Genomic DNA, 57,671 nt, shown 5'->3' on the forward strand with positions numbered 1-57,671 from the left:
GGCCGGCTCGGCCAAGAAGCCGATGAACGTCAAGATCCCGGCCGCGTTCGCCACCCAGTTCAAGACGGACCAGGACTGGGAGTACTACACCGAGCCTGAGCCGTACCTGGACAACCGGGTCCTCTACCACCCGCGCGCCAAGTACCTCGGCGGTTGCAGCGGCATGAACGCGATGATCTACATCCGCGGCAGCCGGCACGACTATGACAGCTGGGCCAAGGCCGGGGCGACCGGCTGGTCCTACGACGAGGTCCTGCCGCTGTTCAAGCGATCGGAGAACAACTCCCGCGGCGCGGACGAGTACCACGGCGTCGGAGGACCGCTGCACATCGAAGACCTTCGCTCGCCCAACCCCCTGACGGAGACGCTCATCGAGGGCATCGAGTCGACCGGTCTGCCACGCAACGACGACTTCAACGGAGCCGGGCAGGTCGGCGTCGGCTACAGCCAGGTGACCCACAAGAAGGGCATGCGGTGGACCACCGCCGACGGCTACGTGAAGCCGGCACTGAAGCGGCCGAACTTCACCTTGATGACCGGCGCGCACGTCCAGCGCCTGCGGGTCTTCGGCGACCGGGTGGTCGGTGTCGAGATTGAGCGCGACGGGCGCTGGGAGTTCATCCGGGCAAAGCGGGAGGTCGTGCTCTCGGCCGGCGCCTTCAACACACCGCAGATTCTGATGCTCTCCGGTATCGGACCTGCTGATCACCTCCGCCAGCACGGAATCATGGCGATCGTCGACAACCCCAACGTGGGGGCGCATCTCATGGACCACCCGTTCTACCTGGCGAACTTCGAGACCACCGCCAAAGGCACTCTCGCCGGCGCCGAGTCGCCCGTGCAGCTGGTCAAGTACCTCGCGGCTCGTCGCGGTCTTCTGACGTCCAACGTCGCCGAGGCCCAGGCGTTCTTCCGCACCCGCGCTGGCGAGGATGCTCCGGACATGCAGATGTTCGCCGCCCCGGCGTACTTCTGGGACAACGGTTTCACCACCCACGACAAGCCGGCGTACGCGTTCGCGCTCTCGCTCGTCGGGTCTCTGAGCCGCGGCAGCATCAGGCTCACCAGCGCGGACCCGAAAGCGAAGGTGTGGACCCGGTTCAACTACTTCTCCGAGGCAGCCGAGATGGACTCCATGGTGGCCGGCCTGGAGCGTGCTCGGGAGATAGCGGCATCGGCGCCGCTCCGCGACCTGACCACCCGCGAGATCCATCCGGGGAAGGGCGTGGGCACGAGCCGGACTGATCTCGAGGCCGAGATCCGCCGCAACGTCGCGCATACCTACCACCCCGCATGCACCGCCCGGATCGGGACCGAGACGGACGGCGTGGTCGACCCCGAGCTGCGGGTCCACGGCGTGCTCGGTCTGCGCGTCGCCGACGCCTCGGTCTTCCCGACCATCCCCCACGGCAACACCCACGCACCGAGCGTCCTCGTGGGCGAGAAGGCCGCGGACCTGATCCGCGCCGCGAAGTGAGGGGCCCGATGACCGAGATGACCGCCCAGTTCTCCGCCACGGACGCAGACCGGATCGTCGAGAAACTCGCCCGCGGCGAGGTCGCGTGGGCGCGTACGTCACTTGCCCGACGTTGCGAGATGCTCGATCGCTTCCAGCAGCTCGTTGTCGACCACGCCCAGGAGTGGGTCGACCTCGCCTGCGAGATGAAGGGTCTCCCGAAAGATTCCCCGCTCGTCGGGGAGGAATGGATCAGCGGTCCGTGGGCCGTGCTCAGCTATCTGAACTCACTGCGGCATACCCTCGCGGTCCTCGAGGAGGGTGGTGATCCGCTGGAGCCGTTCACGATGCGCAGCGTCCCGGGCGGTCGTCTGGCGATCGATGTGCTCCCACACACCATGTGGGACACATTGCTGCTCAACGGCTACCGCGCTGAGCTCTGGATGCAGCCGGGCGTCGACCGGGCGCGGATGCGTGCCCGCGCCGGCCTTGGTCAGCGTCGTCCGTACGAGACTCGGGGCGGTGTTCTGGTGCTCGGTGCCGGCAACATCACCTCGATCGTGCCCAGCGACGTGCTCTACGTGCTCTTCGCGGACAACCGGGTGGTCGCGCTGAAGCTCAACCCGATCGCGGACCGCCTGGAGGGCGTGATGCGTCGGATCTTCGCGCCGTTCATCGAGGTCGGTGCCGTCCAAGTACTGACGGGCGATGTCGAGCTGGGGAGCGCGCTGGCCTACCACCCGGGTGTTGCCGCGGTGCACATGACCGGTTCCGAGGCCACGCACGACGCCATCGTCTGGGGGTCGGGGGAGCGGGGCGTGGCCAACAAGGCGGCCGGCACCCCCGTGCTCGACAAGCCGATCACCAGCGAACTGGGTGGTGCTGCACCTGTCGTGGTCGTACCCGGCAAGTGGTCCAAGCGCGATCTGCGCTTCCACGCCCGGCACGTGGCCACGATGCGCCTGCACAACAGCGGCTGCAACTGCATCGCCGCCCAGGTCGTCGTCGTCAGCTCCGACTGGGCCCAGAAGGGTGCCTTCCTCGCCGAGCTCCGCAAGGCGCTGGCCGCCGCTCCGGCGCGGCCGGCGTGGTACCCGGGCTGCGACCTCCGGGTGGAGACCGCCCGGGCCCTCCACCCGAACGCCGAGCGCGTCGGCGGTACTCCGCAGCGGACCCTGATCCCGGACCTCGACCTGTCGAAGCCGGACCCGAACGCGTTCGAGAGCGAGTACTTCGGCCCGGTCCTCGGGATCGCCGAGCTTCCAGGTGAAGGCGAGGAGTTTCTGGAGTCAGCCATCGAGGCGTGCAACGAGAAGCTCCGCGGCACGCTCGGCGCGAACGTTCTGATCCATCCGAAGGCGAAGAAGGCGATGGGCGAGCGCTTCGAGCGGCACCTCAGCCAGCTGCGCTACGGCACCATCGCCGTCAACGCCTGGACCGGTCTCGGCTACCTGTCGGCGCTGGCGACCTGGGGTGCATTCCCCGGCCACTCGCTCGACGATATTCAGAGCGGACGCGGTGTCGTCCACAACGCGTTGCTGCTCGCCGACACCGAGCGGACCGTGGTCTACGGCCCGTGGCGGATGCTGCCGCGGGCGTGGCTGCACGGGAGCTTCGTACTGGCTCCCAAGCCGCCGTGGTTCGTCGACAATCGCAGCGCGGCGACGACGGGTCGCCTGCTCACCTACTTCACCGCGAAGCCGAGGTGGCGATCGCTTCCGGCGATCTTCTGGTCGGCGCTGCGGGGATGAGATCACGCACCTCCCCCCGATGGACCGAGGAAGGGGCTGACCCCGACTATCGCTTCTCCCTCGCCAACGAACGGACCTTCCTCGCGTGGGTCAGGACCACCTTGGCGCTGCTCGCTGCCGGCGTGGCGCTCGCCGAGCTCGTCCCGCCGCTCCGGGTCTCGGGCGCGACGGCCTTCCTTGGTGCCGTGCTCGCCGCCATCGCGTGCTTCACCTCGTGGTTCGCCTACCGCCGCTGGCAAGCGAACGAGCGCGCCATGCGACTGCGGGTCTCGCTGCCCTTCCCGGTGCTCCTGCCCTTGGTCGCATCGCTGCTGAGCCTGGTGTCGGTTCTCGTTCTCCTCCTGCTCGTGGCACAGCAGGCGTGACCGATCCCGGGCTTCAGCCGGAGCGCACCGCACTGGCGTGGCGAAGGACGGCGGCTTCCGGAGCGACGCTGGGTCTGTTCCTCCTTCACGTCGGCAGCACGCAGGCGAGCCCCGGGATTGTCGCCGCCGGAGTTGTCGCCGTCTCGGGGTCGGTGCTGCTCGCCGTCACCGGCGGGAGGCGCCGCCCGCCGGGCACCGGAGTGAGCCCAGTCCTCCTGCGCGCCACCGCGACCGTCTCGGGCGCCACCTCGGTTCTGCTCGCCGTCTCGGTCCTCACCCCTCATTGACCAATCCCCACCGTCCACCACCTCAGGAGAACAACCCATGACCAGCACACCCAGGCCCGCCACGCGCCATGTGGTCGCCCGGAACGAGGCAGTCCTACGCGAGCTGCCGTTCGATGACCACGGTGACTTCGCTGACGCCGACCGTGGCCTGATCAAGGCGCTCGACGACTGCGTGATCCGGGCGGAGGACGGCCGCGTCGTCTGGGACAACGAGGCGTACCGCTTCCTTGACGGTGATGCGCCAGGAACGGTCAACCCGAGTCTGTGGCGGCAGTCGCAGCTCGTCACCCGTCAGGGTCTCTACGAGGTCATCGAGGGCATCTATCAGGTGCGCGGCTTCGACATCTCCAACGTGACCTTCGTCGAAGGTGAGCGCGGGGTCATCGTCATCGACCCGCTCCTCTCCGTCGAGACCGCCGCCGCGGCGATCGCGCTGTACCGGGAGCACCGGGGTGAACGGCCGGTGACGGGCGTCATCTACTCCCACTCCCACATCGACCACTTCGGAGGCGTCAAGGGCGTCACCACCCAGGAGGCGGTCGACGCGGGCGAGGTCCCGGTGATCGCCCCGGCGGGCTTCCTCGAGCACGCCGTGGCCGAGAACATCTACACCGGGACAGCGATGGCGCGTCGCGCCGGCTACATGTACGGCGCAGCACTCGAGCGCGGACCTCACGGTCAGGTCAGCGCCGGTCTCGGATCAACGACCTCCACCGGGATGGCTTCGCTGATCGTCCCGACGATCGAGGTGGCGACGACCGGCGAGGAGCTGATCCTCGACGGCGTACGCATCGTCTTCCAGATGGCACCGGGCGCGGAAGCGCCGTCGGAGTTCCACTTCTACTTTCCCGACTTCCGGGCGCTCTTCATGGCCGAGAACGCGAACCATACGATGCACAACCTGGTCACGCTGCGAGGCGCGCTCGTGCGCGACCCTCATGTCTGGGCGCGGTACCTCACCGAGACGATCGAGATGTTCGGCGATGACCTCGAGGTGGCCCTGGCCGGTCACAACTGGCCGATGTGGGGTCGCGAACGGGTCGTCGACTTCATCGCCACACAACGCGACCTGTATGCCTATCTCCACGACCAGACCGTCCGCCTGATCAATCGTGGCATGGTGGGGTCGGAGATCGCCGAGACGTTCCGGCTGCCTCCCGCGCTCGAGAAGGCGTGGCACGCCCGCGGCTACTACGGCTCGGTCAGCCACAATGTCAAAGCGATCTACCAGCGGTACATGGGCTGGTTCGACGGCAACCCCGCCCATCTGTGGGCGCATCCGCCCGTCGCCGCGGGGGAGCGGTACGTGGCCGCGATGGGCGGGGCGGACGCGGTGGTCACCAAGGCCGCCGAGGCCTTCGGGACGGGCGACTTCCGATGGGCCGCGGAGCTGCTGAACCACGTCGTGTTCGCCGAGCCGAACCACGACAAGGCCACAGCCCTTCTCGCAGACACCTACGAACAGCTCGGGTACGGGAGCGAGAACGGCCCGTGGCGCTGCTTCTATCTCTCGGGTGCGCACGAGCTTCGCCACGGCAGCTTCGGGACGCCCATCCACACGGCATCGGCCGACGTCGTCGGCTCGCTGAGCCCCGCCCAGATCTTCGATCTGCTCGCGGTTCGGCTGGACGCCACACGATGCTGGGATGAAATGCTCAACGTGGACATCCGGTTCGAAGGATCGGATCTGACCTGGCGCCTCAGCCTGTGCAACGGCGTGCTCACCCACTCGACGTCCCGGCAACAGGCACTCGCTTCGGCCACGTTCACGATCGACGCTCCCAGTCGCCTCATCGCCTTGCTCATGGGTGCGCCGGCCGCTCCTGAGTCGCTGGCCGGGTCGGGCGTCTTCGCCGAGGGTGATGCCGGTGTTCTCGAGCGACTTCTCGGGTTCATGGAAGCACCCGACCCGTCGTTCGCGATCGTCACGCCCGAGTGAGCACGGCCGACAGATCTCCGGTAGGGAAAGGGACCCTGATGACATCCACGTCGCCCATCGACCATCGCTCACATGCCGCTGCCCCGGTGCCTCGGCGCGCATGGGTGGTCACCGGCCTGCTCGTGGCCTTCATGCTCATCAACTTCGGTGACAAGGCCCTGCTCGGGCTTGCCGCCAAGCCGTTGATGAACGACCTGGACCTCACCGCAGACGAGTACGGCACGATCGCCAGCGCCTTCTACGCTCTGTTCAGCGTCTCGGCGGTCGTCGTCGGATTCCTCGCCAACCGGATCTCCAGCCGCTGGCTGATCCTGGTCATGTCGGTGGCCTGGGCAGTGACTCAGATCCCGGTGGTGGTCTTTGCCACGGCAGGCTCGCTCTTGGTGAGTCGCATCGTCCTGGGTGCGACCGAAGGACCGGCGAACCCGATCGCGGTCAATGCCGTCCAGAAGTGGTTCCCGGACGAGAGGCGGAACCTGCCCACCGCGCTGATCAATGTCGGAGCGGCGCTCGGTGTCGTGGTCCTCTCGCCCGTCCTGACCTACTTGATCGTGGAGCATGGCTGGCGCTCGGCCTTCGTGTTGATGGCTGTCCTCGGGCTGGCGTGGTCAACGCTGTGGCTGATGCTCGGACGAGAGGGATCCGAAGTGAGTCACGTGACCGCTCCCGTCTCAGAGACGGCCCGCGGCCGTCATCGCGCGGGTCGTGCGCGGGTGCCGTACCGGGCGATCTTCTTCAGCGGCACGGGTGTCAGCGTGTTCGTGGCTGGCGCGGCGGTCTACTGGTCTTTGGCCATCCTGGTCGCGTGGCTGCCGCTGTATCTGGACGAACCCCTCGGCCTGGGACCCGCGAGGGCCGGGACGCTCGTGGCTCTGCCGTGGGTGGCTTCGGCGATCGTTATCCCGGTGCAGGGGATCGTCACCGATCGCCTCATGCGTCATGGTGTCTCGTCGCGACTGGCGCGAGGCGTGCTCGGTGGAGTGTGTGTCACGGCCGCCGGAGTCTCCATGCTGCTGATCACCGTTGCTCCGGGGACGCTGCTGAAGCTCGTCCTGGTGACGTTGGCCTTCTCGGTCGGCACCGTGCAGTTCGCGGTCGGGATGACCATGATGGCCGAGATCGCACCCGATCGGCAGCGAGCCGCGGTCCTCGCGACGGTCATCGGCACCGTCGGGCTCGCCGGGATGGTCTCACCGGCCGTCACCGGTCGCTTCGTGGACGCCCACGGGATGGGCAGCGTCGACGGATTCCACTCCGCGTTCGTCCTGGCCGGGGCCCTGATGATGGCTGGGGGACTCCTCTCCCTCCTGCTCGCCCGCCCGGAACGGGATGCCCAGCGGCTTCGCGGCACAGTTGTCGAGGCGCATGAAGACGAGGCCCGCGAAGAATGACGAAACGTCCCGCGGCCTACTCCGACGGATCGGTAGGCCGGAGGGCAGCATCAGAGGTAGCGGCCGGACGCGGCGGATGGCCGTCTTGGAGTCAGGGTGTCTTCTGGGCCGAGGTGGGCGTGGCCGAGGTCGGCAGGGTGTGCATGTGGGCCGCGGCCGCGGCGCCCGAGTCGGCGATGGTGCCCCGGGCGACGCGGTGACGTCCCATGGCCACGGCCATCGCGACGCCGGCGAGGCTGAACACCGCCATCACCCAGGACGCGGCGGAGAGGCCGGACGACAGGGCATCGGCAGCGGACTGGCCGTCGGCGGTCTGGCTGGCGATGACGTTGCCGTAGATCGTCGCCGCGAGGGCCGTGGCCACGGCTGCGCCGACGTAGCGTGCCATGTTGGAGACACCCGAGGCCGCCCCGACCTGGGCAGCCGAGACGCACGCCGTCGAGGCGGACGTCGCGGGCCCGTTGGACAGGCCCATCCCGATCGCCACCGCGACGAGCGGCAGCACGAATGCGGCGTACCCCCACGAGCCCTCGACGAAGCCGATCCACCCGAAGCCGATCGCCGTGATCGCGAACCCTGCTCCGACCACGACGCGACCGCCGAACCGTGCCGCGACCCGTGGCACCAGCGGTGCGACCGCGACGAGGCCGGCGGTGGCAGGAAGGGTCGCCAGGCCGGCCTGCAGCGAGCTGAGCCCGAGCGTGCTCGGGTCCTGGAAGTAGAGGCTCACCAGATACATCAGCGCGTTGATGGTGCCGGCGCCGATGAGGATGGCGATCGTGGACGCGACCAGGATCCGGTTGCGAAGCAGGGCCAGGTCGAGCATGGGGACGGCGACCCGCTTCTCCACCGCGACGAAGGCGAATCCCGACACCACAGACACGGCCAGGCACCCGAGCGTGGCCAGCGACGCCCACCCCCAGTCGCTGCCTTCGCTGAGCGCCAGGATGATCGGGGTGAGGGTGGCCGCGACCAGCAGGCTGCCACCGACGTCGATCGAACGTGGCCGGTCCTCGTCGCGGGACTCGGTCACCAGGCGTGCGGTCATCGCCATGCACACCACCGCGACGCCGGCATCGAGCCAGAACAGTCCTTGCCAGCTCGTCAGCTCGACCAGGACACCACCGAGCAGCGGCCCGGCCGCAGCACCAACCCCTGCCGCCGCGCCCCAGAGCGAGACCGCCCGGAGCTTGCCTTCTTCGGGTGTGCCGACGGTGAGCAGGCTGAGGCCGCAGGCCAGGATCGTCGCGCCGGATGCGCCCTGGATGCACCGCCCGGCGATGACGGCTGCACCCGAGTTCGAGAGGGCGATCAGTACGCACGAGGCGATGAACAGCAGCAGACCGAGCTGGAAGATGCGCTTCCTGCCGAACACGTCGCCCAACGAGCCGGAGGTCACGATGGTCGCGGCACCGACCAGCGAGTATCCCGTGACGGCCCACTGCAACGTGGTGACGTCCATGCCGGTGTCTGCGCTGATCGCGGGGAGCAGGATGCTCACCGCAGACGTGTTGGCGTTGACCACCAGCGTCGAGAGACAGGTGACGAGAAGGACACCACCTGCTCGGCTTGCCACCTCGGTGCTGCTCATCGGAACCCCTCACCTTCGTCAGGACGACCGCGGGACGCCATGCGTCGACCACAGGCACCACGGTGACTGCCCTGGTGGGCCGTGTCCTCCCCCCGTAGGGATGATCCCGACGTTCGCCCGCCCAGAGCGGCGAGGGGCGGTCCCCTGAAGCGGGCGCGGCTGCGGTGCATCGTCGGGCCGGTCGCGGGTTACCGGTCGAGTCATGAGTGGAGAGCAGCTTCAGCCGGAGGACACCCTCGACGACCGTGGCGTCGACGACGTCCTGGACGAAGGCTATTCGCCGCCCGAGCGGCCGCGGGGTGTCACCGCGAAGGGTGTGACGCCTCGAGAGGAGATCGAGGGAGAGACCATCGATGAACGGCGCGCCCAGGAGGAGCCGGAGGTCTGGGAGGAGGCCGAGGCCGAGGCCGACGCCGACATCCTGGACGGACCGGTGACCGGCGAAGTGGGTGAAGTCCGTTCCGGTCGGCTCACCAGCTCCGACGAAGGCGTACGCGAGGACGATGAGGGCAAGCTCATCGGGCACGACGAAGGCATCGACGGTGCCGGCGCCTCGGCGGAGGAAGCGGCCGTGCACATCGTCGAAGAGCTGCCTGACTGAGCCTCCGCCTTCGGGGGTCCGGTGAACTGGCCGGATACCTACCAGCGCAGAGGAGGAGAGAGCAGCGTGCTGCTGGGCATTCGCGACCGTCTCGACGACGCCCGCCGTGCTGTCAGGTCCCTGCCATGATGAGGCAGGTCGCGATGGCATGGCCGATGACGCGGCCGGTCCTGTCGGTGATCTCGGCCTCGGCGGTCGCGGCCCGGCGTCCGATGGTCACGACGCGGCCCTCGCAGGTGAGCGTGCCGCTGTCGAGCCTGGCCGCGCGGGTGAACTTGATGGTCAGGTCGAGCGATGTGTAGCCGGTGCCCGCCTCGAGCTTGGTGTGAACGGCGCAGCCGAGAGCCGAGTCGGCGAGGGTCGCCAGGATGCCGCCGTGCACGGTGCCGATGGGGTTGTAGTGCCATTCCTCGGGCGTGAGCTCGAAGACCGCCCGGCCGTCGCTGACTTCGACCAGGGCCATGCCGAGGGTCGCGTTGATGGGTGGCGGCGGGAGCTCGCTGTCTCCCAGCTGCTTGAAGAAGTCGAGCCCGTCGAGCTCCCGGGCGGCGGTGGCGAAGAGCTGGGGGTCGGCCCATGAGTAGGTGCGTTCGCGCACCGCTCGGGACTGCTCGGAGGTGATGTTCTGGTCCACGGCGTCAGGCATGGTGGCCTTCTTTCTCGTTCAAGCGACGGTGTGTGAACTGGGCGGCTGTCGGGCCGGAGGCGCTCAGCGGGGAGCGACCATCAGAGGCTGCGCGACCTTGGCGAACGTGCCGTGCTCGTCGGCCATGTCGCCCTCGGCCAGGCCGATTCCGTTCGGGCCGATGGTGCTGCGGGCGTCGAGCAGCATCCACTCGCTCGTGGGTGGTCGCTCGATGGTGACGGTCACGGTCGGCGGGATGAAGTACCACTCGCTCATCGGCAGCGAGCCGGACAGGCCGTTGGTGGAGTCGGCCAGGGTGAGGAGGCGCTGCACCGGGGAGGCCTGCTCGCCGGCGACCAGCGGGACACGCAGGCGCGCCCACACCGCCGCCGGGCCGGGCTCGTAACCCCCGCTGACGAACCGCCAGTCGATCGCGCGGCCATAGCCCCAGTCCGGGCCGACGCCCTCGAAGAAGCGCTCGGACGAGGCCGGCGGGATGGCGGGGACCTCCTCCTCAGGACGCCAGTGTTCGTGGGTCGACCCCGGCGTGGCCCGGATCAGCCAGGCGCTCGCCTTGACGGCGAGCCGGTCGCCGGCCCACAGCGAGGCCTCGACGAGCTCGACCCGACGTCCCGGCCGAACCACGTGCGCCTCGACCCGCATGGTCCCCTGAGGAATGCCGCCGAGCATGTCGGCCGTGAACCGGGCGATGGACAGGGCCGGGTCGGAGCGTACGGACTCGACCGCCCGGGCCAGCAGGGCAGCGGGCGGGCCGCCGTGCTGCAACGAGTGGTCCCAGGGGCTGGCCGTCGCCGGGGTCGACTCGAACGTCCCGTCCTCGTCGGTCGGCAGGTAGAAGGCGTCGAAATCGAGGGTCATCAGCGTCTCCTGTACGTCGTTCAGCGGGTCAGCTGGGGGTAGAGCGCCTCGATCGGCTGGGCGAGGCCGGCCTTGACGTCGGCGCTCACCTGGTCGGCGAGGATCTCGTACGCGTCGGCCTCGAGGCCGTCGTACGCGCTGCGGACCACGTCGGCCGGGTCGTTCTTCGGATCGGTGATGTCAACCGTCATCGGGGTGTCGGTGTATCCCAGGTGCAGTGAGGCGACGTGGATGCCGTCACCCGCCAGCGCGAGACGCTGGGTGTTGGTCGCCGACCACAGCGCGGCCTTGGTGGCGCTGTAGCCGTCGCCGATGCCGTACCAGCTCAGGACCGACAGCACGTTGAGCACGACCCCACCGTGGGTGCGCAGCGACGGCAGGAACGTGTTCGTGACGTCGAGCGCTCCCCAGAAGTTGGTCTCGAAGAGGTCGCGAGTGGCACCCAGGTCGCCCATCACGCTGGCGCCGTTGGAGCCGCCGGCGTTGTTGATCACGACGGTGACGTCGTCGGCCGCGGCGGCGGCCTCCGCGACCGAGTCGTGGTCGGTCACGTCGAGCCTCAGGGGCACGATCCGCGGGTCGCTCCACTCCCGGGGCCTGCGGGCCGCGGCGTACACCTTGGTGGCTCCGCGCTCCAGTGCCTGGCTGACGAAGTGTGTGCCGAGGCCGCCGTTCGCTCCGGTCACCAGGACGACCGCGTTCGCGAGAGTGGGCATGTGGTTCTCCTGTTCGAGGGCGCGGGCGCCGTTCGTGCGAGTTGGTTTTTCCAACGTACTCGGGTTGGTTTGGTTTTCCAACTCGATTAGGATCGCACCATGACGACGGAGGTACGTGAGTGCTCGGTGGCGCGGACGCTCGAGCTCGTCGGCTCCAAATGGACCCTGCTCGTCGTTCGTGAGCTGTTCCTCGGGAGTCGCCGGTTCGAGGAGATCGCTCGGTTCACGGGAGGCCCGCGCGACATCCTCACCGACCGCCTACGCAGGCTCGAGGCCCACGGCCTGGTGACGCGGGTCCAGTACGAGCGGCGCCCGCCGAGGTTCGAATACCACCTGACCGACCTCGGGCGGTCGCTCGCGCCGATCATCGCGACGATGCGCGAGTTCGGTGACCGTCACCTGGCAGGCGACGACGGCCCGCCGGCCACGTTCGTTCACTCCTGTGGCGCGGAGTACCACCCCGTGCTGGCCTGCAGGGCCTGCGGGGAGGTCGTACGTCGCGGCGACGTCGAGATCGCCGACGCCGCGATCTGACCGGGCCGCAGGCCGGGTTGTGCAGGAGCCAGGCGAGCGGGCGCTCCAGGGCCGGAGCGGGTCCTGCGAGGTGAGCCGCCCCGCGGGGGCGAGCGACGGGCCGCCACGAAACGTCATGTGACACTTGTCACTCGTCATATGTCTTACTACTCTGTTCCGGGCGCGCATGTTAGCGCTCACAAAGGAGCAGGCATGAAGACTCGGAGTGATGTGAAAGTCGGGCGTAGGCGGCTCACCCTTGCCGCCGGCGTCGCGAGCGTTGTCGCGGCGTCAGTGGCCGCAGGGTCGGGTGCGGAGGCAGTGGATGCGGCAGTAGGTACGGCCGGCAGCGTTACGGCCGCCGCCTCTGCGGACCAGAGCGACCGGGGCGGTCGCGCGCTCGAGCGCCCGTTCGCCATGCCCGGTTACACCGAGCGGGACGACAACGGCGCACTGTATGTCGGTGAAGGGGAGAGCAGGTTCGCCCTGCGGGTGAACCTGCTGACGTCGGGCAACCGGCTGATCCGGGAGAACCAGGGTCTGCTGGCGCACGTCGCGGACGTCGGTCCCGTGACCACCGACGGCTCGTACTACGAGGTGCGGATCAGCAGCGACGACCGGACGATCACGCCGGAACGGCTCGGCGCGCTGCGCGAGATCCTCGCCAACCCTGATGCCTGGTCGCCGGACCAGGTGCAGGAGGCCCGGGATCTCCTGCCTGGCCTGGAGGCGAAGTACGAGCAGGTCCGCCGGGACGAGCAGACGATCGTCATCAGGTTCGCGCGCACGGCACCCAACACCCTGGTGGGCTCGGTCACCGCGCTCGAGGACGACACGACCGTGTTCCTCGAGACGGCGCCCCCATGGGGCGAGCCGAGCAGCTACCACGTCACCGGCGACGGCATCCGCGCCTCGAGCCCGGGCCTCGACGACCCCGACCTGACCGGGCACTTCGCACTGACACCCACGCAGCGTCCCGATGACGGTGGGGCGTACGCCTCGATGGACGACCTGGTCGCCGCGATGGAGGGCGAGCCGGCAGATCCGGGCGAGGCCGCCGCGGCGCTGCGGTACTCGCTCGACGCGGACGAGACGATCACCTTCACGACGTCGGTCTCAGGTGCCTCGCGGACAACAGCCGCCGCACCCCGTGACGAGATCCTCGCGGCGCTCGACCGCGCCGAGGCCCGCGCCGACCACGGCACGCTCAGCGGCAGCGGGCCTGCCGGCCGGTCCGCGACGGCGATGCGCAGCGCCATCGCGCTCAACGCAAACTACGACGAGACGCACCGCAACAGGTTCCTGGTGTGGGGCTGGGGACGCGGCGGTGCGGAGAACGACAACATCTTCACCGGCTGGGACTCCGCATGGGACGCGATCATCGCGCTCACCGTCGACCCCGAGCTGGCCCGGCAGCACGAGAAGGACATCTTCGACGCCGGCGGCCCGCGCTACGACCAGCTCCACTCCGGACCGATGCACGCCTACGCCGTCAAGCGGATCTACGCAGCGACCGGTGACCGTGAGCTCGTGGAGCAGGCCTACCCCGAGCTGGCCGACTTCATCGCCAGGCTGCCCGAGTGGGACGTCGACGGCGACGGCCTTCTGGAGGCCCCGTACGACCCGGACCCGAGCAAGGTCGGCAACCACCTGGGCCTGGACGACCTGCCGCTCTACGCGGCCGCCAACCGGGTGCCGAAGGAAGGCGGCAGCGGCGACGAGCGGGACAACACCGACCTCACCGACCTAGCGCTGACCTCGTACTACGCCCTCATGGCGCAGTCGATGGCCGAGCTCGCCGAGGCCCTGGGCCGCCACGACGACGCCCGCCGCTACGAAGGCTTGTTCGACAAGGTGAAGAAGGCCGCCAACCGGACCCTGTGGAACCAGGAGCAGGGCATGTACCTCGACCGGCACCTCGACGGCCGCTGGGGCCAGGTGATCACGCCGACGATCTTCTACCCGCTCTTCGGTGGCTTGGCGACCGACGAGCGGGCGGCGCGGACGGTGCAGGAGAACCTGCTCGACCCCGAGAAGTTCTGGGGCGAGTACGCCGTGCCGAGCATCAGCCGAAGCGCACCGGAGTATTGCGCGAACGGCCTGGAGCGGCCGAACGCCTCGACCCGCTTCCGCTACTACGTCGGCTGGGGCCAGGAGAACTCCTGCGAGCAGTGGCGGGGAGCCGTGTGGCCTCCCATGAACGCCACGGTCTACGACGGCCTCAAGCGGTACGGCCTCGATCAGGCGGCCGGCGAGCTCGCGCAGAAGAGCACGACGATGTGGCTGGACAGCTGGGACAAGGACAGCTGGTTCCCCGAGTACTTCGACCCGGAACCGGGCCAGGCCATCAGCTCGGCCGCCGTCGACAGCGCCTGGCGCTACTACACCTGGTCGAGCGTGATGCCGTTGATGGCGGTGCACGAGCTGGTGGCCGAGGACGCGTGGGGCCGCCCCGGGGCGGTCACGTTCGGATCGCACGCCCTGGAGGGCCGCAACGCGGTCGACGACGTACGGGTGGCCGGGCATGCGTACGCCGCGGCGGTGAGCCCGGAGCGCACCGAGCTGCGGCAGGACGGCCGCAAGGTCTTCCAGGCTGTCGGCGGGCGGGTCGTGGTGCGCGACTTCGTGCCCTCCGCGCGGCGCGCGTGCTTCGAGGTGAACGCCGACGCCCCGACGAGCCTGCAGGTGTTCGGTGGCGGCGCCCCGCGCAGAACCACCGTGGGCGCGGGCCGTACCGAGGTGTGCCTCTAGCCAGGCCTCGCCGCGAACGATCCGCGACCAGCCAATCCCCGAAAGCACTGAGACGCAAGGAGCAACCACGATGCGAGTCACCTATGCCCCGGAGCCCTCCGGGCCACGAGAACGAAGGCAGAACCGTCGACGCCGACTCCCGATGGCATCGGTCATGGCCGCGGCGCTCCTGGCCGGGACCGCCCTGGTCGGTGGGACCGCGGCGGCCGCCCCCGTCGCCGCCACAGCGAGCTCGGCCGAGCCCGTCACCGTCACCGTCGACGGCGAGAGCGCGGGACGTACCTATGACGGCGTCGGGGCGACCTCCGGCGGCGGCGCGACATCCCGTCTGCTGCTGGACTACCCGCGCGAGGAGCGTGCTGAGATCCTCGACTATCTCTTCAAGCCCGGCTACGGCGCCTCGCTGGAGATGCTCAAGGTCGAGATCGGCGGCGACACCAACACGACCGACGGCTCCGAGTCGAGCCATGAGCACGTACGCGGTGAGGTCAGCTGCCACGCCGGCTACTCGTGGTGGCTCATGCGCGAGGCGGTCAAGCGCAATCCGAAGATCAAGCTCGGCGGCCTCGCCTGGGGCGCCCCAGGATGGCTCGGCGACGGCGAGTACTACTCGCAGGACACGATCGACTACTTCATCGACTGGCTCGACTGCGCCCGTGAGCACGACCTGACCATCGACAACGTCGGGGTACGCAACGAGCGCGAGTACGAGGTCCAGTGGATCAAGGACTACCGCGCCGCCCTCGACGCGGCCGGCTACGAGGACGTCCGGATCATCGCCTCGGACGAGGCCGCGCGCAAGGGCGAGTGGCCGATCGCCGTCGACATGACCGACGACCCCGAGCTCTTCGACGCGGTCGGCCTGCTCGGCAACCACTATTCGCGCGGTCCCAGCTCGGCGACCGCCCAGGCGCTGGGCAAGCCGCTGTGGATCTCCGAGGGCGGGCCGTGGTCGGCCGAATGGGGTGCGGGCGGATCCTCCGCATCGATCCCGTCGCTGATCAACCACGCCTACATCGACGGCCGCATCACCGGGGTCAACTTCTGGAACCTGATCACGTCCTACTACGACGGTCTGAGCATCTCCGACGCCGGCCTGATGCGGGCGAACACCCCGTGGTCGGGCGCCTACCAGGTGCAGTCGGCGATCTGGGCGGTCGCGCAGACGACGAGGTTCGCCGAGCCCGGATGGCAGTACCTCGACACCTCCTCGGGCTACCTTGAGGCAGCCGACACGGCACAGGGCAGCTTCGTCACGCGCAAGGCACCGTCGGGCGGTGACTGGAGCACCGTGATCGAGACCATCGGTGCTGCCGCGCCCCGCACGGTCACGCTCTCGGTCGAGGGTGGACTGAAGGCGCGTGACCTGCACGTCTGGCGGTCGACAGCCGAGGACCGGTTGGTCCGTCAGCCCGACCTGCGCAGGAACCGGGACGGCACGTACGCCGTGACCGTGCCGGCGAACGCGGTCGTCACCGTCACGACCACGACGGCCAAGGGCTTCGGCACCGCCGAGGGACGGCACGAGTCCGCCTTCCCGTTCCCGTACCACAACACCCTCGCGGACGGCGGAGCGAGCGGTCAGACGCCCTACTTCTCCCAGATGGAGGGCGCCTACGAGGAGCGGCCTTGCCAGGGCGGGCGCAAGGGAACGTGCCTGACCCAGGTCTCCCCGCAGCCCGCGATCTCCTGGGCCGCCTGGAAGCAGCCGGCCGGGATCCTCGGTGACCTGAACTGGTCCGACTACACCGCCTCGGTCGAGGCGTATGTACCCGAAGGAGGTACGGCTCAGGTGCTCGGCCGCGTCTCGAACGACGCGATGGCGCCGGTGCCGAACGGCTACGGGCTGAGCCTGGACGCCGACGGGACCTGGTCACTGGGCCGTGGCCTACCTGGTGGGAAGTCGTGGTTGGAGCTGGCCAGCGGCTCGACCGGTGCGACCGGCGCGGGCTGGCACGACCTCGAGCTGTCGTTCGCCGACGAGGTGATCACCGCGTCGATCGACGGCACCCGGGTCGGCGAGGTCACCGACGACACCTGGATCTCCGGCATGGTCGGGCTCTCGGGCGACTACTCCGCGGTGCAGTTCGCCGACCTCGCGGTCGACGGGCTGCGGCCGGTCCGGACGATCGACGCCAGCCGCCACCGCGGCTCCTTCGAGCTCGAGTTCGACGGGACCCAGGCCACGCTCGCAGGCCTGTCCGGTGCCCGTCCCGGGAGCGCGAAGGTCTCGATCGACGGGAACGAGCCCGTGGTGCTGCCCTATGGCGGCAAGCGTGAGGTCGAGTGGCGGAGCCCTGTGCTGGTGGACGGCGCACACACCCTTCGCTTCGAGGTCCCCGCCGGTCCGCGAAGCGTGGGCGGCGGGGTCTCGGTCGACCGGGTCGAGGTGGTTCCCGGGAACGGCGGACCGAGCTCGGTGGACGACCAGAGCGAGGGCACCGGCCAGGGCCGCCTCGACTATCAGGGCGAGGGCTGGTTGAGCTGCCCCGGCTGCATCAACCGGACCGGCCTCTACCACTCCTCGGTGACCTCGACGACGGTCGCAGGCGACTCGGTCGACTTCAGGTTCACCGGCTCGTCCGTCGAGGTGTACGGGCTGCGAGCCTCCAACCAGGGCATCGCCACCGTGCTCGTCGATGGGGTCGAGGTCGGCACCGCCGACTTCTACGGCCGCACCCGCATCGGCAACCAGCTGATCTGGTCCAGCCCTGCCCTCGGAGCCGGTGAGCACACGCTGACCCTCGTGGCGACTGGCAAGGGCAACGACTCGGACTCGGGTCGGGGGATCAGCATCGACCGGATGCTCGTGCATCCCTAGGTGGGTGGGTCCGGCCTTGTGAAAGATTCACAAGGCCGGACCCTCTGTCATAGCGGAGTGACGGCGTCAGCTCAGCCGACCGGCGGCCCGGCGATGAGGGCGACCACGGTCAGGGCGGCGACGCTGGCGAGGCCGGTGGCGAGGCCGCGGACCGGGTTGCGGAGGAGCCAGGCGAGCGGGCGCTCGAGCGGGCGGGCCGGGGACTCCTCGATGAGACGCCACGCGGGGGCGAGGAGGCCGTGGCGCTCGGCGTAGCGCTCGAACCAGAGGGTGAGGAGCGGCGGGATCGACGAGGCGAGGCCGGCGACGAGGCGGCCGAAGGACCAGCGCTGATCGACCGCGATCGCGACAGTGGTCACGCAGTAGGTGATGAACACGATCCCGTGCAGCATCCCGAAGATGCTGACCCCCAGCTCGGTGGTCTCGGTGACGTACTTCAGGAACATGCCGATCAGCAGCCCGGTCCAGGTCACCGCCTCGGCGGTGGCGACGATCCGGAAGAGACGAGACGGCGAGCGAAGAAGTGCGGACACGCGGCCAGTTTATTGGGCCCCCGGTCACGGCATGAATCGGACGGCTCGGCCGCCTTCCCGACCTACCTGCGGCGCCGTTCGCAGGCGCTTCGGCCTGGGTGGTGTCACTAGGGTCGAAAGACCATTTCTTGACAGGTGACCGGATTATTTGCCGATTGGGGTTACGAGAATCGCGGATTTGATGAAAGGTAAAGGCACCGACGTTCGGTAGGCGGCGTAGTGGCCACGTTTCGGCCACTTACATCGATGTGCATGGGGGAACTACGCCGTATCGCCCATCGATGGTTCGTCGGTCTCGAGGTCGCGAGTGTCGCGCGCGTGGGGAGCGACACTCGCGATCCTCGTTGCGACCGGCGGGTATCCCGTTCCCTGCATGAACCGGAATTGAGGCGGGTACCCGACCGGACATGACTACTGAGACGCTGCACTACACGATTCCGGGGCTGGACGAGGGCGCTGCGCGCAAGACCATCGACCTGCTGCAGTCGCGCCTCCATGCCACGAACGACCTCCAGCTCACCCTCAAGCACGTGCACTGGAACGTGGTGGGACCCCACTTCATCGCCGTCCACCAGATGATCGACCCTCAGGTCGACGCGGTACGTGCGATGGCCGACGCCCTCGCCGAGCGCATCGCGACCCTGGGCGGTGCCCCGCGAGGCACCCCGGGCGCGCTGGTCGAGGAGCGGGAGTGGAACGACTACAGCATCGGCCGGGCCACCACTCAGGAGCACCTCGCCGCGCTCGACGTCACCTATCAGGGCGTGATCGGCTCCTACCGCGAGGCGATCAAGACCCTCGACGACCTCGACCTGGTGACCCAGGACATCCTGATCGGACAGACCGAGCAGCTCGAGCTCTTCCACTGGTTCGTCCGCGCGCACCTCGAGGACCAGGGCGGTCAGCTGCAGACCAGCGGCGAGGCCACGGAGGCAGGTGCGGCACGAGCCGCCCGCTCGGACTGACGGACGGTCCAGGTCAAGGACAGCAGGTGCCTCCTGGTCAGGGCGAGGAGCTCAGGTGAGCTCGGCCAGCCGGACCACGGCGCGGTCGAGGCGACCCTCCTCGTCGTGGATCCTGCGCTGGGTCGAGGAGCCGGTGCCGCTGATGAAGATCCGGCCGATGCCCTTTTCGACGCGCACCAGGTCTCCGGTGTCATGCAACGCCGGGCCGATGTGCTCGAGCAGGTGTTCCACCACCTCGCGAGCCGGCCTCGGGCGATGGGTGCGCGGGTCGAGCAGCTCGCCGGTGATCCCGTGCCGACCCGCCTGCCACATGGCGAGCCGGAGCACGGCCACCGACACCGGGTCGGACGGCAGGTCCTCGGCCCACTCCCGGGCCCCGGTCGCGACCAGCGCCCGCGTCAGCGCGGCGACGAGGACGGCGTCGCGGGGGTCGAGGCAGACGTCGGCGACCCGGATCTCGAGTGTCGGGTACTTGCGGGATGGACGGGCGTCGAAGTACGCCATGCCCTCGTCGATCGGCACCCCGGTGTCGACGAGCAGGCGCAGGTGGTCGACGTACGCCTGGCCGCTGCCGAAGATCTCGGTCGGACCGTTCGTCGGCCACCGGGTCATCACCTGGGACCGGTAGCTCGCGTATCCCGAGTCGCCGCCCTGCCAGAAGGGTGAGTTGGCGCTCACCGCGAGCAGCACCGGCAGCCAGGCGCGGATCCGGTCGAGCGCTCCCACGGCCTCGTCGTCGGACTCGACCGAGACATGCACGTGGCAGCCGCAGGTGAGCTGCTCGCTGGCGGTCAGCCCGAACCGCTCCGCCATCGCCGCGTAGCGCTCGTCGTCGAAGGTCTGGGGCCACACCGGAAGCGGGGTCGTGCCGCTGGCCAGGATCAGCGCGCCCGCCTCGCTCGCGGCCGCCCGCGCCTTGTCGCGCCACCGCCTCAGGTCCTGCTCGAGGAGCCCGAGGTACTCCTGCGCCGGAGTGTCGGTCTCGACCTGCTGCTCCTGCAGCTCAGGTCCCACCGAACCGCCGGCCTCGCCGACCTGGACCTCGGTGTCGCCGCGCCGACGGGCCACCCGCAGCACCTCGCTGGCCACCGATCGCGGTACGCCGGACTCGGCGTCGACGAGGAGGAGCTCCTCCTCGACGCCGACTGTCCTGGCCTCGTGCTGGGTACTGCTCGACAAGTGGCTCTTCACTGCTCGCACCCGCCTCTGGAAGGAGCAGCTCGACGATGTGTCGCCTGTTCGGATACGTGACGGAGTCCCCGTGCGCAGTGGCCGATCTGCTCGGGCCGGAGGGCGTGGACGCGTTCACCTCGCTCACCGCCGTGCACTCCGACGGCTGGGGGATGTCCTGGCACACACCCGAGGGCACCTGCACGACGAGCTCGCCGCGTTCTGCTGACATCGACGAGACCTATCGTCGGCTCGTCGAGACCCCGCTCTCCCATGCCGGGTTCGTGCACCTTCGCTGGGCGACCGGTGGGCTCGACGTACGTCCGGAGAACACCCACCCGTTCCTGACCGACGGCGCCGCGTTCGCGCACAACGGCCACATCTCCCCGGTCGCGGATCTCGAGGCCCTGCTGACCCCGAAGTCGCGTACGCGGCTGCGCGGTGAGACCGACAGCGAGCGCTACTTCCACTTCGTGCACCAGAACGTCGAGAAGCACGGCGACGAGGCCGAGGGCGTCACCCGAGCGCTGGCCACGCTGGTCCGGAAGTTCCCGCGATGCAGCCTGAACGCGCTGATGCTCACCCGGACGCACATGTTCGCGATCCACATCAACTCGCGTGCCGACTCGCCCCTGCGCGCCCTGCGCGAGCTCTTCGACGACGAGGGCGACATCCCACCTCGACACACCACCGAGTACTTCGCGATGGACTACCGCCGGTCCGAGCACGGCCTCGAGATCGTCTCCAGCGGTCTGGGGCAGCCGGGCTGGACCCCGGTGCCCGCCGACACCGCGGTGATGGTCGACCTGGCCACCCGCGAGGTCACCCGGCTGGATCCGATCGCTCGGCTCGGCGCTGATGCGACGCGGGCCCGCGACTGACGACGGGACGGCGCCGGCCCGCTGTGGGGTGGGTTCGGCCATACCGAGAGGGGTACCCCATCCGAAGCACTTTCATTCCGAACCGCGTGCGGACGACCACTGAGATTCCCAGCCAGTCCGTGCCATTCTCACAGGAAGCCCACAGCGGGCGGGCGGACTCTTGAGGCATCAACCGCCTCAAGGAGGACCCGATGTCCCGCTCCCGCCGTCTCCGTCATTCTCTCCTCGCCGTCGCGGCGATCCCGCTCGTCGCGATCCCGATCGCCACCCCGGCCCTCGCGGTGGCCGCGGTCGGCGCCACCAGGACGTACGCAGCCGAGTCCGGTCCCGGGTACGGCTACGGCGGTTCCGCCGAGAGCTACGGCGGAGCCTATGGCGGCGGGGTCGTGGACCCCTACCGACAGAGCCTCGGCACCTCGACCGCGACCGTCGACTCCGAGCCCGCGAGCGAGGCCGAGTCGACCGGCGTCGTGCTGATCAACACCACGGTCGGCTACGGCTCCGGGCAGGGTGCGGGCACGGGACTGACGATCACCGGCGACGGGATCGTGGTGACCAACCACCACGTCGTCGAGGGGGCCACCGCGATCACCGTGACCGACCCGAGCACCGGGGAGACGTACGCCGCGACGGTCCTCGGCTACGACGACGTCCATGATGTCGCGGTGCTGCAGCTCGAGGACGCCTCGGGGCTCTCGACGGTCGCGACCGACCGGGACGCCGCGACCCAGGGCGAGGAGGTCACCGCGGTCGGCAACGCCGAGGGCCAGGGATCGCTCTCGGCCGCCGACGGCACGGTCACCGACCCGAGCACCGCGATCACCGTCAACAACGAGGACGGCACCGCCTCCGACCTCAGCGACCTGATCCAGACCGACGCCGATGTCGTCTCGGGCGACTCCGGCGGCGCGCTGCTCGACGAGGACGGCGAGGTCATCGGGATGAACGTCGCCGCGACCTCGGGATCGGCCGAGATCTCGGGCTACGCCATCCCGATCGACACCGTGCTCGACATCGCCGCCCAGATCCTGGCCGGGGAGGAGTCGGGCGACGTCGAGATCGGCGGCTCGGCCGCCGCGCTCGGGGTGCAGGTCGACACGACCAGGTCGACGCTGGTCGTCGGTGTCGTCGAGGACGGCGCCGCCGAGGCCGCCGGAGTCACCGCGGGCAGCACGATCACCTCGGTCGGCGGGACTGCCGTGGCCGGCATCGACGACATCACCTCGGTGCTCGGCGACCACGAGCCCGGCGAGGAGATCTCGCTCAGCTGGACCGATACCGCCGGCGAGGCCCACACCACAACCGTGACGCTCGGCGAGGGCCCGGTCGCCTGACCCTGAGGGTCAGCTGCTCGGTCCCTCGTCGTCGCGGGGGCCGCCGGTCGCCTCGTCGGAGAGCGGACGCTCCGCCCTGATCGGGATCGCACCGGTGTAGCCCTCGCGATCGCGGGCGATCTGCTGGACGCGGTCGCGGACGAGGCGCCAGCCGATCATCAGCGCCGGGATGATCACGACCAGGGTCGCAACCGTCCAGGTGCCGATCGGATAGTCGAAGCCCATCAGGACCAGCACGGTCGCGAGGAACACGAGGGTGGCGTAGCCGGTCCACGGCGATCCCCACAGCCGGAAGTCGGGCCGGTACATCAAGCCCTTCTTCCAGCGCCGGTAAAGCTGGATCTGGCAGATCACGATGGTGGCCCAGGACGCGATGATGCCGAGCGCCGACATGTTCAGCACGATCTCGAACGCCTGGCCCGGGACGATCGCGTTGAGGCCCACGCCGAGGAGCGTGATGCAGCCGGTGAGCAGGATCCCGCCGTACGGAACGCCGTTCCTCGACATCCGTCCGGTGAAGGTCGGGGCGCTCCCGCTCATCGCCATGGACCGCAGGATGCGGCCGGTCGAGTAGAGGCCGGCGTTGAGCGAGGAGAGCGCCGCGGTCAGCACCACGAGGTTCATGATGCTGCCGGAGTTCGCGATCCCGAGCTGGTCGAAGAACGTCACGAACGGGCTCTCGTCCGCCCGGTAGGTCGTGTAGGGCAGCAGCAGCGCGAGCAGCACCAGCGAGCCCACGTAGAACACCGCGATGCGGGCGATGACGGAGTTGATCGCCCGGGGCATGATCTTCGCCGGCTCGGCCGTCTCGCCGGCGGCGGTGCCGACGAGCTCGACCGCTGCGTACGCGAAGACGACGCCGGAGATGACGATGACGAGCGGGAGCACGCCGACCGGGAAGAGCCCGCCGTTGTCGATCACCATCCCGATCCCGGTCTCCTGGCCGTTGAGCTCCTTGCCTCCGGCGAGCACGATCGTCCCGAGCACGAGGAAGCCCAGCAGCGCGACCACCTTGATGAGCGCCGCCCAGAACTCCAGCTCGCCGAAGAGCTTGACCGAGATCAGGTTCATCGAGAGCACGACCGCGAGCGCGACCAGCGCGATCACCCACTGCGGGACGACCTCGAAGGCGCCCCAGAAGTGCATGTACGTCGCGATCGCGGTGACGTCGACGATGGAGGTCATCGCCCAGTTCAGGAAGTACATCCAGCCGGCGGCGAACGCGGCCGGCTCACCGAGGAACTCTCGGGCGTAGGAGACGAAGGACCCCGATGACGGTCGGTGCAGCACGAGCTCGCCGAGCGCCCGCAGGATGAGGAAGACGAACACCCCACAGAAGGCGTAGACGAGGAACAGGCCCGGCCCGGCCTCGTGTAGGCGGCCGCCCGCACCCAGGAAGAGCCCGGTGCCGATGGCGCCGCCGATCGCGATCATCTGCAGCTGCCGCGGGCTGAGGCTCTTGTGGTAGCCCTCGTCCTCGTCGGTCAGGCCGCTGGCCGGCCCGCTGGTCTGGTCTTCGGTGTCGGTCATCGGCTCGCTCCCGGTCCGGAGTGCGGTGGCTCGGGCACGTCCTTGAACAGCAGCCACCCGCCGACCACGGCGACGACCGCCGCCACGGCGTAGCCGATCAGCGACCACCAGCCGAGGTGCAGGTACGCCGTCACCCCGACGATCGCCAACGCGAGGAACACCATCGTCATGCCGATGATCGGCGTCCGTGGCCTGTATGGATCCCGTGCCAATGCGATCACCTCACCTGCAGGGCCCCCGATGGCCCCGCTCCGGGGCCTATTAGAGCGCATCGAGAGCGTTCTCGCGGTGACCGGACGTCGCCCGGCGTTTCCGTTCCGCCGAACGGCAAATAACAGTAAGGTCGCTTTACAGTTAACCCCCATGAAGGAGCGTTCGATGCGTAGCTCGAGGATCCGCACCATCCGCACCACACTCACGGCGACCGCCGCTCTGGCTCTCGTCCTGGTCGCACCGCTGGCCGCACCGGCCGCCGTGCCCGGCCCCGACGCCGGCGGCGCGGCGACCCGCGCAGGAGAGGTCGAGGCGGCCGCGCTGACCTGGTCCGACGAGTTCGACGGGCCCGCCGGCAGCGCCCCGAACGGCGCCAACTGGAACTTCGAGACCGGAGGCGGGGGCTGGGGCAACAACGAGCTGCAGACCTACACCAGCTCCCGCGACAACTCCGCGCTCGACGGCAACGGCAACCTGGTCATCACCGCCCGCCAGAGCGGGGGTGGCTACACCTCGGCCCGGCTCACCACCAAGGGCAAGGTCCAGCCGAAGTTCGGTCGCTTGGAGGCGCGGATCCAGATCCCGCGCGGCCAGGGGATCTGGCCGGCGTTCTGGATGCTGGGCGGCCAGTTCGACAACGTCGGCTGGCCCGCCTCCGGCGAGATCGACATCATGGAGAACGTCGGCTACGAGCCCCACCTGGTCCACGGCACCCTGCACGGCCCGGGCTACTCCGGCGGCAACGGCATCACCGGTCAGTACATGCACCCGCAGGGCTGGTCCTTCGCCGACACCTTCCACACCTTCGCCGTCGACTGGCAGCCCGGCTCGATCACCTGGTCCGTCGACGGGGTCGCCTACCAGACCTTCACCACCGCCAACACCGGCGGCAACCCCTGGGTCTTCGACCAGCCGTTCTTCTTCATCCTCAACGTCGCGGTCGGCGGCAACTGGCCGGGCAACCCCGACGGCACGACCCAGTTCCCGCAGAGCATGGTCGTGGACTACGTACGCGTCTACGACTCCCAGCTCTGAGCCTCCGTCGCTGGGATACGACGGGACGTTCTTGTCGGTTACCTACGGGTAGACCGACAAGAACGTCCCGTCGTTTCGGTCCGGCCCGGGTGCGAGCACTACGGGTTTGGTACGGGCGTACGAGGTCACCCTGGCCTGCCAGCCTGAGCCTTCCGAATCTTGATCACAGGAGGAACGTTGCTCAGGTCATTCAACAAGAAGCTCACCTTCGCGCTCGCCGGGCTGGCGGCTGTCGGTGCGAGCCTCGTCGTCACCTCGTCGCCGGCATCGGCCGCGGGCGTGTGCAACGGCAGTGCGAGCGGGTGGGTGTACAACAACTACAACTACCGGATGGCGATGGTGTACGACTCGAACAGCACGTACTCGCCGCTGTGCTACCTGAACCCGGGCCATACCGGCAACGCCGTCAAGACCCTGCAGCGTGCGCTGAACCAGTGCTACGGACGCAGCCTCGACGTCGACGGGATCTACGGCGACGACACCAAGGCCGCGGTGAAGGTCGCTCAGGGCCGCCTCGGACTCAAGCAGGACGGCCTGTTCGGCCCGAACACCAGCAAGGCCATGAGCTGGCCGTGGAACGACGACATCAGGTACCGCGGCTGCGCGACCCGTACGGCTGCGAACTTCCAGTGGGTCTGGGTCTGAGGACGTACGGCCTGCTCCTGTCTCATGCCGGGCCGAGGAAGCGGATGACGACGCCGTCGTCGTGATGCACCCGGGCGCGGACGCCGTAGACCTCGCGGATGAGGGACTCGGTGAGCACCTGCGCGGGTGGTCCGCCGGCCACGACGCGGCCCTGGGAGAGCACGAAGACCTGGTCGCAGTAGGTGGCGGCGAGGTTGAGGTCGTGGAGCGCGACCAGGCAGGTCGTGGGCATCCGGCGGACCAGCGCGAGCAGGGCCAGCTGGTGGCGTACGTCGAGGTGGTTCGTCGGCTCGTCCAGGAGCAGGATCTCGGGCTCCTGGGCGAGCGCGCGAGCGATCTGCGTACGCTGCCGCTCGCCGCCCGACAGGGTCGAGAAGCGCTGGTCTAGGCGGTCCGCGATGCCGGCGTGGGTGGCCGCCTCCGCGATGACGGCGCGGTCATGGGCGCTGTCGGGTGCCCACGCCGGGCGGTGGGGGACCCGGCCGAGCGCGACGACGTCGCGTACGCGCAGGTCCTGGCTGGTCGCCGGCTCCTGCTCGACTACCGCGAGCCGGCGCGCCAGCCGGCGCCGGGACATGCCGGCGAGCGGGCTGCCGTCGAGCAGCACGTCCCCGGAGTCCGCGGGCCGCAGCCCCGCCAGGATGCGGATCAGCGAGGACTTCCCGGACCCGTTGGGCCCGAGCAGCCCGACGGTGACGCCGTCCTCGACCTGGAGGGAGACGTCATCGACGACGAGACGTCCCCGGGGGGCCCACCGGACCCGCCCGGCCTCGAGCGCCGTCACCGGCGGGCCCTCATCAGCACCAGCGCGAAGGCAGGCACCCCGACCAGCGCGGTCGCCACCCCGACCGGAAGCTCCTCGGGGTCGATCACCGTCCGGGCCGCGGTGTCGACCCAGATCAGGAAGATCGCGCCGAGCAGCGCGGTCGCCGGAAGCAGCAGTCGGTGTCCAGGGCCGACCAGTGCGCGAGCCAGGTGCGGCAGCACCAGCCCCACGAAGCCGATCGCGCCCGAGGTGGACACGATGACGGCCGTCATCAGCGCCGTCAGCACCAGGAGCACCGCCCGGATCCGGCCGACGTCGACCCCGAGGGAGGCCGCCGCGTCGTTGCCGAAGGCGAACGCGTCCAGCCAGCCGGCGCCCGCGACGCAGCAGAGCAGGCCACCGAGCACGATCACCCCGCAAACGAGTACGTCGGTCCAGCTCGCCGAGGAGAGCGACCCGAGCAGCCAGAACAGCACCCCGCGCGTCTGCTCGGCGTCAGCCGCGGTGAACACGATGAACGAGGTGAGCGCCGAGAAGAGCTGGGTGGCGGCGATGCCGGCCAGGACGAGCCGGTCGGTGGTGCCGCCGGCGAGCGAGGCCAGCAGCAGCACGAGCGCGAACGAGACGAGCGCTCCCGCGAACGCCCCGGTGGAGAGCCCGATCGCGCCCGCCCCGACGCCCAGCACGACGATCGAGACCGCGCCGGTCGAGGCCCCCGAGGAGATGCCGAGCACGAACGGGTCGGCGAGCGGGTTGCGCAGCAGCGACTGCAGGATCACCCCGCAGATCGCCAGTCCGGCTCCGCAGATCCCCGCCAGCAACGTACGTGGCAGCCGCAGGTCCCACACGATGCTCTGCTGGAGCAAGGTGAGGTCGGAGGAGCCGAGGCCGGCCCGGTCGGCGACCACGCCGTAGACGTCGGCGACGCTCAGGTCGGAGGGCCCCACGGTGATCGCCCCCGCGACCGATGCCAGCACCACCAGGGGAGCCAGGATCAGCACCACGCCGCCCGCGCCGATCGCCGAGGCGTCAGGTACGTCGGCCGAGAGGTCACGTACGTCGGCCGAGGCGTCGCCTGCATCGCCCGAGAGGTCGCTCGCGTCGCTCGAGGCGTCACGGCCGCGCCAGGTCGGCCGACCGGGGTGACGCTTCGGCCGACCGGAGTGACGCTTCGGCTGAAGGGGGTTGCGCGTGCGCGATGTCATAGGCCGAGGGCGGCGAGCTGCTCGGCGACGTTCTCGACGGCGTAGACGGTGCGGATCGACGGGTTGAGCTCGGCGCCGGAGAGAGTCACGAAGCGGTCGTTCTTCACCGCCTCCATCTGCGCGGTGACCGGGTTGGTCTTCAGGTAGTCGATCTTCGCGCGGGCGGTCTCGGCGGTCTGGCTCTTGCGGGTCAGGTCGCCGAGGACGATGAGGTCGGGGTTGCGCTCGGCGACGGTCTCCCAGTTGATCTGCGGCCACTCGTCGGTGGTGTCGTCGAAGACGTTCTCCACGCCGAGGGTGCGGCCGATGATCCCGGGGCCGCCGCAGCAGCCGGCCAGGTAGGGCGACTCGGAGTTGGCGAACCAGTACATCGCGCTGACGTCGTGGTCAGGAGCCTCGGTCCGGGCCGTCTCCAGTCGCCGGGACAGGTCGGCGACGAGCTCCTCACCCCGCTCGGGGACGCCGAAGATCCGCGCCAGGTCGGTGATCTCGCCGAAGATCGTCTCGATCTCGAGGGCGCCGTGGCGGGTGCCGTCGTCGTCGCCCTCGTTGTCCTTGAGGCACTCGGCGGGGGAGAGGTAGGAGCCCACGCCCAGCTTCTCCAGGTCCTCGGGTGTGGTCACCCCGCCCTCGCCGAGAGTGCTGGCGAAGGAGGCCGTGACGAAGTCCGGCTCGGCCTCCAGGACGCGCTCGTAGGAGGGCGCGTTCTCGGCCAGCCGGGGTACGTCCTCGTTGGCCGCGGCCAGCGAGTCGAGCACCGGGTCGGTCCAGGTCGCGGAGCCGGCGATCCGGTCGGCCAGGCCGAGCGAGAGCAGGATCTCGGTGGAGCCCTGGTTGAGCGAGACGACGCGCTCGGGCGGTGCCTCGAGGGTGATCTCGCGGCCGCAGTTGGTCAGGGTGACCGGGAAGCCGGCGGTGCCGGCGGCCTGCTGTGCGCCGGAGGGCTGGTCGGCGGCGCAGCCGGCCAGCGTCGAGCCGAGCACCAGGACGGTGCTCGCGGTGAGAGTTCGGATGGTGCGGGAGGGGTGCACGTCGGTCCTCGAGCGGGTCGCGGGCTGGTGCGCGTCGCCCGTGCTGACCGGCAGCGGTGTGCTGCAGGGCCAGCAGGTCTTCGGACTCGGGATCGACCGGCGCGAGACGCCTTCCCAGGCCCGAGGGCCCAGTGGCACAGTGTCCCGTCCGTCACCCACACCGCTGCGCGTCAGTCCCGGACTCTCACCGGGTTCCCGTGCCGGGACTACGTCCCGAGCGGCTGGCCAGAAGACCGTAGCAGGCGGGCACTCAGCCCTCGCGATGGGCGCTCAGCCCGTCCTGCCCGGGTGCGACCGAGTCGTGGAGCCTGATCGTGTGGTCGTAGTGCTCCTCGGCCATCGGCCGGTAGTCGATCCGCGGCTCCGTCATCACGCCCTCGAGGCGTACGCTCAGGTCGGCCTCGATCCGTGCCATGACCTGCGGGTTCATGGTGTCGGCATCGGTGATCAGGTGCGGCCGCAGCGGGTCCATCCCGGTGTACCAGAACGTGCCGTGCAGCAGCGGCCACAAGACGTCCTCGATGTCGCCGCTGATCCCACGCGGACCGAGGGTCGCGGCCCGGTCGCCGGCGGTCACGACGGTCAGCGCGCGCTTGCCGACCAGGCCGCCCTTGCCGTACTTGAGCGGCTTGCCGGTCTCCGGATCCGGTACGTCGAAGGCGAACCCCGACTCGAAGACCCGGTCGATCCAGCCCTTGAGGATGGCGGGCACCGAATACCACCACAGCGGGAACTGCACGACCAGCAGATCGGCCTCCCGCAGCCGGTCCTGGTGGTGGCGTACGTCGGCCTCTCCCCGCTCCACCAGAAGTGGATTGAAACCTTCTCGGTAGAGGTCGATCTCGTCGACGCTCCAACCGGCCGCGCCGAGCGCGTTCATGCCGACCTCGCGCAGCCGTCCGTTGAGTGATGCCGCGTGCGGATGTGCCCATACCCAGAGTGCGTGCATAGGGCTCTGAACGCCGTCTGACGCGGCGTGATTCCCGCCTGGATACACACCGGCGCCGACACGGTCTGATGACAAAGTCCGGATCTCGCTCAAATTAGCGGCCTCAGAGTGTTGACGTATGTGATTGCCATCACTAGCGTAAACCAGGCTTGAAACCTTTCAATTCGAGGAGCTGCCCATGCCGGACACACCCGCCGCACTGGAGCTGCGGGACGTGGCCAAGTCGTTCGGCCCCGTACGCGCCCTCCGGTCCGGAAGCCTCCGGGTCGAGGCCGGATCCATCCACGCGCTCGTGGGGGAGAACGGAGCCGGGAAGTCGACCCTGGTCAAGATCGTCGCCGGGCTCTATCGCCGCGACGCCGGCGACTACCTGCTCTCCGGGGAGCACGTCGACTTCCGCAACACCGCCGACGCCAAGCAGGCCGGGGTCGCGGTCATCTACCAGGAGCCGACCCTCTTCCCCGACCTCTCCGTCACCGAGAACATCTTCATGGGGCGCCAGCCGACCAACCGCTGGGGCAGGATCGACCGCGCCGCGATGCGCACCGAGGTCGTCGAGCTCTTCGCCAGGCTCGGCGTCCCGATCGAGCCCGACCGGCCGACCGAAGGCCTCTCCATCGCCGACCAGCAGCTGATCGAGATCGCCAAGGCGCTCTCGCTCGACGCCAGGGTCCTGATCATGGACGAGCCGACCGCTGCCCTCTCGGGCAACGAGGTCGACCGGCTGATGACCGTGGCGCGCACGCTGCGCGACCAGGGCTGCGCCGTCGTCTTCATCTCGCACCGCTTCGACGAGGTCTTCGCGCTGTGCGACACGATCACGGTGATGCGCGACGGCGCCTACATCTCCACCGACGCGATCTCCGAGGTCACCGAGGACGAGATCGTCCAGCGGCTGGTCGGACGCGAGGTCTCCGACCTCTACCCGAAGCTCGAGGCCACGGTCGGCAAGCCCCTGCTCGAGGTCAAGGGCCTCACCCGCACCGGCCTGTTCCAGGACATCAGCCTGACCGTCCGCGAAGGTGAGATCGTCGGCCTGGCCGGCCTCGTCGGTGCCGGGCGCAGCGAGGTCGCGCAGGCGATCTTCGGCGTCGACCCCTACGAGAGCGGCGAGGTCGTCCTCGACGGACGCCCGGTCCCGCCGGGTGACCCGAGGCGGGCGATCGAGATGGGCCTGGCGTTCGTCCCCGAGGACCGCCGCCAGCACGGTCTCGTCCTGGACGCACCGATCTCGCGCAACATCACCCTGCCGACGAGCGGCCGGCTCGCCCGCACCGGGCTGATCAACAGCGCCATCGAGAACCGCTCGGCCGCCGACTGGGCCGCCCGGCTCGAGGTCAAGGCCGCGACGCTCGACACCCTGGCCGGCACCCTCTCGGGCGGCAACCAGCAGAAGGTCGTCCTGGCCAAGTGGCTCTCCACCCGGCCGAAGGTGCTGATCATCGACGAGCCCACCCGGGGCATCGACGTCGGCACCAAGTCCGAGGTCCACCGGTTGCTCTCGACCTTGGCCCAGGAGGGTCTCGGGATCCTGATGATCTCCTCCGAGCTCCCCGAGGTGCTCGGCATGGCCGACCGGGTGATCGTCCTCAGCGAGGGCCACCAGACGGCCGAGCTGAGCCGCGAGGAGGCGACCCCCGAGGCCGTCATGCGCGCGGCGACGGCCCACCACTCCACCACCCTGAACGTCAGCGAGGCATCATGACCACCACGCTCGACGCGCCCGCCCCGGCCGCGCCGCAGCCACGCCACCGAGCAGCCAACCGGCTGACCTGGCTTCTCAAGCAGCGCGAGACCGGCATCGCCGTCGCCTTCATCCTCCTGCTCGTGGTGACCACTGCGGTCAACCCGAACTTCCTGTTCAGCACGGACGGCTGGCGCGACCTCACCCTGACCCCCGCGATCCTCGTCTGCCTGGCGATCGGCCAGGCGATGGTGATCATCACCCGCAACGTCGACCTCAGCGTCGGCTCGACCCTCGGGCTGACGGCCTACCTCGCCGGACGGCTCTTCCTCGACACCGGGCTCCCGGTGATCGTGGTCGTCCTGATCGCGGTCGCCGCCGGCGCGGTGCTCGGGCTGATCAACGGTGCGCTGGTCGCCTTCGCCAAGGTGCCGGCCCTGGTCATCACCCTCGGCACGCTCTACGTCTACCGCGGGATCATGCTCGAGTGGGCCGGCAGCGACCGGATCAACGCCTCCGACATCCCGCCCGGGCTGCTCGACTTCGGCACCGGATCGTTCCTGTTCATCCCCAACCTCGCCTGGATCTCGTTCGCGCTGCTGGCCGTCGTGATCTACCTGATGCGCTCCACGCGCGTCGGCCGCGAGTTCTACGCGATCGGCTCCGACCCCGACGCCGCCACCCTCTACGGGCTGCGCGACAAGCGCCGGGTCCTGCAGGCGTTCGCCACCTCGGGTGCGCTCGCCGGCCTCGCCGGGATCCTGTACGTCTCCCGCTACGGCACCATCAGCTCCGGCGTCGGCCAGGGCATCGAGCTCGAGGCCGTCGGCGCCGCGGTCGTCGGTGGTGTGGCCATCTTCGGCGGCAGCGGCACCGTCCTCGGGGCGGCACTGGGGGCGTACCTCCTCGTCACCATCAACCGGGCGCTCCCGATCCTCGGCATCCCCGACTTCTGGCAGCAGGCCGTCGTCGGAGCGCTGATCATCGGCGCGATCGTCCTGGACCGCTACTTCGCCCGCCGTCAGCACGACAAGCTCCTCGCAGAGAGGGAAGACTCATGACGTTGCTCTCCGAGAAGGCAGCGCCGAGGACGTACGCAGCCCACGCCAGGCCGTGGTGGCAGCGCACCCTGATGACCCGGGACACGGCGATCATCGCCCTGCTCGTCGTCGTGTGGACGTACGCCTCGATCGCGATCCTCAACTTCTCCGACCCGATCACGGTCTACTTCCTGGTCCTCGACATCGCGCCTATCCTGCTCATCGCGCTGCCGATGACGCTGATCATCATCACCGGCGAGATCGACCTGTCGGTGGCCAGCGTCGTCGGGCTCTCCAGCGTCCTGTTCGGGGTGCTGCACCGCGAGGGCCTGCCGATGGTCGCCGCGATGGTGCTCGCCCTGCTCGCCTGCGCGGTCGCGGGAGCGCTCAACGGCGTACTCGTCACCCGCTACGGGCTGCCCTCGCTGGCCGTCACCATCGGCACGATGGCGCTCTTCCGCGGCATCGCGGTCGGAGCGCTCGGCACCACCGCGATCACCGACTGGCCCGACTCCTGGCAAGACCTCGTCCAGGCCCGGATCGGCGACTCCCAGATCCCGCTGATGACGATCCCGCTGGTCGTACTGATCCTGATCTTCGCCGTGGTCCTGCACTTCACCCCCTTCGGGCGCGGCATCTTCGCGGCCGGTCTCAGCAAGGACGCGGCCCGCTTCTCCGGCGTCAACGTCGACCGTACGAAGCTGATCCTGTTCACGCTCAGCGGGCTGGTCTCGGGGCTGGCGGGCATCTACTTCACGCTGCGCTACGGCAGCGCACGGGGCGACAACGCCACCGGTATGGAGCTCCAGGTCATCGCTGCGGTGCTGCTCGGCGGGGTGTCCATCTTCGGTGGCCGCGGGGCGATCCCCGGCGTCATCGCCGGCGTCGTCCTGATCGGGACGATCGGCAGTGCGCTCCGCCTCGACGGGCTCAGCGCCAACCTCATCCAGATCATCACCGGCCTGCTTCTCATCGCAGCAGTCATCGCGGCCAGCGTTCTCGGCTGGACCGGTCGCATCGTCGGCACCTATCGCCGGCAACACAGCTCGGACGAACCATCCTCTAAGAACTCAAAGAAATCGGAGTGAGAGACATGACCAGCAAGTTCCGACGCGCAGGCAGTGCCGTCGCCATCGTTGCGGCCCTCGGCCTCGCCCTGTCCGCCTGTGGTGGCGGAAGCGACAGCGGCAGCGATGGAGAGGGTGGCGGCGACACCAGCAGCATCACCTTCATCCCGAAGAACCTCGGCAACCCCTACTTCGACGCCTCCGACACCGGCGGCCAGAAGGCCGCCGAGGAGATCGGGACCACGTGGAAGCAGGTCGGCCCGACCGAGTCGACCCCCGACTCCCAGGTCAGTTTCATCAACACCGCGACCCAGCAGCGCGCCGGCGCTCTCGTGGTCTCGGCCAACGACCCGACCGCCATCGGCGACGCCCTCGAGGAGGCCCGCAACGCCGGGACCAAGGTCGTCACGATGGACTCCGACACCGAGCCGCAGTTCCGTGACGTCTTCGTCAGCCAGGCCGACGCCGCCGGCATCGCCAAGAGCCAGGTCGACCTGATCGCCGAGCAGATCGGCGACGCGGGCGAGATCGCGATCCTCTCCGCGGCGGCCAACGCCACCAACCAGAACGAGTGGATCAAGCTGATGGAGGAGGAGCTGGCTGCCAACCACCCCGACATCAAGCTCGTCGACACCGTCTACGGCAACGACGACGACCAGACCTCCTTCGACAAGACTGCCGGTCTGCTGCAGTCGCACCCGAACCTCAAGGGCATCATCAGCCCGACCACGGTCGGCGTCGCCGCGGCCGCGCGCTACCTGTCCGACTCGGAGTACAAGGGCAAGGTCGCGCTGACCGGCCTCGGCACCCCGAACCAGATGCGGGAGTACATCAAGGACGGCACCGTGAAGTCCTTCGCGCTGTGGGACCCCGAGCAGCTCGGCTACCTCTCCGCGTACGCCGCCGACGCGCTCGCGTCCGGTGACATCGAGGGCAAGGAGGGCGACACCTTCGAGGCCGGTGACCTGGGCGAGTACACCGTCGGTGCCGACGGCGTCATCGTCCTCGGTGAGCCGACCGTCTTCGACGAGTCGAACATCGACGACTTCGACTTCTGAGCCTGTGACCCTGCGACGGCGTCGCAGGGTCACAACGCGAAGAGATCGAGCGAGCCCCGTTCCGGCGAGCTTGCTCGCCGGAACGACGGGCGGGTCGAGATCTACGCGTGTGTTACCCGAGTTCGCCGCCGAGCTGCGTGAGCAGCTCGGCGGCGTTCGTCATGCAGCGCTCGGGGTCGGGCTCGAGGTCGAGGAGCGCGCGTACGCCGGCGGCGCCCGCCTCCGCGGCCTCGGTGGGGGAGAGGGTGGTGCGGCCACAGACCACGGTGGCGGGGATCCCGGCCTCCCGGGCCGCCTGGAGCACGCCCATCGGGGCCTTCCCGGACAGGGTCTGGTGGTCGAAGGAACCCTCGCCGGTGACGACCAGATCGGCGCCCGTGAGCGCCTCGGCGAAGCCGACGAGGCCGAGCAGCAGCTCGACGCCGCGCTCGACCCGTCCGCCCAGCACCGCGAGGGCGGCGAACCCGACGCCGCCGGCCGCGCCGGCGCCGGGCGCCTCAACGATCTCGGCGTGGTCGCGTCCGGTGGCCTCGGCGACCGTGTTCGCGTACGCAGCGAGTGCCGCCTCGAGCCGCTCCTGGTCGTCGGGGCCGGCGCCCTTCTGCGCGGAGAAGGTGGCGACGGCGCCGCGGGGGCCGAGCAGCGGGTTGTCGACGTCGCAGGCGACCACGATCTCCGTGCTTGCGAGGCGCGGGTCGAGGCCGGAAAGGTCGATCGCGGCCAGGCTCCCGAGAGCCTCTCCGCCCTCCGGGACCTCGGCCCCGGAGGCGTCGAGGAGTCGTGCGCCGAGGGCGCGCAGCATCCCTGAGCCGCCGTCGTTGCTGGCGCTGCCGCCGAGGCCGAGAACGACCGTGCGGGCGCCACCGTCGATGGCGGCGAGCACGGCCTCACCGAGACCTCGTGAGGACGCGGTCAGCGGTGCGAGCCGGCCTCCTGGCAGTCGGAGCAGCCCACAGGTTTCGGCGAGCTCGACGACCGCCAGGTCGCCGCGTACCGCGTAGTGCGCCGCGACCGGCTCGAGCGTCGGGCCGGCGACGGTGACCGGCACCAGGGAGAAACCGGCGCCGGCCAGTGCCGCCACGGTGCCGTCGCCACCGTCGGCGATCGGCACGATGCGTACCTCCGTCTCGGGGTTCGCCGCGAGGATCCCGGCGGCCACCGCCTCGTCGACCTCGCGCGCGGTCAGGGAGCCCTTGAACTTGTCGCAGGCGACCACGACGACCGGATGGCCCTGAGGTTGGCGGGGCATCACAGGTGGGGGAGGACGAGGTCGCGGTAGCGCTGCGCCATGGTGGCGAGCACCTCGTCGGGGTCGCTGGCCCAGACCGCCTCATTGAAGATCTCGACCTCGACGTCGCCGGTGTAGCCGGTCGCGGCGACCATCCGTGTGACCGGCGCGAAGTCGATGACCCCGTCGCCCATCATTCCGCGCGCCAGCAGCGCGTCGGCGGGGATCGGCAGGTTGAAGTCGCAGACCTGGTAGCCCGCGATCCGCCCCTCAGCGCCGGCCCGCGCGATCTGGGCCGCGACGTCCGGGTCCCAGAAGACGTGGAACGTGTCCACCACGACCGCCACCGCGTCGACGGGGTGCGGTGCGGCCAGGTCGAGCGCCTGCCCGAGGGTCGAGAGGACCGCCCGGTCGGCGACGTACATCGGGTGCAGCGCCTCCAGGACCAGCTTCACGCCGTGGTCGCGGGCGTACGGAGCCAGCTCGGCGAGCCGCTCGGCGACCCGCTCCCGGGCACCGGCCAGGTCCACGTCGCCCTCGGGGAGGCCACCGACGACCATCACCAGCGCGTCGGTGCCCAGCGCCGCGGCCTCGTCGACGGCCCGCTTGTTGTCCTCGAGCGCGCCGGCGATCCCGGTCTCGTCGGAGGCGGTCAGGAAGCCACCGCGGCAGAGCGAGGAGACGCGCAGGCCGGCGTCGCGTACGAGCTTGGCCGCCTTCTCCAGCCCGGCCTCGTGCACGCGGTCGCGCCACAGCCCGAGGGCGGGGATGCCGGCCCGAGCCGCTCCGTCGACGGCTTCGGCGAGGGTCCAGGAGTTGGTGGTCTTGGTGTTGAGCGAGAGCCGCTCCAGCCCGGAGGTGTCGGTCACTGGTCGACTCCTTGCACGGTGAGGAAGGCGCGCATGCGTGCGGCCGCGAGGTCGGGGCTGGTGAGCAGGCCGGCCGCGTCGGCCAGCCGGAACACCTCGGCCAGGTGGGGCACCGAGCGACCGGCGTGCAGGCCGCCGGCCATCGAGAAGCCGGGCTGGTGGCCGCCCAGCCAGGAGAGGAACGCGATCCCGGTCTTGTAGTAGTAGGTCGGCGCCTCGAAGATCTTGCGGCCGAGCGCCTGGGTGCTCTCCAGCAGCGCGCGGGCCTCGGCCGGGTCTCCCCGGTCGAGTGCCTGCAGCGCGGCTGAGGCCGCCGGGTAGATCGCGGCGAAGATGCCGAGCAGCGCGTGCGAGAACTCGCCCTCGCCGCTGCCCTCGCCGACGATCAGCTCGGGATAGTTGAAGTCGTCCCCCGTGTAGAGACGTACGCCTTCGGGCAGCGCCCGGCGCAGCCCGACCTCGTGCTCGGCGTCGAGCAGCGAGACCTTGACCCCGTCGACCTTGCCGGGACGGGCCCGGATGACGTCGAGGAAGGTCTCCGTCGCCTCTGCGACCGAGGAGGAGCCCCAGTAGCCCGCCAGCGCCGGGTCGAACATGTCGCCCAGCCAGTGCAGGATCACCGGACTCTCGGCCTCGTCGAGGAGGGTCGCGTAGACCTCGGCGTAGTCGTCGGCATCGCGGGCGACCCGGGCGAGCGCGCGCGAGGCCATCACGATCGTAGTCGCGCCGGTGTCGGCGACGACCTTCATCTGCTCGCGGTAGGCGTCGATGACGGTCGCCAGGCCCTGTCGGCCCTCGGGGACGGCGTCGAGGGCGAGCTGGTCGGTGCCGGCGCCGCAGGCGATCGACCCGCCCACGGTGGCCGCCTCGGCGGCCGAGCGGCGGATCAGCTCGGCCGCGGCGGTCCAGTCGACGCCCATGCCGCGCTGGGCGGTGTCCATCGCCTCGGCGACGCCGAGACCGTAGGACCACAGCTCGTGGCGGTAGGCCAGGGTGCGGTCCCAGTCGATGTCCGCGGGAGCGCCGGGCACGTTCTCGGCGAGCGTGCGGGGGACGACGTGGGCGGCGGCGTACGCGGTGCGGGAGGTGAACGGCGCACTCGGCTTCGTCCACTCCCGGGGGCCCGCGAGCGGGTAGAGCTCGGTGCCGCCGTGGGGCAGGGGGAGGCGTACGGAGGTCACAGCTGGATCTCTCCGAGCTCGACCCGGCGGCCCTCGGCGGAGGAGGTGAGGCCGGCCTCGGCGAGCCGGACGCCGCGGACGCCCGCCATGAAGTCGTAGGGGTGGTCGCCGTCGCCCTCGACGTAGCGGATGAACTGCTCCCACTGCGCCTTGAAGCCGTTGTCGAAGGGCTGGTTGTCGGGGACCTCGGTCCACAGGTCCCGGAACTGGATCGACTCGACCAGGTCGGGGTTCCACACCGGCTTCGGGGTCAGGTTGCGGTCCTGGGTGACGCAGTGGTGCAGGCCGGCGACCGCGGAGCCATGGGTGCCGTCGACGTGGAACTCGACCAGCTCGCCGCGGTTGACCCGGGTCGCCCAGGAGGAGTTGATCTGGGCGATGATCCCGCCCTCGAGCTCGAAGATGCCGTAGGCGGAGTCGTCGGCGGTCGCCTCGTAGCGCGCGCCCTTCTCGTCCCAGCGCTCGGGGATGTGGGTGACGACCTTCGCGGTGACGGCCTCGACCTTGCCGAAGAGGTTCTCCAGGACGTAGTTCCAGTGGGGGAACATGTCGGTGGTCATGCCACCGCCGTCCTCCTTGCGGTAGTTCCAGCTCGGCCGCTGGGCGGGCTGCAGGTCGCCCTCGAAGACCCAGTAGCCGAACTCGCCGCGCACGCTCAGGATGCGGCCGAAGAACCCGGACTCGACGAGCCGCTTCAGCTTGAGCAGGCCCGGGAGGTAGAGCTTGTCGTGGACGACGCCGCTCTTCACCCCCGCGTCGGCCGCCAGGCGGGCCAGGCGCAGCGAGCCCTCGACGTCGTCGGCGATCGGCTTCTCGGTGTAGACGTGCTTGCCGGCCGCGACCGCCTTGGTGATGGCGACCTCGCGGACGTTGGTCAGCTGCGAGTCGAAGTAGACGGTGTCCTCGGCGTTTCCGAGGGCCTCGTCGAGGTCGGTGGTCCAACGGTCCAGGCCATGCTCCTTGGCGATGTCCTGGAGCTTCTCGGCATTGCGTCCGACCAGGATCGGGTCGGGCAGGATCCGGGTGCCGTCGGAGAGCTCGACACCGCCCTGCTCCTGGATCGCCAGGATGCTGCGCACCAGGTGCTGGCGGTAGCCCATGCGTCCGGTGACGCCGTTCATGATGATGCCGAGCCGTCGTGTGGCCATGTGATCGTTCCTCGTCTGTTGGAGAGCGATGGGGGAAAGCGCTTTCCAGTACGGTAGGACAGATGTGACGCCCGTCGCAAGAGGGCGTTCCGTGGTGCCGGACGCAGGAGGCCTTTCGGGGCCTTTCGGGGCCCGTCGGGGCCTGTCAGGAACGCGGGGGAGTGCTCTCCCGCAGGACGACCTCGCCGTGGACGGACCGTTTGCGGAGCTCCGCCGACGGCTTGCCGAGGACGAGCTCGAGCGCGAGCCGGCCGATGTCGGCCAGGGGGAGACGTACGGTGGTCAGCCCCGGCGTCACGTCGCGCAGCGTGGCGATGTCGTCGAAGCCGGCGACGGCCAGGTCGGGTCCGACCTCGACGCCGGCCTGCCGGCAGGCGGCCAGGGCGCCGACCGCCATCAGGTCGTTGACCGCGAAGACGCAGTCCACCGCGGCGCCGTCGTCTTGGCCCTCCTCGAGCAGCCGGGTCATCGCCCGGCGGCCGCCGTCGCGGCTGAACTCGTCGGAGACGTACGCCGGCTCCGAGCCGGTCGCCTCCCGCCATCCCTCCGCGAAGCCGGCGTGACGTTCGGCCGAGACCAGCAGGTCCTCGGGGCCGGTGAGCACCGCGGCGCGGCGGTAGCCGAGGCCGACCAGCCGCTCGGCCAGCGCCTTGGCGCCGCCGTGGTTGTCGATCACGACGGTGTCGACCGGCAGGCGCGGCTGGCTGATCGCGGCCGCCCGGCCGCCGCCGTCCAGGTAGGAGGTCAGCAGGTCGGCGACCTCGCTGGTGTGGCGTACGTCGGCAGTGTCGCTTCCCGCCAGCACGATCGCCCGGCTGCGCTGGCGCCGCAGCGCGGCCAGGAACTTCTGCTCACGCTCGGGCTGACCGCCGGTGTTGCACAGCATCACCAGCAGCCCGTGCTTCTCGGCCTCGTCGGCCAGGCCGCCGGCGATGGTGGAGAAGTAGGGGTCGGAGATGTCCTTCACCAGCAGCCCGACCGTCTCGGTCGAGCCGCGCGCCATCGCCTGGGCGTTGGCATTGGGCATGTAGCCGAGCTTGTTCGCCGCCGCCAGGACCTTCTCCTGCAGCTCGGGGCGCACCACCCGGTCGCTCCCGTTCAGCGCGCGCGACGCGGTGGCCAGCGAGACCCCTGCCTCACGGGCGACATCGCTCAGCGTCGCTGCGCGTTCTCCGGCCAACTGACTCTCCTTCGGCTTCCGCTCCAGGAGCCTAAGGCATCCAGCGAAGACGTACGTCCGGCTCCGCGTCTCCTCGGATGTCCCCACCCCTCGCCGACTCGGCGCGTCTGTCCCGTTTGGGTCCGTCGAGTCGGCGCGTCTGACACACGGCTTTGAGACAGACGCGCCGACTCGACGCGGTATGGCGGGACAGTTGCGCCGACTCGGCGCTTGAATCTGGGACAGATGCGCCGAGTCGACGGTCAGGGGCGTCCGAGGGTGGAGGCGCGGGCGATGAGCTCGGGGGTGAAGACGACCTGTTCGTGCTGGTGGGTGGGGTTCCCGACCTCGTCGAGGAGCAGCTCGGCGGCGCGGCGGCCGAGGTCGTGGCGGGGCTGACGTACGGAGGTGAGGGGTACCGCTGCCGCGGCGGCGAACTCGATGTCGTCGTAGCCGACGATCGCGAGGTCGCCGGGTACGGTCCGGCCGCTGGAGATCGTTTGCTGAAGCAGCCCGAGCGCGAGCAGGTCGTTGGCGCAGAACGCGGCGGTCGGACGGCGCCGGGCGGGCAGCCCGACGAGCCGCTCGCCGGCGGCGCGACCGCACGCCACGGTCGGGGCCTCGCAGGAGAGCATGACGAGATCCTCGGGAGGCAGTCCGGCCTCGGCCCAGGCCTGCCGGGCGCCCTCGCCGCGGTCGCGGACCTGTCCGATCGACTCCGGCCCACCGACGTACGCCACCCGCTTGTGGCCGGCGTCGATGAGGTGCTCGACGGCCAGCCGCCCTCCCAGGACGTCGTCGACGGCGACGGAGCAGAACGACGACCCCGCCCGGGTGCGGTCGACGATGACGACCGGGGTGCCCCGCTCGATCAGCTGGTCGAGCTGCGGGTCGTCGGGGTCGACGGGAGTGATCAGGATGCCCTGGACCCGCTGCTGCTGCAGGTGGGCCAGGTGGGCGCCCTCGCGGGCCGAGCGTCCGTCGCTGTTGCACAGGAACAGCGAGAGCCCGGCCGCCTCGGCGGCCAGCTCGATGCCCTGGGCGACGTCGGTGAAGAACGGGTTGCCCGCGTCGAGCATGACGTAGGCCAGCGACTGGGTGCTGCCGGTGCGCAGTGAGCGCGCCGACTCGTTGCGTACGAAGCCGAGGTCGGCCATGGCGCGCTCGACCCGCTCGCGTGTTGTTCGGCTGACCCGCTCGGGGCGGTTGAGCACGTTGGACACCGTGCCGAGCGAGACGCCTGCGGTGGCCGCGACATCCTTGACCGAGGCGCTGCGCGGTGAACCCGCAGCTGGGGTGATCGCCACCTGGGCTCCTTCCTGAAACGTTAAATCGCAGCATAGGCCGTGGGCGGCGCTGTGACGAGGAAGGGACGCTACCCGGATTGACCGATGTCGGACATGCTCATTAGCGTCCATGCCTAAATCGTTTCATCGGAGGTCGTCATGGAGCGCGTCTGCTTCCAGCTGCAGGTCAAGCCCGAACGCATCGAGGAGTACAAGCGGCGCCATGCCGCGGTCTGGCCCGACATGCTCCGGGCGCTCGCGGAGACCGGGTGGCACAACTACTCCCTGTTCCTCCGCCCCGACGGCCTGCTCATCGGCTACGTCGAGACCCCCTCCATCGAGGCTGCTCAGGCGGGGATGGCGGCCACCGAGGTCAATGCTCGGTGGCAGGCGGAGATGGCGGAGTTCTTCGAGGATCTCGACGGCGTCGCGCCCGACGAGGGCTTCCTCCGCCTCGAGGAGGTCTTCCACCTCGAGGACCAGCTCGGTCGCGACTGACCTCTGGCTCGAGGGGGCGCGGGAGCGCTGGCGCGAAAACTGAAACGCAACGAAAGCCAGCCTCCTCTTGACGCAAGTGACGTGCGCCACTAACGTCGGATGCGCGCTTTGAAACCTTTCAACCGCACACAGAGAGGCTCTCCGATGACGACGTTCGACCAGATCTCGGGCGACCTGGCCGCCCTCGAGATCGAGGTCCCCTCGTGGGCCTACGGAAACTCGGGGACCCGGTTCAAGGTCTTCGGCACCCCGGGCACACCGCGCACCCCCGAGGAGAAGGTCGCCGACGCGGCCACCGTCCACCGCTTCACCGGCCTGGCGCCGAGCGTCGCGCTGCACATCCCCTGGGACAGGGTCGATGACTACGCGGCGCTGCGCGGCTATGCCGAGGACCAGGGGATCGCGCTCGGCACGATCAACTCCAACACCTTCCAGGACGACGACTACAAGTTCGGCGCGCTCACCCACACCGACGCGAAGATCCGGCAGAAGGCGATCGACCACCACTTCGAGTGCATCGAGGTGATGGACGCGACCGGCTCGCGCGACCTGAAGATCTGGCTCGCCGAGGGGTCCAACTATCCGGGCCAGGCCGACATGCGCGGCCGTCAGGACCGGCTCGCCGAGTCCCTCGCGACCATCTACGAGCGCCTCGGCGAGGACCAGCGCCTGGTGCTGGAGTACAAGTTCTTCGAGCCGGCGTTCTACCACACCGACGTCCCCGACTGGGGCACGTCGTTCGCCCAGGTCAGCGCCCTCGGTGACCGGGCCGTCGTCTGCCTCGACACCGGCCACCACGCTCCCGGCACCAACATCGAGTTCATCGTGATGCAGCTGCTGCGGCTGGGGAAGCTCGGCTCCTTCGACTTCAACAGCCGCTTCTACGCCGACGACGACCTGATCGTCGGCGCGGCCGACCCGTTCCAGCTCTTCCGGATCCTCGTCGAGGTGGTCCGTGGCGGTGGGTTCAAGCCCGTGGCCGAGGGCGGGGTCGCCTTCATGCTCGACCAGTGCCACAACATCGAGAAGAAGATCCCGGGCCAGATCCGGTCCGTGCTCAACGTCCAGGAGATGTCCGCGCGGGCACTCCTCCTCGACACCGATGCTCTCGCCGCGGCGCAGGAGGACGGCGACGTACTCCTGGCCAACGAGATCTTCATGGACGCCTTCTACACCGACGTACGCGCCGACCTCGGCGGGTGGCGCGAGGACCGTGGCCTGGCCGCGAACCCGATGCGCGCCTACCTGGCCAGCGGCTACCAGGAACAGATCGAAGCCGCCCGTGTCGGCGGCACCCAGGCTGGATGGCTGTGAATCACAAAGAGCGGGAAGAACTCATGACCACTGCAGAAGATCTGATCGCGCGCTCGAACCGACTCGGCGCGGATCCGAAGAACACCAACTACGCCGGCGGCAACACCTCCGCCAAGGGCACCGCGACCGACCCGGTCACCGGCCAGGACGTCGAGCTGCTCTGGGTGAAGGGCTCCGGCGGCGACCTCGGCACCCTGAAGGAGAGCGGCCTCGCCGTGCTCCGGCTCGACCGGATGCGCGCGCTCGTCGACGTCTACCCGGGCGTCGAGCGCGAGGACGAGATGGTCGCCGCGTTCGACTACTGCCTGCACGGCAAGGGTGGCGCAGCCCCCTCGATCGACACGGCGATGCACGGCCTCGTCGATGCCGCCCACGTCGACCACCTCCACCCCGACTCCGGCATCGCGATCGCGACGGCCGCCGACGGCGAGGCGCTGACCACCACGATCTTCGGCGACCAGGTCGTCTGGGTGCCGTGGCGCCGCCCCGGCTTCCAGCTCGGTCTCGACATCGCCGAGATCAAGGCGAAGAACCCGCAGGCGGTCGGCTGCATCCTCGGCGGCCACGGCATCACCGCGTGGGGCGACACCAGCGAGGAGGCCGAGAAGAACTCGCTGTGGATCATCGACACGGCCGCCGCCTACATCGAGGAGCACAGCAAGGCTGAGCCGTTCGGCCCCGTGCTCGAAGGCTATGGCCCGCTGGCCGAGGGGGAGCGGCGTACGAAGGCCGCTGCTCTCGCCCCCACGATCCGTGGCATCGCCTCGGCGGACCAGCCGATGGTCGGCCACTTCACCGACTCCGAGGTCGTCCTCGACTTCCTGGCCAGCGAGGCCCACCCGCGCCTGGCCGAGCTCGGCACCTCGTGCCCCGACCACTTCCTGCGCACCAAGGTCAAGCCGCTGGTCCTCGACCTCCCGGCCAACGCGACCGTCGAGGAGTCGATCGCCCGCCTCAAGGAGCTCGCGGTCGGCTACCGCGAGGACTACCAGGGCTACTACGACCGGCACGCAGACGCCAACAGCCCCGCGATCCGCGGCAAGGACCCGCTCATCGTCCTGGTCCCCGGCGTCGGCATGTTCTCCTTCGGCAAGAACAAGCAGACCGCCCGGGTGGCGGGGGAGTTCTACGTCAACGCGATCAACGTGATGCGCGGTGCCGAAGGGCTCTCGACGTACGCCCCGATCGACGAGTCGGAGAAGTTCCGGATCGAGTACTGGGCGCTCGAGGAGGCCAAGCTCCAGCGGATGCCGGCGCCCAAGCCGCTCGCGACCCGGGTCGCGCTGGTCACCGGAGCCGCCTCCGGCATCGGCAAGGCCACCGCGAAGCGGCTCGCCGCCGAGGGTGCCTGCGTCGTGATCGCCGACCTCGACCTCGCCAAGGCGCAGGCCGCAGCGGAGGAGATCGGCGGCCCTGACGTCGCCGTGGGTCTCGCCGCCGACGTCTCCGACGAGGCCGCCGTGCAGGCGATGTTCGACGCCGCGGTGCTCGCCTTCGGCGGTGTCGACCTGATCGTCAACAACGCCGGCCTGTCGCTGTCGAAGTCGCTGCTGGAGACCACCGAGCGCGACTGGGACCTCCAGCACGACGTGATGGCCAAGGGCTCGTTCCTGGTCTCCAAGGCCGCAGCGAAGGTGCTGATCGAGCAGGAGATGGGCGGCGACATCGTCTACATCTCCTCGAAGAACTCGCTCTTCGCCGGCCCCAACAACGTCGCCTACGGCGCCGCCAAGGCCGACCAGGCCCACCAGGTACGCCTGCTGGCCGCCGAGCTCGGTGAGCACGGCGTCAAGGTCAACGGCATCAACCCCGACGGCGTGGTCCAGGGCTCCGGCATCTTCGCCGGCGGCTGGGGCGCCAAGCGCGCGGAGGTCTACGGGGTCAAGGAGGAGGAGCTCGGCAAGTTCTACGCCCAGCGCACCCTGCTCAAGCGCGAGGTGCTCCCGGAGAACATCGCCAACGCCGTCTTCGTGCTCTGCGGCCCCGACCTGACCCACACCACCGGCCTGCACGTCCCCGTCGACGCCGGCGTCGCCGCGGCCTTCTTGCGATGACACCGCACGTCAGGGTCGCCGCCGTCGACCTGGGTGCCACCTCCGGCCGGGTGATGTCCGGCCGGATCGGTGGCGACCGGGTCGAGATCAACGAGCTGCACCGCTTCCCCAACGGGGCGGTACGCGTCCGCGGCTCGCTCTTCTGGGACGTGCTCGGCATCCATCGCGAGGTGCTCACCGGCATCCGCGAGGTGGTCCGGACCGGGCCACTGCACGGCATCGGCATCGACTCCTGGGCCATCGACCACGGGCTGCTGGACCACGACGGCCAGCTCCTCGGCCAGGTCTTCAGCCACCGCGACGCCCGCGTCGAGGGGATCGCCGAGAAGGTCGTCGCCCAGATCGGCGCCACGACGCTCTACGGCACCACGGGCATCCAGCAGCTCCCGTTCAACACGATCTACCAGCTGGTGGCGGCCCGCGGCACGACCGCGTTCGACGCCGCCGAGACGATGCTGCTGCTGCCGGACCTGCTCGGCTACTGGCTCACCGGTGCGATCGGCGCCGAGCGCACCAACGCCTCGACCACCCAGCTCTACGACGTCCGGCAGGGCGTCTGGGCGGTCGACCTGTGCCGGGAGCTCGGGCTTCCCGAAGGTGTCCTCCCGCCCCTTCGGGACCCGGGCTCTCTCCTCGGGCCGCTGCTGCCCGACGTCGCCGAGGACCTGGGTGCCTCGGCCGAGGTGCCCGTGGTGGCGGTGGGTTCACACGACACCGCCTCGGCGGTCGTCGCGGTCCCCGCGGAGGCCCACGACTTCGCCTACATCTCCTCGGGCACCTGGTCGCTGGTCGGCCTCGAGCTCGACCGGCCGGTGCTGACCGAGGACGCCCGGCTCGCCGACTTCACCAACGAGGTCGGCGTCGACGGCACCATCCGCTTCCTCAAGAACGTGATGGGCCTGTGGGTCCTGTCCGAGTCGCTGCGCTCGTGGGGCGAGCGGCGCTACCAGGGCGCCGAGCTCCGCTCGCTGCTCGCGGCCGCGGCGGAGCTCGAGCCGCTGCGTACGGTGGTCGACATCAACGACCCGCGACTGCTCTTCCCGAGCACGTCGGCCGACCCGATGCCCGAGCGGATCGCCGCGCTGGCCGCGGAGTCCGAGGAGGCGATCCCGCACTCACCGGCCGCGATCACCCGCTGCATCCTCGACAGCCTCGCTGTCGCCTATCGACGTCATGTCCGCACCGCTGCCGCCCTCGCGGGCACCTCGCCCGAGGTCGTCCACGTCGTCGGTGGCGGCTCCCAGAACGAGCTGCTCTGCCAGCTCACCGCGGACGCCTGCGGCCTGCCGGTTCTCGCCGGTCCGGTCGAGGCGGCCGCCCTCGGGAACGTACTGATCCAAGGCAGGTCCCTCGGGGCCGACCTGCCCGACCTCCCCGCGATGCGGGACCTGGTCCGCCGCTCCTACGACGTACGCCGCTTCGAGCCGCGCGACGGCCTCGACTGGGCCGCCGCCGAGGCCCGCATCTCCTGACCCTGCTCCCCGAAGGCACCCCCATGACCGACTTCCTCTCCACCGCCCGGCTCAGCCGACGCGCGCTCTTCGGCACCGCTGCCGCCACCCTCGGCACCGCTGCTGCCGTCACCGCTACCGCAGGCGTGACGCCCGCGGGGGCCGCGACCGGCACCGGCGGCCTCCCGAACGCCTTCGTCAAGGCGTTCCGCAAGCCGGGGACCGCCACCGCCGCGGGTTTCCGCTGGTGGTGGCCGCACGGCCTCGTCGACCCGGTCGAGATCGCGCGCGAGGTCGACCAGGTCGCCGACGCCGGCTTCGGCGTGCTCGAGGTCGCCGATGTCACGCACAGCCTGCGTGCCCGCAACATCGACATCGACGTCGCGAGCCACGGGTGGGGGACCGCACCGTGGGTGGCCGGCGTCAAGGCCGCGCTCGCGCGGGCGGCGAAGCGGGACGTACGGGTGGACCTGACGGTCGGCCCCTCCTGGCCGGCGGCGGTCCCGACGATCACGCCCGACGACGACGCGGCCTGCACCGAGCTCGTGCACGGACAGGCGATCGTCGAAGCCGGCTCGTCCTACGACGCCGCGCTCCCCGAGCCCGTCGTGGAGCCGGCGTCGTCGGTGACCCGTGCAGAGCTGGTGACCGTGCAGGCGCACCGCGTCACCGGCTACGTACGCGACCGCAACAACAACATCACCAGCACGATCCTCGACCCGACCTCCTACCTCGACCTCAGCGCGAGCGTCGAGGACGAGCACCTCACCTGGACCGCGCCCGCCGAGCCGGCCGGCGCCACCTGGGTCCTGCTCGCCACCTGGCAGCGGGGCTCGGGCCAGGAGCCCGAGGCCGGCCCGCACACCTCGCCGCGCGCCTACGTGGTCGACCACTTCAACCGCCGCGGCGCCCAGAAGGTCATCGACCTGTGGCAGCACCGGGTGCTCGACGGCGAGCTGCGTACGCTGCTGCGGGCCGCGGGCGGCTACCTCTTCGAGGACTCCCTCGAGATCGAGACCGACGCGACGATCTGGACGCGGGACCTCCTCGACGAGTTCGAGGCGAAGCACGGCTACGACCTGCGGCCGTGGCTGCCGTACGTCCTGGAGAAGGACGAGAAGTACCAGTTCTCGATCGCGGCCACCGACCCCGCCACCGCCGACAACCTGCGCACCAACGAGATCCGCGACGACTACAACATCCTGCTCTCCGACCTCTACCGCGACCACCACCTGCGTCCGATGCAGGAGTTCGCGAAGACGCTCGGCATGGGCATCCGGATCCAGCCCTACGGCCTGGAGACCGACACCATGCAGCACGCGGCCGTGGTCGACGTACCGGAGACCGAGTCCCTGGGGTTCAAGAACCTGGACGACTACCGGGTGATGGCCGCCGGTCGCGACCTCGCCGGCCACACAGTCCTCTCCTGCGAGGCGATCTGCTACAACGGCGCGGCCTACAACACGACCTGGGGCGCCAACAGCACCAGCCCGACCGCCCAGAACCAGGCGCTGTTCACGATCAACAGCATCTTCGTCGCCGGCGTGAACCAGCTGATGATCCACGGCTTCCCCTACGCGAAGGCACCTGACGTCACCTGGCCCGGCTTCGCGGCCTTCTCGCCGTACTACAACAACGCGATCGGCTTCGGGGAGGCCTGGGGACCCCGCACCCCGCAGTGGCAGCACATCCCCGGCATCGCCGCCTACCTCGCCCGCACCCAGCTGGTGCTGCAGACCGGCGCCCCGAAGTACGACGTCGCGTTCTGGCGCCACAAGGGTTGGGCCTCCACCGGCATCGGCCCGCAGTGGATCACCAACAACGGCACCAAGCTCGGCTGGTCGCACTCCTTCGTCAGCGCCTCGCTGCTCGCGCTCGACGGCGTCGACTTCGCTCAGGGGCGTCTGGCGCCGGACGGCCCCGCCTACAAGGCCGTCGTCGTCGGTCCCGACAACCTGCGCAGCAACGCGTTCACGATGGAGATCGACGGCGCGAAGCGGCTGCTCGCGCTCGGCCGCAAGGGCCTGCCGATCGTGCTCATCGGCGACTGGTCCCAGGTCACCGTCGCCGGCCGCGACGACGAGGCGGCCACCGCCGAGGTGCGCTTGCTGATGGCCCAGGTCGGAGCGCTGCCGACGACCCGCACCGTCCCCGAGGCCGAGGTCGGCAACGCGCTGGCCGCACTCGGTGTCGTACGCGACGTCGAGCACGCCGACTCCACGGTGATGCACGTGCGACGCGTCACCGGCAATGTCGATCTCTACTACCTCGCCAACGCCCGGCACGCCGAGAACCGGCGGCTCAACCCGGTGCAGCAGGACGTCTGGCTCACCGCCACCGACCGCGCCGCGGTGCCGTGGCTGCTGGACGCCTGGACCGGTGAGGTCACTCGGATCGCCGCGTACGAGCGTTCCGGGAACCGGGTCCGCGTCAGCGTCGACCTGGTTCCGGGCCAGTCCACCGTGGTCGCCCTCGCGGCCCCGGGCGCGGGCGTCGCCCGCTCTGTTCTCCCCGTCGCCACCGCTGGCCAGGCCGTGGTGGCGCGGGGCGCCAACGTCGCGTTGCGTACGACGACCGCCGGCACCTTCGAGCTCACCAAGGCCGACGGGCGGACGGTGAAGGTCGTCGTCGACCGGGTCCGCGAGCCGGTGACGCCGCAGACCTGGGCGCTCGCGCTCGAGGACTGGAAGCCGGCGAACCCGGCCGACCCCAAGGACCTCGCCACGACGAAGGAGGTCGTGACCAGCGACCTCACGGCGCCGCAGTCCTGGTCGAAGGTCACCGGCCTCGAGGACGTCTCCGGCATCGGCCGCTACCGCACGAGCCTCGACCTCGGCACCGACTGGACCCCCGAGGACGGCGCCTACCTGGAGCTCGGCGAGGTCAACGACACCTTCCGGGTCCGCGTCAACGGTGAGCTGCTGGCGCCGTGCGACCCGATGGACCCGGTCGTCGACCTGGGCCATGCCCTGGTCCCCGGCTCCAACCGGATCGAGATCGAGGTGGCCTCGACGCTGCTCAACCGGCTGCGCACCGTCACCCCGTCGGTCTACGGCGTGGCGACCAGGCAGAGCTACGGGCTGGCCGGGCCGGTGCGGCTGGTGCCCTACGTCGAGAAGGTCGTTGCCGGATGAGCCCGGCGCCCCGCACCCACCCGCCGGTCAGCCTCACGCTGAGACAGGAGTGAACCGTGGCAGCCTCGGGCGGCGTACGACCATCTGCTCCCACCGACCTTCCCAAGGACGAGGTGGAGGTGCTGGCGTTGTTCGCTCGGGGCTACACGATCGAGCGGATCGCGCGTGCGCTGGGTGTCTCCGAGCGCACGGTGCGGCGCCGTCTCCGGGCGGCCGCGGATGCGCTGGGAGCGGGGACGAGTGTGGAGGCGGTCGTGCGGGCCGTACGCACCGGACTGATCTGATTTGATACTGAACTGATTGATGGGCACGGAAGAAGGAGGCATGCCGGATGCGAGTCGCGCTGATGGTCACCTGCATCAATGACGCGCTCTACCCGAGCACAGGTCAGGCCGTCGTACGCCTCCTGCGCCGACTGGGCGTCGAGGTCGACTTCCCGCAGGCGCAGACGTGCTGCGGACAGCCGATGGTCAACACCGGCTACCTGGACGAGGCGGTCCCGGTGGTGCGTACGTTCGTGGACGCCTTCGCCGGCTACGACGCCGTCGTGACGCCGTCCGGGTCGTGCGCGGGCTCGGCACGGCACCAGCACTCGATAGTGGCTCGCCGTTCCGGCGACGAGGCCCTGGAGCGGGCCGTCGCGGAGGTCGCCCCGAAGGTCTATGAGCTCTCCGAGTTCCTCGTCGACGTGCTCGGGGTGACCGACGTGGGCGCCTACTACCCGCACCGGGTGACCTACCACCCGACCTGCCACTCGCTGCGGATGCTGGGGGTGGGGGACCGGCCGCGCCGGCTGCTCGAGGCGGTCCGGGGGATCCGGCTCGTGGACCTGCCCGGTGCCGACCAGTGCTGCGGCTTCGGCGGCACCTTCGCGGTCAAGAACGCCGACACCTCGGTCGCGATGGGCGCCGACAAGGCCCGCCACATCCGCGAGACCGGCGCCGAGATCGTGGTCGCCGGCGACAACTCCTGTCTGACCCACATCGGCGGCGTGCTCTCCCGGCAGCGTTCGGGCGTACGCACCGTCCATCTCGCCGAGATCCTCGCCTCGACCGAGGGGGTTCTGCGATGAGCGGGACGTTCGTCGGCATGCCGGCCTTCCCGGAGGCCGCGCGCGAGGCCCTCGCCGACTCCCAGCTGCGCCACAACCTGGCCCACGCGACCGGCACCATCCGGGCCAAGCGGGCCAAGGTCGTCGCCGAGGTCGCCGACTGGGAGGAGCTGCGCCTGGCCGGTGCCGCGGTCAAGGAGCGCGCCCTGCGCGACCTCGACACCCAGCTTGTACGCCTCGAGGAGACCCTGACCGCCAACGGCGCGACCGTCCACTGGGCCCGTGACGCCGCCGAGGCCAACGCGATCGTCGCGGGCATCGCGAAGGCGCATGCCGCGGAGGAGGTCGTGAAGGTCAAGTCGATGGTGACCCAGGAGATCGGGCTCAACGAGGCGCTCGCCGAGGAGGGCATCTCGGCCTGGGAGACCGACCTGGCCGAGCTGATCGTGCAGCTCGGCGACGACCTGCCATCGCACATTCTCGTCCCGGCGATCCACCGCAACCGGGCCGAGATCCGCGAGATCTTCCGCTCGAAGATGGCGGCCGCGGGCCGCCCGGCGCCCGACGACCTCACCGACGAGCCGGCCGTCCTCGCCGCCGCGGCCCGCGACCACCTGCGCGAGAAGTTCCTGCGTGCCAAGGTCGGCGTCTCCGGCGCCAACTTCGCGGTCGCCGAGACCGGCACGCTCGTCGTGGTCGAGTCCGAGGGCAACGGCCGGATGTGCCTGACCCTGCCCGAGGTGCTGGTCTCGGTGGTCGGCATCGAGAAGGTCGTCTCCCGCTGGGAGGACCTCGACCCGATGCTCAGGCTCCTGCCGAGGTCCTCGACCGGTGAGCGGATGAACCCCTACACCTCGGTGTGGTCCGGCGTCACCCCCGGCGACGGCCCCCAAGAAGTCCACGTCGTGCTGCTCGACAACGGTCGCACCCGCGCGCTGGCCGACGAGGTCGGCAGGCAGGCGCTGCGCTGCATCCGCTGCTCGGCCTGTCTCAACGTGTGCCCGGTCTACGAGCGCACCGGCGGTCATGCGTACGGCTCGGTCTATCCGGGCCCGATCGGCGCCATCCTCAACCCCTTGCTGAAGGGGGTCGGGCACGACGACCAGACCGATTCGCTGCCCTACGCGTCCTCGCTGTGCGGCGCCTGCTTCGAGGTCTGTCCGGTACGCATCGACATCCCCTCCGTCCTGGTCGACCAGCGCGCCCAGGTGGTCGACGCACACCGAGGTGGTGTGCCGAAGCCGGAGGCCGTGGCGATGAAGGGTGCGGCGTACGTCCTGGGGCGCTCGCGCCGCCTCTCCGTCGTCGAGCGGTTCACCGGTCTCGGCATGCGCTTCGCACGCCGCTTCGGGCCCGCCGCCTGGATCGGCGCGCGCGATCTGCCGGACGCGCCGGGGGAGAGCTTCCGTGCGTGGTGGATGCGTACGGATGGCGGCCGCACCGACGGCAGCCGAAAGGAAGATGGCACCGATGACTGACGCACGCACCGAGATCCTCGCCCGGGTCCGCGAAGCCTTGGCCGGCTCGGCGGTCGAGCCCGTCGAGACCAGGGCCCCGCGGGACCTGGCGCCTGCGACCCCCGAGGTCGTCGACCTCTTCGCCGAACGCGTGGCCGACTACCGCGCCGTGGTCGAGCGCTGCGGTGCCGAGGAACTCGAGGACCGCATCGCCGCCGCGCTGCCTGCCGGGCGGGTGGTCGTACCGCCCGGCCTGTCGGTCCGGGTCCCCGATGCCATCGTGGACGACGGCACCCTCACCGCGGCCGAGCTGGACCGGATCGCGGCGGTCGTCACCGAGGCCCGGGTCGGCATCGCCGAGACCGGCACGATCGTCCTCGACCACGCCCCCGACCAGGGCCGCCGAGCCATCTCGCTCGTCCCCGACACCCACATCTGTGTGGTCCGCGAGGACCAGGTGGTGCCCGACGTCCCCGACGCCATCGCCCTCCTCGACCCCGCCCGCCCCCAGACCTGGATCAGCGGCCCGTCGGCCACCAGCGACATCGAGCTCGACCGCGTCGAAGGCGTCCACGGCCCGCGCACCCTCCATGTGCTGCTGGTCGCCGGCGAACGGTGACCGGATCCGGCCAGACCCTTCCCGACCGTGTGACGGTGGTCATAGTCTTCGGAGTGCTCTGAAACGTATCAATCACGCTCCGAAGGACCACCATGAAGCTGCGCCTGGCCGCAATCGTGATCAGTGCCCTCGCCGTCGCGATACCGGGCCCGGCCGTTGCAGTCGACGGCGCGGCGGCGACCCATCTCACCGTCTCGCAGCTGTCCTCACCGCGCGACGTGGAGGACCTGAGCTCGCCGCTGCTGGCCTGGCACGTCCCCTTCGCCGCGCAGAGCGCCTACCGCGTGCAGGTCGCCCGGATCAGTGAGGGCATCGGTGCCGCCGGGGTCTGGGACTCCGGTCGCGTCAGGTCCTCGGCGAGCACCAACGTGCCCTACGCCGGTCCGGCGCTCGAGCCCGAGCAGACCTACCAGTGGCGCGTACGCACGTGGGACGGGCGCGGAAAGGGCTCGGACTGGTCGAGCATCTCCACCTTCACCACCGGTCCCGGTCAGGAGTGGGGACAGGCCCAGCCGATCTGGCTCGCTCCGGCCCGCGCGGTCGCCTGGGATGACGTCACCATCGACACCACCTTCCGGATCACGTCCCAGAACGCCACCATCGCGTTCCGGGCCGCGGACGCCAGCAACTACTACATGTGGCAGTTCCGCGGCGACGGCGTGAACACCTTCGCTCCCCACAAGCGGGTCGGCGGGACCTTCACCCAGCTCGACTCGGTGCCGCTGCCCGAGCCCCTCATCCGCGACACGTCCTACCGACTGCGGATCCAGGCAGAGGGAACCACGATCCGCACGTGGCTGGACGACACCCTGATCGACACCCGCACCCTCACCGACTTCGCCGCCGGCTCGGTCGGCTTCCGCACGGGCGGGTCCGAACGCAACAAGTGGGACGACCTGAGCGTCACCTCCGCCTCCGGCGAGGTCCTCTACGCCAACGACTTCTCCGCCAGCAGTGACTTCGCCTGCGGCGCCGCGGTGGGCGGCTGGCTCGAGGTCGGCACGAACGCCAACTGCGTCTACGGCGTCGAATCGCAGGACTGGGCCTTCTTCCGGCACGAGTTCACGCTTCCCGACAAGCCGATCGCGGCCGCCACGCTCTATGCGACCGCATCCTCGACCGCGCCGGGCCGGCAGTACGTCTACAAGGCCTGGCTCAACGGAGGGTTCGTCGGTCTCGGCCCGACCCAGCCGATCCGCGGCGAGGCCCGGTACGACGGCTTCGACGTGACCGCCGCACTGCGGCCGGGAGCCGAGAACGCGATCGGGGTGCTCGGCTGGACGAGCAGCGACCGGCGCTTCCTCGGGCGACTCGTCGTGGAGTACGCCGACGGCACCCGGGACGCGATCGTGAGCGGTCCCCAGTGGCGGAGCCGCTCCGGTGGGCTCGTCTTCCCCGCCGCCGGCAGCATCGGGACCTCGTTCTTCTCGGCGCCGAAGGAGAACCTGCAGTCGGCCCAGTGGCCCGAGGGTTTCGCCGAGCCGGGCTTCGACGACTCGGGCTGGAGCGACGCCGCGGTGCGTCCGGCTTTCGATGACCTCCGCGCCGCCCCCACGGCGAAGGTGGAGCAGCAGCTGCGGGCGCCGGTCAGCGTGGTGGAGAAGGCGCCCGGCCACTACTTCATCGACTACGGCCGGACGTGGATCGGCGGTCTCTCCCTGGACGTCGACGGCACGGCGGGCCAGGTGCTCGACCTCCGGTTCGGCGAAGAGCTGTCCGCGCCCCAGACGGTGCGATACGCCATGCGGACGGGCAACACCTACCAGGACAGATGGACGCTGCGCGCAGGCGAGCAGCACCTGGAGACCTGGGGGATGCGGGTCTTCCGCTACGCCGAGGTCATCGGTGCTCCCGCCGGCCTGGGTGCCGCCGACTTCCCCGCCCTGGCGCAGGTCTATCCCTTCGACACCGACGAGGCGGTCTTCGACTCTGCCGACGACGACCTCGACCGCGTGTGGGCGCTGTCCCGCAATACGATCGAGGCCACCAACCACGATCTCTACGTCGACTCCTGGAGCCGCGAGCGCGGCGCCTATGAGGCCGACAGCTACCTGCAGATGATGGCCAACTTCTTCGTCTCCAGCGACCCGACGCTGGGCAACTACTCCCTGGAGTACCTGCTCACCCGCAGGACGTGGCCGACGGAGTGGCCGATGTACACGATCCTGGCCTTCCACGACTCGTGGCAGCAGACCGGTGACACCGCGGCCCTGGCCCGCAACTACACCGCCTTGCAGGAGAAGCTGCCTCTCAAGTGGGTGGAGCCGTCCACGGGACTCATCCGCAAGAACACCGGATCCAACGGCTCCAACTCCTGCACCGACTGCGACATCGTCGACTGGCCGGCATCCGAGCGCGACGGCTACGTCTTCCGTCCCTACAACACGGTCATCAACGCGATCGGCCACCGGTCGTTCCGCGACATGGCGGAGATCGCGACGGCGCTCGGACATGACGACGACGCGGCGACGTACACGGCCATCGCCGACCGCCTCCGGAACGCGGCCAACGACAGGCTCTGGGATTCGGCGAAGGGTGCCTTCCGTGACGGTCTCGACGCCGACGGCACCCCGATCCAGCACTGGGCGATCCAGGCCAGCGTCTTCGCCACGGCGTTCGGGCTTGCCCAGGGCGAGGTCGCGCAACGCGCCGCGGACTACATCGGCACCCGCGGCATGGCCTGCAGCGTCTACTGTGCCGCGTTCGTCCTCGAGGCCCTCTACGACGGTGACCGGGGAGACGTCGCGCACCAGCTGCTGACGAGCACGGGGCTCCGCAGCTGGCTCAACATGATCGCGAAGGGAGCCGGTGCCACCGCGGAGGCCTGGGACACCTCGCTGAAGTCCAACATGACGTGGTCGCACCCCTGGGCGGCGTCACCGGCCTACAACGTGCCTCAAGGCATGTTCGGCATCGAGCCCCTGGTGCCCGGCTACGAGGAGTTCCGCGTCCGGCCGCAGCCCTCCGGGATCCCGTGGGCACACGTCACCCTGCCCACCCTCCGCGGACGCATCGGAGCGGCGTACGCCACGACCGACCGCGGCATCGACGTCGGCGTGAGCGTTCCGGGCAACTCTCGGGCCGAGGTGCTCGTGCCGTCGGCGTCCGGTGAGCGGGCGTTCCTCGACGGGCGCCCGGTGCCCGCGACGCGTGAGGGCTCCTACCTGGTGATCCAGGACGTGCCCTCCGGCTGCCATGTGATCAGCACGAGCCCTGGGCAGAGCCCGGAGGTCGATCGGCTTCGCGCAATCTGCTGAACCTGAAGGCTGTGGCCGGTCCGGCCACAGAACGTATCAACTCGCTCGGAGGACCCCATGAAGCTCCGTCTGGCCGCGATCGTCGCCAGTGCCCTCGTCGCCACCAGCCTCTCGGCTGCCATCTCCCCCTCGGGGGCGGCGCCGGGCAACACCGCACCCGGCAGTCCCGTCAGCCTGACCGTCGACGACGTCACCCGACCGCTCAACACCGACCTGACGCCCCGGTTCGGCTGGCTGCCGCAGGACAGCGACGCCAACGAGGTGCAGAGCGCCTACAAGGTCGAGGTACGCGACGCCGGCGGTGAGATCGTCTGGGACTCCGGCAAGGTCACCTCCGCGCAGCAGTCCTACGTCGACTACGCCGGTGAGACCCTCGAGCCCGGCAGCCGCTACACCTGGCGGGTCATGACCTGGGACCGCCGCAAGCACCCCTCGCGCTGGTCGGCGAAGGCCGCCTTCGAGACCGGGCTCGGCGACACCGACTGGGGCGGGGCGAGCTGGATCAGGAGGCCACCGGGCACCGCGGACAACCCCGCCCAGGAGCGCGACGAGTGGACCCTGGCCCGCACCGAGGTCGAGGTCCCGGACGGCAGGATCGTCAGCGCGCGCAGCTACCTGGCCGCCAGCCACACCGCCGAGCTCTACCTCGGCGGCGAGCAGGCCGACCGGATGAGCAACTTCGGCTACCCGAGCGAGGGCTACTACCAGGCCGCGGACGTCACCGACCTGGTCACGCCCGGCGAGACCCTCTCCCTCGGCCTCAAGCTGCACTGGTTCAGCGGCGGCCAGGGCCGCGCCGCGGGCATCCCCGGCGTACTCCTGAAGCTCGAGCTCACCTACGCAGACGGCGAGACGACCACGATCGTCACCGACGGCTCCTGGAAGGTCCGCCGCGGCCCGTACGTCACCGTCGGCACCCGCAACGGCGAGGGCCTGTGGATCGAGCACCTCGACGGTCAGGTGGCCCAACAGATCGGCGACTGGACCGCGCCCGGCTACGACGACTCCCAGTGGTCCGGCGCAGTGGTCGTCGGCGCGCACCCGGTGGCGCCGTTCACCCACCTGGAGGGCCAGCAGACCCGGCTCGAGGAGACCGTCGTCCACCCCGAGCGCATCCTCCGAGCCGCCGACGGCACCCCGGTCGCGGACTTCGGCACGATCATCCCGGCGCGA

At 70.1% G+C, this 57,671-nt stretch carries 48 protein-coding genes and 1 riboswitch (2 of these 49 only partly in view); of the genes, 30 read left to right on the forward strand and 18 right to left on the reverse strand.

Going from position 1 to position 57,671, the window contains the following annotated elements:
* The 6 genes in view from BLT25_RS17960 to BLT25_RS17985 are tightly spaced (at most 38 nt apart) and all read left to right on the forward strand, a layout consistent with a single transcriptional unit that may run on beyond the window.
* On the forward strand, positions 1 to 1,477 hold the 3' portion of the coding sequence (locus BLT25_RS17960) for a GMC family oxidoreductase (protein ID WP_091048667.1). The gene continues 101 nt to the left of window position 1, outside the view; the window shows 1,477 of its 1,578 coding nt (coding positions 102-1,578); the start codon falls outside the window, past its left edge; its stop codon occupies positions 1,475 to 1,477.
* An 8-nt stretch (positions 1,478 to 1,485) separates the two neighbouring features.
* Entirely contained in the window at positions 1,486 to 3,207 is a 1,722-nt protein-coding gene (locus BLT25_RS17965) for an aldehyde dehydrogenase family protein (RefSeq protein WP_256328656.1), read from the forward strand.
* A complete protein-coding gene (locus BLT25_RS17970; protein ID WP_091048886.1) occupies positions 3,204 to 3,572 on the forward strand; it encodes a YidH family protein in 369 nt (122 codons plus the stop codon). The genes BLT25_RS17965 and BLT25_RS17970 overlap by 4 nt, the downstream gene beginning before the upstream one ends.
* On the forward strand, positions 3,569 to 3,859 hold the full coding sequence (locus BLT25_RS17975; RefSeq protein ID WP_091048669.1) for a DUF202 domain-containing protein: 291 nt from the start codon (positions 3,569 to 3,571) through the stop codon (positions 3,857 to 3,859). The genes BLT25_RS17970 and BLT25_RS17975 overlap by 4 nt, the downstream gene beginning before the upstream one ends.
* A gap of 37 nt (positions 3,860 to 3,896) precedes the next feature.
* Positions 3,897 to 5,798, forward strand: a complete 1,902-nt coding sequence (locus tag BLT25_RS17980) for an alkyl/aryl-sulfatase (protein WP_091048672.1) — start codon at positions 3,897 to 3,899, stop codon at positions 5,796 to 5,798.
* A gap of 38 nt (positions 5,799 to 5,836) precedes the next feature.
* Positions 5,837 to 7,189 carry an MFS transporter gene (locus BLT25_RS17985; RefSeq protein WP_218131397.1) on the forward strand — a complete coding sequence of 451 codons (1,353 nt, stop codon included), beginning with the start codon at positions 5,837 to 5,839 and terminating at the stop codon, positions 7,187 to 7,189.
* Between the two features lie 91 nt (positions 7,190 to 7,280).
* Here the strand turns inward: BLT25_RS17985 and BLT25_RS17990 are convergent, their stop codons facing one another.
* Positions 7,281 to 8,780, reverse strand: a complete 1,500-nt coding sequence (locus BLT25_RS17990; protein WP_091048675.1) for an MFS transporter — start codon at positions 8,778 to 8,780, stop codon at positions 7,281 to 7,283.
* Positions 8,781 to 8,982: 202 nt separating this feature from the next.
* On the opposite strand from BLT25_RS17990, the gene BLT25_RS17995 reads away from it, so the two are divergent.
* The gene (locus tag BLT25_RS17995; protein ID WP_091048678.1) at positions 8,983 to 9,381 is read left to right on the forward strand and encodes a DUF5709 domain-containing protein; all 399 of its coding nucleotides are present in this window, start codon (positions 8,983 to 8,985) and stop codon (positions 9,379 to 9,381) included.
* 112 nt (positions 9,382 to 9,493) lie between these two features.
* On the opposite strand, the gene BLT25_RS18000 is transcribed toward BLT25_RS17995, so the two are convergent.
* From BLT25_RS18000 to BLT25_RS18010, 3 genes are all read right to left on the reverse strand, one after another.
* Positions 9,494 to 10,027: a PaaI family thioesterase gene (locus tag BLT25_RS18000; protein WP_091048680.1), complete on the reverse strand. Its 534-nt coding sequence runs from the start codon at positions 10,025 to 10,027 to the stop codon at positions 9,494 to 9,496.
* Positions 10,028 to 10,090: 63 nt separating this feature from the next.
* Positions 10,091 to 10,885, reverse strand: a complete 795-nt coding sequence (locus BLT25_RS18005; RefSeq protein ID WP_091048682.1) for a thioesterase family protein — start codon at positions 10,883 to 10,885, stop codon at positions 10,091 to 10,093.
* Positions 10,886 to 10,905: 20 nt separating this feature from the next.
* Positions 10,906 to 11,601, reverse strand: a complete 696-nt coding sequence (locus tag BLT25_RS18010) for an SDR family oxidoreductase (protein ID WP_091048684.1) — start codon at positions 11,599 to 11,601, stop codon at positions 10,906 to 10,908.
* 99 nt (positions 11,602 to 11,700) lie between these two features.
* Between BLT25_RS18010 and BLT25_RS18015 the strand changes: the two genes are divergently transcribed.
* The 3 genes from BLT25_RS18015 (at position 11,701) to BLT25_RS18025 (ending at position 17,686) form a co-directional block, all read left to right on the forward strand.
* Positions 11,701 to 12,135 carry a winged helix-turn-helix transcriptional regulator gene (locus tag BLT25_RS18015; RefSeq protein WP_091048686.1) on the forward strand — a complete coding sequence of 145 codons (435 nt, stop codon included), beginning with the start codon at positions 11,701 to 11,703 and terminating at the stop codon, positions 12,133 to 12,135.
* 192 nt (positions 12,136 to 12,327) lie between these two features.
* Positions 12,328 to 14,865, forward strand: a complete 2,538-nt coding sequence (locus BLT25_RS18020; RefSeq protein ID WP_176884009.1) for an amylo-alpha-1,6-glucosidase — start codon at positions 12,328 to 12,330, stop codon at positions 14,863 to 14,865.
* A gap of 154 nt (positions 14,866 to 15,019) precedes the next feature.
* Positions 15,020 to 17,686, forward strand: a complete 2,667-nt coding sequence (locus tag BLT25_RS18025) for a galactosylceramidase (protein ID WP_176884011.1) — start codon at positions 15,020 to 15,022, stop codon at positions 17,684 to 17,686.
* 71 nt (positions 17,687 to 17,757) lie between these two features.
* On the opposite strand, the gene BLT25_RS18030 is transcribed toward BLT25_RS18025, so the two are convergent.
* Positions 17,758 to 18,219: a DUF3817 domain-containing protein gene (locus tag BLT25_RS18030; RefSeq protein WP_091048694.1), complete on the reverse strand. Its 462-nt coding sequence runs from the start codon at positions 18,217 to 18,219 to the stop codon at positions 17,758 to 17,760.
* Between the two features lie 407 nt (positions 18,220 to 18,626).
* Between BLT25_RS18030 and BLT25_RS18035 the strand changes: the two genes are divergently transcribed.
* Positions 18,627 to 19,184, forward strand: coding sequence for a Dps family protein (locus BLT25_RS18035; RefSeq protein ID WP_091048695.1), 558 nt, complete (start codon positions 18,627 to 18,629; stop codon positions 19,182 to 19,184).
* 51 nt (positions 19,185 to 19,235) lie between these two features.
* On the opposite strand, the gene BLT25_RS18040 is transcribed toward BLT25_RS18035, so the two are convergent.
* The gene (locus tag BLT25_RS18040; RefSeq protein ID WP_176884013.1) at positions 19,236 to 20,363 is read right to left on the reverse strand and encodes a carboxylate-amine ligase; all 1,128 of its coding nucleotides are present in this window, start codon (positions 20,361 to 20,363) and stop codon (positions 19,236 to 19,238) included.
* Positions 20,364 to 20,410: 47 nt separating this feature from the next.
* On the opposite strand from BLT25_RS18040, the gene BLT25_RS18045 reads away from it, so the two are divergent.
* Positions 20,411 to 21,235, forward strand: a complete 825-nt coding sequence (locus BLT25_RS18045) for a class II glutamine amidotransferase (protein WP_091048700.1) — start codon at positions 20,411 to 20,413, stop codon at positions 21,233 to 21,235.
* Between the two features lie 191 nt (positions 21,236 to 21,426).
* Positions 21,427 to 22,569 carry a S1C family serine protease gene (locus BLT25_RS18050; RefSeq protein WP_091048702.1) on the forward strand — a complete coding sequence of 381 codons (1,143 nt, stop codon included), beginning with the start codon at positions 21,427 to 21,429 and terminating at the stop codon, positions 22,567 to 22,569.
* Positions 22,570 to 22,578: 9 nt separating this feature from the next.
* Here the strand turns inward: BLT25_RS18050 and BLT25_RS18055 are convergent, their stop codons facing one another.
* Entirely contained in the window at positions 22,579 to 24,099 is a 1,521-nt protein-coding gene (locus BLT25_RS18055) for an amino acid permease (RefSeq protein ID WP_091048704.1), read from the reverse strand.
* Entirely contained in the window at positions 24,096 to 24,269 is a 174-nt protein-coding gene (locus BLT25_RS29975) for a hypothetical protein (RefSeq protein ID WP_091048707.1), read from the reverse strand. The genes BLT25_RS18055 and BLT25_RS29975 overlap by 4 nt, the downstream gene beginning before the upstream one ends.
* 208 nt (positions 24,270 to 24,477) lie before the next feature.
* Here BLT25_RS29975 and BLT25_RS18065 point away from each other — a divergent pair, with 208 nt between their 5' ends.
* Positions 24,478 to 25,347 (forward strand): glycoside hydrolase family 16 protein, encoded by an 870-nt coding sequence (locus BLT25_RS18065; RefSeq protein ID WP_091048708.1) that lies wholly within the window; start codon positions 24,478 to 24,480, stop codon positions 25,345 to 25,347.
* A 177-nt stretch (positions 25,348 to 25,524) separates the two neighbouring features.
* Positions 25,525 to 25,992, forward strand: coding sequence for a peptidoglycan-binding domain-containing protein (locus BLT25_RS18070; RefSeq protein ID WP_091048711.1), 468 nt, complete (start codon positions 25,525 to 25,527; stop codon positions 25,990 to 25,992).
* A gap of 22 nt (positions 25,993 to 26,014) precedes the next feature.
* Here the strand turns inward: BLT25_RS18070 and BLT25_RS18075 are convergent, their stop codons facing one another.
* The 4 genes from BLT25_RS18075 to BLT25_RS18090 all read right to left on the reverse strand — a co-directional run bounded on the left by BLT25_RS18075 (position 26,015) and on the right by BLT25_RS18090 (position 29,943).
* Complete coding sequence (locus BLT25_RS18075) at positions 26,015 to 26,776, reverse strand: ABC transporter ATP-binding protein (protein WP_091048713.1); 762 nt, start codon at positions 26,774 to 26,776, stop codon at positions 26,015 to 26,017.
* On the reverse strand, positions 26,773 to 27,963 hold the full coding sequence (locus BLT25_RS18080; protein WP_256328657.1) for a FecCD family ABC transporter permease: 1,191 nt from the start codon (positions 27,961 to 27,963) through the stop codon (positions 26,773 to 26,775). The genes BLT25_RS18075 and BLT25_RS18080 overlap by 4 nt, the downstream gene beginning before the upstream one ends.
* Positions 27,960 to 28,994: an ABC transporter substrate-binding protein gene (locus tag BLT25_RS18085; RefSeq protein ID WP_091048891.1), complete on the reverse strand. Its 1,035-nt coding sequence runs from the start codon at positions 28,992 to 28,994 to the stop codon at positions 27,960 to 27,962. Before BLT25_RS18085 ends, BLT25_RS18080 begins: the two co-directional genes overlap by 4 nt.
* A gap of 53 nt (positions 28,995 to 29,047) precedes the next feature.
* Positions 29,048 to 29,235, reverse strand: a riboswitch (cobalamin riboswitch).
* A gap of 9 nt (positions 29,236 to 29,244) precedes the next feature.
* Positions 29,245 to 29,943 (reverse strand): NAD(P)H-dependent oxidoreductase, encoded by a 699-nt coding sequence (locus BLT25_RS18090; RefSeq protein WP_091048716.1) that lies wholly within the window; start codon positions 29,941 to 29,943, stop codon positions 29,245 to 29,247.
* Positions 29,944 to 30,121: 178 nt separating this feature from the next.
* On the opposite strand from BLT25_RS18090, the gene BLT25_RS18095 reads away from it, so the two are divergent.
* Genes BLT25_RS18095 through rhaS form a run of 4 tightly spaced genes read left to right on the forward strand, consistent with a single transcriptional unit; the run spans position 30,122 to position 34,792 of the window.
* Positions 30,122 to 31,648, forward strand: a complete 1,527-nt coding sequence (locus BLT25_RS18095) for a sugar ABC transporter ATP-binding protein (protein WP_091048717.1) — start codon at positions 30,122 to 30,124, stop codon at positions 31,646 to 31,648.
* On the forward strand, positions 31,645 to 32,688 hold the full coding sequence (locus BLT25_RS18100) for an ABC transporter permease (protein ID WP_091048720.1): 1,044 nt from the start codon (positions 31,645 to 31,647) through the stop codon (positions 32,686 to 32,688). The genes BLT25_RS18095 and BLT25_RS18100 overlap by 4 nt, the downstream gene beginning before the upstream one ends.
* A complete protein-coding gene (locus BLT25_RS18105) occupies positions 32,685 to 33,755 on the forward strand; it encodes an ABC transporter permease (protein ID WP_091048722.1) in 1,071 nt (356 codons plus the stop codon). The genes BLT25_RS18100 and BLT25_RS18105 overlap by 4 nt, the downstream gene beginning before the upstream one ends.
* 5 nt (positions 33,756 to 33,760) lie before the next feature.
* Positions 33,761 to 34,792, forward strand: coding sequence for a rhamnose ABC transporter substrate-binding protein (gene rhaS, locus BLT25_RS18110; protein ID WP_091048725.1), 1,032 nt, complete (start codon positions 33,761 to 33,763; stop codon positions 34,790 to 34,792).
* 112 nt (positions 34,793 to 34,904) lie between these two features.
* Here the strand turns inward: rhaS and BLT25_RS18115 are convergent, their stop codons facing one another.
* From BLT25_RS18115 to BLT25_RS18140, 6 genes are all read right to left on the reverse strand, one after another.
* Positions 34,905 to 36,041, reverse strand: coding sequence for a glycerate kinase (locus BLT25_RS18115; RefSeq protein WP_091048728.1), 1,137 nt, complete (start codon positions 36,039 to 36,041; stop codon positions 34,905 to 34,907).
* Positions 36,041 to 36,889 carry a sugar phosphate isomerase/epimerase family protein gene (locus tag BLT25_RS18120; protein ID WP_091048731.1) on the reverse strand — a complete coding sequence of 283 codons (849 nt, stop codon included), beginning with the start codon at positions 36,887 to 36,889 and terminating at the stop codon, positions 36,041 to 36,043. Before BLT25_RS18120 ends, BLT25_RS18115 begins: the two co-directional genes overlap by 1 nt.
* A complete protein-coding gene (locus BLT25_RS18125; protein ID WP_091048733.1) occupies positions 36,886 to 38,070 on the reverse strand; it encodes a dihydrodipicolinate synthase family protein in 1,185 nt (394 codons plus the stop codon). Before BLT25_RS18125 ends, BLT25_RS18120 begins: the two co-directional genes overlap by 4 nt.
* On the reverse strand, positions 38,067 to 39,218 hold the full coding sequence (locus tag BLT25_RS18130) for a Gfo/Idh/MocA family protein (RefSeq protein WP_091048736.1): 1,152 nt from the start codon (positions 39,216 to 39,218) through the stop codon (positions 38,067 to 38,069). Before BLT25_RS18130 ends, BLT25_RS18125 begins: the two co-directional genes overlap by 4 nt.
* 145 nt (positions 39,219 to 39,363) lie before the next feature.
* Positions 39,364 to 40,398, reverse strand: coding sequence for a LacI family DNA-binding transcriptional regulator (locus tag BLT25_RS18135; protein WP_091048738.1), 1,035 nt, complete (start codon positions 40,396 to 40,398; stop codon positions 39,364 to 39,366).
* A gap of 242 nt (positions 40,399 to 40,640) precedes the next feature.
* Positions 40,641 to 41,684, reverse strand: coding sequence for a LacI family DNA-binding transcriptional regulator (locus BLT25_RS18140; RefSeq protein ID WP_256328658.1), 1,044 nt, complete (start codon positions 41,682 to 41,684; stop codon positions 40,641 to 40,643).
* 138 nt (positions 41,685 to 41,822) lie between these two features.
* Between BLT25_RS18140 and BLT25_RS18145 the strand changes: the two genes are divergently transcribed.
* The 11 genes from BLT25_RS18145 to BLT25_RS18195 form a co-directional block, all read left to right on the forward strand.
* Positions 41,823 to 42,161, forward strand: a complete 339-nt coding sequence (locus tag BLT25_RS18145; RefSeq protein WP_091048743.1) for an L-rhamnose mutarotase — start codon at positions 41,823 to 41,825, stop codon at positions 42,159 to 42,161.
* A gap of 144 nt (positions 42,162 to 42,305) precedes the next feature.
* The gene (gene rhaI / locus BLT25_RS18150) at positions 42,306 to 43,475 is read left to right on the forward strand and encodes an L-rhamnose isomerase (protein ID WP_091048745.1); all 1,170 of its coding nucleotides are present in this window, start codon (positions 42,306 to 42,308) and stop codon (positions 43,473 to 43,475) included.
* Positions 43,476 to 43,498: 23 nt separating this feature from the next.
* Positions 43,499 to 45,529: a bifunctional aldolase/short-chain dehydrogenase gene (locus BLT25_RS18155; RefSeq protein ID WP_091048748.1), complete on the forward strand. Its 2,031-nt coding sequence runs from the start codon at positions 43,499 to 43,501 to the stop codon at positions 45,527 to 45,529.
* A complete protein-coding gene (locus BLT25_RS18160) occupies positions 45,526 to 47,001 on the forward strand; it encodes a rhamnulokinase (RefSeq protein ID WP_091048750.1) in 1,476 nt (491 codons plus the stop codon). Before BLT25_RS18155 ends, BLT25_RS18160 begins: the two co-directional genes overlap by 4 nt.
* Positions 47,002 to 47,024: 23 nt before the next feature.
* On the forward strand, positions 47,025 to 50,114 hold the full coding sequence (locus BLT25_RS18165) for a glycosyl hydrolase (protein ID WP_091048753.1): 3,090 nt from the start codon (positions 47,025 to 47,027) through the stop codon (positions 50,112 to 50,114).
* Between the two features lie 56 nt (positions 50,115 to 50,170).
* On the forward strand, positions 50,171 to 50,398 hold the full coding sequence (locus BLT25_RS18170) for a helix-turn-helix domain-containing protein (RefSeq protein WP_091048755.1): 228 nt from the start codon (positions 50,171 to 50,173) through the stop codon (positions 50,396 to 50,398).
* Positions 50,399 to 50,445: 47 nt separating this feature from the next.
* Positions 50,446 to 51,186 carry a (Fe-S)-binding protein gene (locus BLT25_RS18175; RefSeq protein ID WP_091048758.1) on the forward strand — a complete coding sequence of 247 codons (741 nt, stop codon included), beginning with the start codon at positions 50,446 to 50,448 and terminating at the stop codon, positions 51,184 to 51,186.
* Entirely contained in the window at positions 51,183 to 52,643 is a 1,461-nt protein-coding gene (locus tag BLT25_RS18180) for a lactate utilization protein B (protein WP_091048761.1), read from the forward strand. Before BLT25_RS18175 ends, BLT25_RS18180 begins: the two co-directional genes overlap by 4 nt.
* Positions 52,636 to 53,241, forward strand: coding sequence for a LutC/YkgG family protein (locus BLT25_RS18185; RefSeq protein ID WP_091048762.1), 606 nt, complete (start codon positions 52,636 to 52,638; stop codon positions 53,239 to 53,241). The genes BLT25_RS18180 and BLT25_RS18185 overlap by 8 nt, the downstream gene beginning before the upstream one ends.
* Positions 53,242 to 53,333: 92 nt before the next feature.
* The gene (locus BLT25_RS18190; RefSeq protein ID WP_091048765.1) at positions 53,334 to 56,498 is read left to right on the forward strand and encodes a family 78 glycoside hydrolase catalytic domain; all 3,165 of its coding nucleotides are present in this window, start codon (positions 53,334 to 53,336) and stop codon (positions 56,496 to 56,498) included.
* A 57-nt stretch (positions 56,499 to 56,555) separates the two neighbouring features.
* A protein-coding gene (locus tag BLT25_RS18195; RefSeq protein ID WP_091048767.1) for a family 78 glycoside hydrolase catalytic domain crosses the window boundary here: on the forward strand, positions 56,556 to 57,671 show its beginning. The gene runs 1,656 nt beyond the window's last position; only the first 1,116 of its 2,772 coding nucleotides appear in the window; its start codon is at positions 56,556 to 56,558; the stop codon falls past the right edge of the window.

The organism is Nocardioides sp. YR527 (assembly GCF_900101045.1).
Lineage (GTDB): Bacteria > Actinomycetota > Actinomycetes > Propionibacteriales > Nocardioidaceae > Nocardioides.

What these genes read in the sequence shown, in the direction of transcription:
- BLT25_RS18025 (WP_176884011.1), top strand. Translation starts at nt 15,020, where the DNA reads ATGGCCGCGGCGCTCCTGGCCGGGACCGCCCTGGTCGGTGGGACCGCG.
- BLT25_RS18095 (WP_091048717.1), top strand. Translation starts at nt 30,122, where the DNA reads ATGCCGGACACACCCGCCGCACTGGAGCTGCGGGACGTGGCCAAGTCG.
- BLT25_RS18050 (WP_091048702.1), top strand. Translation starts at nt 21,427, where the DNA reads ATGTCCCGCTCCCGCCGTCTCCGTCATTCTCTCCTCGCCGTCGCGGCG.
- BLT25_RS18005 (WP_091048682.1), bottom strand. Translation starts at nt 10,885, where the DNA reads ATGACCCTCGATTTCGACGCCTTCTACCTGCCGACCGACGAGGACGGG.
- BLT25_RS18165 (WP_091048753.1), top strand. Translation starts at nt 47,025, where the DNA reads ATGACCGACTTCCTCTCCACCGCCCGGCTCAGCCGACGCGCGCTCTTC.
- BLT25_RS18155 (WP_091048748.1), top strand. Translation starts at nt 43,499, where the DNA reads ATGACCACTGCAGAAGATCTGATCGCGCGCTCGAACCGACTCGGCGCG.
- BLT25_RS18180 (WP_091048761.1), top strand. Translation starts at nt 51,183, where the DNA reads ATGAGCGGGACGTTCGTCGGCATGCCGGCCTTCCCGGAGGCCGCGCGC.
- BLT25_RS18045 (WP_091048700.1), top strand. Translation starts at nt 20,411, where the DNA reads ATGTGTCGCCTGTTCGGATACGTGACGGAGTCCCCGTGCGCAGTGGCC.
- BLT25_RS18190 (WP_091048765.1), top strand. Translation starts at nt 53,334, where the DNA reads ATGAAGCTGCGCCTGGCCGCAATCGTGATCAGTGCCCTCGCCGTCGCG.
- BLT25_RS17970 (WP_091048886.1), top strand. Translation starts at nt 3,204, where the DNA reads ATGAGATCACGCACCTCCCCCCGATGGACCGAGGAAGGGGCTGACCCC.
- BLT25_RS18115 (WP_091048728.1), bottom strand. Translation starts at nt 36,041, where the DNA reads ATGCCCCGCCAACCTCAGGGCCATCCGGTCGTCGTGGTCGCCTGCGAC.
- BLT25_RS17990 (WP_091048675.1), bottom strand. Translation starts at nt 8,780, where the DNA reads ATGAGCAGCACCGAGGTGGCAAGCCGAGCAGGTGGTGTCCTTCTCGTC.
- BLT25_RS18105 (WP_091048722.1), top strand. Translation starts at nt 32,685, where the DNA reads ATGACGTTGCTCTCCGAGAAGGCAGCGCCGAGGACGTACGCAGCCCAC.
- rhaS (WP_091048725.1), top strand. Translation starts at nt 33,761, where the DNA reads ATGACCAGCAAGTTCCGACGCGCAGGCAGTGCCGTCGCCATCGTTGCG.
- BLT25_RS17985 (WP_218131397.1), top strand. Translation starts at nt 5,837, where the DNA reads ATGACATCCACGTCGCCCATCGACCATCGCTCACATGCCGCTGCCCCG.
- BLT25_RS18020 (WP_176884009.1), top strand. Translation starts at nt 12,328, where the DNA reads ATGAAGACTCGGAGTGATGTGAAAGTCGGGCGTAGGCGGCTCACCCTT.
- BLT25_RS17980 (WP_091048672.1), top strand. Translation starts at nt 3,897, where the DNA reads ATGACCAGCACACCCAGGCCCGCCACGCGCCATGTGGTCGCCCGGAAC.
- BLT25_RS29975 (WP_091048707.1), bottom strand. Translation starts at nt 24,269, where the DNA reads ATGACGATGGTGTTCCTCGCGTTGGCGATCGTCGGGGTGACGGCGTAC.
- BLT25_RS18035 (WP_091048695.1), top strand. Translation starts at nt 18,627, where the DNA reads ATGACTACTGAGACGCTGCACTACACGATTCCGGGGCTGGACGAGGGC.
- BLT25_RS18175 (WP_091048758.1), top strand. Translation starts at nt 50,446, where the DNA reads ATGCGAGTCGCGCTGATGGTCACCTGCATCAATGACGCGCTCTACCCG.
- BLT25_RS18160 (WP_091048750.1), top strand. Translation starts at nt 45,526, where the DNA reads ATGACACCGCACGTCAGGGTCGCCGCCGTCGACCTGGGTGCCACCTCC.
- BLT25_RS18080 (WP_256328657.1), bottom strand. Translation starts at nt 27,963, where the DNA reads ATGACATCGCGCACGCGCAACCCCCTTCAGCCGAAGCGTCACTCCGGT.
- BLT25_RS18000 (WP_091048680.1), bottom strand. Translation starts at nt 10,027, where the DNA reads ATGCCTGACGCCGTGGACCAGAACATCACCTCCGAGCAGTCCCGAGCG.
- BLT25_RS18100 (WP_091048720.1), top strand. Translation starts at nt 31,645, where the DNA reads ATGACCACCACGCTCGACGCGCCCGCCCCGGCCGCGCCGCAGCCACGC.
- rhaI (WP_091048745.1), top strand. Translation starts at nt 42,306, where the DNA reads ATGACGACGTTCGACCAGATCTCGGGCGACCTGGCCGCCCTCGAGATC.
- BLT25_RS17965 (WP_256328656.1), top strand. Translation starts at nt 1,486, where the DNA reads ATGACCGAGATGACCGCCCAGTTCTCCGCCACGGACGCAGACCGGATC.
- BLT25_RS18130 (WP_091048736.1), bottom strand. Translation starts at nt 39,218, where the DNA reads ATGGCCACACGACGGCTCGGCATCATCATGAACGGCGTCACCGGACGC.
- BLT25_RS18065 (WP_091048708.1), top strand. Translation starts at nt 24,478, where the DNA reads ATGCGTAGCTCGAGGATCCGCACCATCCGCACCACACTCACGGCGACC.
- BLT25_RS18145 (WP_091048743.1), top strand. Translation starts at nt 41,823, where the DNA reads ATGGAGCGCGTCTGCTTCCAGCTGCAGGTCAAGCCCGAACGCATCGAG.
- BLT25_RS18185 (WP_091048762.1), top strand. Translation starts at nt 52,636, where the DNA reads ATGACTGACGCACGCACCGAGATCCTCGCCCGGGTCCGCGAAGCCTTG.
- BLT25_RS18015 (WP_091048686.1), top strand. Translation starts at nt 11,701, where the DNA reads ATGACGACGGAGGTACGTGAGTGCTCGGTGGCGCGGACGCTCGAGCTC.
- BLT25_RS18010 (WP_091048684.1), bottom strand. Translation starts at nt 11,601, where the DNA reads ATGCCCACTCTCGCGAACGCGGTCGTCCTGGTGACCGGAGCGAACGGC.
- BLT25_RS18055 (WP_091048704.1), bottom strand. Translation starts at nt 24,099, where the DNA reads ATGACCGACACCGAAGACCAGACCAGCGGGCCGGCCAGCGGCCTGACC.
- BLT25_RS18090 (WP_091048716.1), bottom strand. Translation starts at nt 29,943, where the DNA reads ATGCACGCACTCTGGGTATGGGCACATCCGCACGCGGCATCACTCAAC.
- BLT25_RS17995 (WP_091048678.1), top strand. Translation starts at nt 8,983, where the DNA reads ATGAGTGGAGAGCAGCTTCAGCCGGAGGACACCCTCGACGACCGTGGC.